The organism is Thermoanaerobacterium aotearoense, assembly GCF_009905255.1.
Taxonomy (GTDB): domain Bacteria; phylum Bacillota; class Thermoanaerobacteria; order Thermoanaerobacterales; family Thermoanaerobacteraceae; genus Thermoanaerobacterium; species Thermoanaerobacterium aotearoense.
In genome coordinates this window covers 2,114,217-2,171,887 of sequence record NZ_CP047602.1, presented here as the reverse complement: position 1 = coordinate 2,171,887, position 57,671 = coordinate 2,114,217, and the positions used below count along the sequence as shown (strand labels likewise).

The 57,671-nt window shown below is 35.0% G+C and carries 49 protein-coding genes and 3 rRNA genes (2 of these 52 cut by a window edge); 46 read left to right on the top strand and 6 right to left on the bottom strand.

Features of this window, described 5'->3' with window-relative positions:
* On the top strand, positions 1–501 hold the 3' portion of the coding sequence (locus GSH73_RS10730; RefSeq protein ID WP_014758016.1) for a nucleoside phosphorylase. It extends 240 nt beyond the left edge of the window; the window shows 501 of its 741 coding nt (coding positions 241–741); the start codon falls outside the window, past its left edge; the stop codon is at positions 499–501.
* A 185-nt stretch (positions 502–686) separates the two neighbouring features.
* Here the strand turns inward: GSH73_RS10730 and GSH73_RS10725 are convergent, their stop codons facing one another.
* Both GSH73_RS10725 and GSH73_RS10720 read right to left on the bottom strand, forming a co-directional pair.
* The gene (locus GSH73_RS10725) at positions 687–1,379 is read right to left on the bottom strand and encodes an IS110 family transposase (RefSeq protein ID WP_200866698.1); all 693 of its coding nucleotides are present in this window, start codon (positions 1,377–1,379) and stop codon (positions 687–689) included.
* Between the two features lie 669 nt (positions 1,380–2,048).
* The gene (locus GSH73_RS10720; protein WP_014758018.1) at positions 2,049–3,680 is read right to left on the bottom strand and encodes an IS1634 family transposase; all 1,632 of its coding nucleotides are present in this window, start codon (positions 3,678–3,680) and stop codon (positions 2,049–2,051) included.
* 307 nt (positions 3,681–3,987) lie between these two features.
* Here GSH73_RS10720 and GSH73_RS10715 point away from each other — a divergent pair, with 307 nt between their 5' ends.
* The 8 genes from GSH73_RS10715 (at position 3,988) to GSH73_RS10680 (ending at position 9,886) form a co-directional block, all read left to right on the top strand.
* The gene (locus GSH73_RS10715; RefSeq protein ID WP_038070112.1) at positions 3,988–4,329 is read left to right on the top strand and encodes an ArsR/SmtB family transcription factor; all 342 of its coding nucleotides are present in this window, start codon (positions 3,988–3,990) and stop codon (positions 4,327–4,329) included.
* A 16-nt stretch (positions 4,330–4,345) separates the two neighbouring features.
* Positions 4,346–5,362 (top strand): permease, encoded by a 1,017-nt coding sequence (locus GSH73_RS10710; protein WP_014758020.1) that lies wholly within the window; start codon positions 4,346–4,348, stop codon positions 5,360–5,362.
* Positions 5,363–5,710: 348 nt separating this feature from the next.
* Positions 5,711–5,938, top strand: coding sequence for a thioredoxin family protein (locus GSH73_RS10705; RefSeq protein WP_014758021.1), 228 nt, complete (start codon positions 5,711–5,713; stop codon positions 5,936–5,938).
* Positions 5,939–6,514: 576 nt separating this feature from the next.
* Positions 6,515–7,006, top strand: a complete 492-nt coding sequence (locus tag GSH73_RS10700; RefSeq protein WP_014758022.1) for a nucleotidyltransferase domain-containing protein — start codon at positions 6,515–6,517, stop codon at positions 7,004–7,006.
* 278 nt (positions 7,007–7,284) lie between these two features.
* Complete coding sequence (locus GSH73_RS10695; RefSeq protein WP_152528724.1) at positions 7,285–7,665, top strand: hypothetical protein; 381 nt, start codon at positions 7,285–7,287, stop codon at positions 7,663–7,665.
* A complete protein-coding gene (locus GSH73_RS10690; RefSeq protein ID WP_014758024.1) occupies positions 7,655–7,909 on the top strand; it encodes a GNAT family N-acetyltransferase in 255 nt (84 codons plus the stop codon). The genes GSH73_RS10695 and GSH73_RS10690 overlap by 11 nt, the downstream gene beginning before the upstream one ends.
* Positions 7,910–7,928: 19 nt before the next feature.
* On the top strand, positions 7,929–8,450 hold the full coding sequence (locus GSH73_RS10685) for a GNAT family N-acetyltransferase (RefSeq protein ID WP_014758025.1): 522 nt from the start codon (positions 7,929–7,931) through the stop codon (positions 8,448–8,450).
* Positions 8,451–8,644: 194 nt separating this feature from the next.
* A complete protein-coding gene (locus GSH73_RS10680; RefSeq protein WP_038070116.1) occupies positions 8,645–9,886 on the top strand; it encodes a serine hydrolase in 1,242 nt (413 codons plus the stop codon).
* Positions 9,887–9,911: 25 nt separating this feature from the next.
* Here GSH73_RS10680 and GSH73_RS10675 read toward each other — a convergent pair whose 3' ends face one another.
* On the bottom strand, positions 9,912–10,715 hold the full coding sequence (locus tag GSH73_RS10675) for a Cof-type HAD-IIB family hydrolase (RefSeq protein WP_014758027.1): 804 nt from the start codon (positions 10,713–10,715) through the stop codon (positions 9,912–9,914).
* Positions 10,716–10,854: 139 nt separating this feature from the next.
* Here GSH73_RS10675 and GSH73_RS10670 point away from each other — a divergent pair, with 139 nt between their 5' ends.
* Positions 10,855–11,250: a bacteriohemerythrin gene (locus GSH73_RS10670; RefSeq protein ID WP_014758028.1), complete on the top strand. Its 396-nt coding sequence runs from the start codon at positions 10,855–10,857 to the stop codon at positions 11,248–11,250.
* Positions 11,251–11,284: 34 nt separating this feature from the next.
* Here the strand turns inward: GSH73_RS10670 and GSH73_RS10665 are convergent, their stop codons facing one another.
* Positions 11,285–12,037 carry a DUF438 domain-containing protein gene (locus tag GSH73_RS10665; RefSeq protein ID WP_014758029.1) on the bottom strand — a complete coding sequence of 251 codons (753 nt, stop codon included), beginning with the start codon at positions 12,035–12,037 and terminating at the stop codon, positions 11,285–11,287.
* Positions 12,038–12,199: 162 nt separating this feature from the next.
* Between GSH73_RS10665 and GSH73_RS10660 the strand changes: the two genes are divergently transcribed.
* From GSH73_RS10660 to GSH73_RS10590, 15 genes are all read left to right on the top strand, one after another.
* Positions 12,200–12,481, top strand: a complete 282-nt coding sequence (locus GSH73_RS10660) for a DUF1294 domain-containing protein (RefSeq protein WP_014758030.1) — start codon at positions 12,200–12,202, stop codon at positions 12,479–12,481.
* Between the two features lie 133 nt (positions 12,482–12,614).
* On the top strand, positions 12,615–14,837 hold the full coding sequence (locus GSH73_RS10655) for a HelD family protein (RefSeq protein WP_014758031.1): 2,223 nt from the start codon (positions 12,615–12,617) through the stop codon (positions 14,835–14,837).
* Positions 14,838–14,900: 63 nt separating this feature from the next.
* Positions 14,901–15,287 (top strand): secondary thiamine-phosphate synthase enzyme YjbQ, encoded by a 387-nt coding sequence (locus GSH73_RS10650; protein ID WP_014758032.1) that lies wholly within the window; start codon positions 14,901–14,903, stop codon positions 15,285–15,287.
* A 20-nt stretch (positions 15,288–15,307) separates the two neighbouring features.
* Positions 15,308–16,558, top strand: a complete 1,251-nt coding sequence (locus GSH73_RS10645; protein ID WP_014758033.1) for an ATP-binding protein — start codon at positions 15,308–15,310, stop codon at positions 16,556–16,558.
* 295 nt (positions 16,559–16,853) lie between these two features.
* A complete protein-coding gene (locus GSH73_RS10640) occupies positions 16,854–17,261 on the top strand; it encodes a DUF6514 family protein (RefSeq protein WP_014758034.1) in 408 nt (135 codons plus the stop codon).
* A gap of 34 nt (positions 17,262–17,295) precedes the next feature.
* On the top strand, positions 17,296–18,822 hold the full coding sequence (locus GSH73_RS10635) for an NAD(P)H-hydrate dehydratase (protein WP_014758035.1): 1,527 nt from the start codon (positions 17,296–17,298) through the stop codon (positions 18,820–18,822).
* Positions 18,823–18,835: 13 nt separating this feature from the next.
* Entirely contained in the window at positions 18,836–19,819 is a 984-nt protein-coding gene (locus tag GSH73_RS10630; protein WP_038070095.1) for a LolA family protein, read from the top strand.
* Positions 19,820–19,832: 13 nt separating this feature from the next.
* Positions 19,833–20,999 carry an alanine racemase gene (alr, locus tag GSH73_RS10625; protein ID WP_014758037.1) on the top strand — a complete coding sequence of 389 codons (1,167 nt, stop codon included), beginning with the start codon at positions 19,833–19,835 and terminating at the stop codon, positions 20,997–20,999.
* Positions 21,000–21,086: 87 nt separating this feature from the next.
* The gene (locus GSH73_RS10620; RefSeq protein ID WP_013297076.1) at positions 21,087–21,362 is read left to right on the top strand and encodes a CopG family ribbon-helix-helix protein; all 276 of its coding nucleotides are present in this window, start codon (positions 21,087–21,089) and stop codon (positions 21,360–21,362) included.
* A gap of 1 nt (position 21,363) precedes the next feature.
* Positions 21,364–21,714, top strand: a complete 351-nt coding sequence (locus GSH73_RS10615) for a type II toxin-antitoxin system PemK/MazF family toxin (RefSeq protein ID WP_014758038.1) — start codon at positions 21,364–21,366, stop codon at positions 21,712–21,714.
* A gap of 116 nt (positions 21,715–21,830) precedes the next feature.
* Positions 21,831–22,280 (top strand): hypothetical protein, encoded by a 450-nt coding sequence (locus tag GSH73_RS10610; protein WP_014758039.1) that lies wholly within the window; start codon positions 21,831–21,833, stop codon positions 22,278–22,280.
* Positions 22,281–22,393: 113 nt separating this feature from the next.
* Complete coding sequence (locus tag GSH73_RS10605) at positions 22,394–24,415, top strand: DUF5693 family protein (RefSeq protein WP_014758040.1); 2,022 nt, start codon at positions 22,394–22,396, stop codon at positions 24,413–24,415.
* A gap of 37 nt (positions 24,416–24,452) precedes the next feature.
* Positions 24,453–25,532, top strand: coding sequence for a polysaccharide pyruvyl transferase CsaB (csaB, locus tag GSH73_RS10600; RefSeq protein WP_014758041.1), 1,080 nt, complete (start codon positions 24,453–24,455; stop codon positions 25,530–25,532).
* 2 nt (positions 25,533–25,534) lie between these two features.
* Positions 25,535–26,266 carry a WecB/TagA/CpsF family glycosyltransferase gene (locus GSH73_RS10595; RefSeq protein ID WP_038070092.1) on the top strand — a complete coding sequence of 244 codons (732 nt, stop codon included), beginning with the start codon at positions 25,535–25,537 and terminating at the stop codon, positions 26,264–26,266.
* A gap of 23 nt (positions 26,267–26,289) precedes the next feature.
* Positions 26,290–27,135 (top strand): YitT family protein, encoded by an 846-nt coding sequence (locus GSH73_RS10590; protein WP_014758043.1) that lies wholly within the window; start codon positions 26,290–26,292, stop codon positions 27,133–27,135.
* Positions 27,136–27,164: 29 nt separating this feature from the next.
* On the opposite strand, the gene GSH73_RS10585 is transcribed toward GSH73_RS10590, so the two are convergent.
* A complete protein-coding gene (locus GSH73_RS10585; protein ID WP_014758044.1) occupies positions 27,165–27,680 on the bottom strand; it encodes a ferredoxin domain-containing protein in 516 nt (171 codons plus the stop codon).
* A 239-nt stretch (positions 27,681–27,919) separates the two neighbouring features.
* Between GSH73_RS10585 and nadA the strand changes: the two genes are divergently transcribed.
* The 4 genes from nadA to GSH73_RS10565 are packed head-to-tail and all read left to right on the top strand — an operon-like array spanning position 27,920 to position 31,964.
* Positions 27,920–28,828 carry a quinolinate synthase NadA gene (gene nadA, locus GSH73_RS10580; protein WP_014758045.1) on the top strand — a complete coding sequence of 303 codons (909 nt, stop codon included), beginning with the start codon at positions 27,920–27,922 and terminating at the stop codon, positions 28,826–28,828.
* A complete protein-coding gene (nadB, locus tag GSH73_RS10575) occupies positions 28,825–30,429 on the top strand; it encodes an L-aspartate oxidase (protein ID WP_014758046.1) in 1,605 nt (534 codons plus the stop codon). Before nadA ends, nadB begins: the two co-directional genes overlap by 4 nt.
* Positions 30,395–31,222 carry a carboxylating nicotinate-nucleotide diphosphorylase gene (nadC, locus tag GSH73_RS10570; protein WP_333511160.1) on the top strand — a complete coding sequence of 276 codons (828 nt, stop codon included), beginning with the start codon at positions 30,395–30,397 and terminating at the stop codon, positions 31,220–31,222. The genes nadB and nadC overlap by 35 nt, the downstream gene beginning before the upstream one ends.
* A 37-nt stretch (positions 31,223–31,259) precedes the next feature.
* A complete protein-coding gene (locus tag GSH73_RS10565; protein WP_014758048.1) occupies positions 31,260–31,964 on the top strand; it encodes a YetF domain-containing protein in 705 nt (234 codons plus the stop codon).
* 20 nt (positions 31,965–31,984) lie between these two features.
* Here the strand turns inward: GSH73_RS10565 and rd are convergent, their stop codons facing one another.
* The gene (rd, locus tag GSH73_RS10560) at positions 31,985–32,143 is read right to left on the bottom strand and encodes a rubredoxin (protein ID WP_013787237.1); all 159 of its coding nucleotides are present in this window, start codon (positions 32,141–32,143) and stop codon (positions 31,985–31,987) included.
* Between the two features lie 170 nt (positions 32,144–32,313).
* Here rd and GSH73_RS10555 point away from each other — a divergent pair, with 170 nt between their 5' ends.
* The 17 genes from GSH73_RS10555 to GSH73_RS10475 all read left to right on the top strand — a co-directional run.
* The gene (locus GSH73_RS10555) at positions 32,314–33,483 is read left to right on the top strand and encodes a hypothetical protein (protein ID WP_014758049.1); all 1,170 of its coding nucleotides are present in this window, start codon (positions 32,314–32,316) and stop codon (positions 33,481–33,483) included.
* 124 nt (positions 33,484–33,607) lie between these two features.
* Positions 33,608–34,732, top strand: coding sequence for a Gfo/Idh/MocA family protein (locus GSH73_RS10550; RefSeq protein WP_014758050.1), 1,125 nt, complete (start codon positions 33,608–33,610; stop codon positions 34,730–34,732).
* Positions 34,733–35,010: 278 nt separating this feature from the next.
* A 16S ribosomal RNA gene (locus tag GSH73_RS10545) occupies positions 35,011–36,569 on the top strand.
* Positions 36,570–36,906: 337 nt separating this feature from the next.
* A 23S ribosomal RNA gene (locus GSH73_RS10540) occupies positions 36,907–39,784 on the top strand.
* Between the two features lie 41 nt (positions 39,785–39,825).
* Positions 39,826–39,980, top strand: a 5S ribosomal RNA gene (gene rrf / locus GSH73_RS10535).
* Together the 16S, 23S and 5S rRNA genes form the textbook arrangement of a ribosomal RNA operon.
* 210 nt (positions 39,981–40,190) lie before the next feature.
* A complete protein-coding gene (locus GSH73_RS10530; protein ID WP_014758051.1) occupies positions 40,191–41,255 on the top strand; it encodes a LacI family DNA-binding transcriptional regulator in 1,065 nt (354 codons plus the stop codon).
* 357 nt (positions 41,256–41,612) lie between these two features.
* Positions 41,613–44,522, top strand: a complete 2,910-nt coding sequence (locus GSH73_RS10525) for an extracellular solute-binding protein (protein ID WP_014758052.1) — start codon at positions 41,613–41,615, stop codon at positions 44,520–44,522.
* A gap of 12 nt (positions 44,523–44,534) precedes the next feature.
* Positions 44,535–45,491, top strand: a complete 957-nt coding sequence (locus GSH73_RS10520; RefSeq protein WP_014758053.1) for a carbohydrate ABC transporter permease — start codon at positions 44,535–44,537, stop codon at positions 45,489–45,491.
* A 121-nt stretch (positions 45,492–45,612) separates the two neighbouring features.
* Positions 45,613–46,383 (top strand): carbohydrate ABC transporter permease, encoded by a 771-nt coding sequence (locus GSH73_RS10515; RefSeq protein WP_233432536.1) that lies wholly within the window; start codon positions 45,613–45,615, stop codon positions 46,381–46,383.
* 11 nt (positions 46,384–46,394) lie between these two features.
* A complete protein-coding gene (locus tag GSH73_RS10510; RefSeq protein ID WP_014758055.1) occupies positions 46,395–47,879 on the top strand; it encodes an NHL repeat-containing protein in 1,485 nt (494 codons plus the stop codon).
* A complete protein-coding gene (locus GSH73_RS10505; protein WP_014758056.1) occupies positions 47,869–48,495 on the top strand; it encodes a Yip1 family protein in 627 nt (208 codons plus the stop codon). The genes GSH73_RS10510 and GSH73_RS10505 overlap by 11 nt, the downstream gene beginning before the upstream one ends.
* An 11-nt stretch (positions 48,496–48,506) precedes the next feature.
* Positions 48,507–51,089 (top strand): DUF5696 domain-containing protein, encoded by a 2,583-nt coding sequence (locus tag GSH73_RS10500; RefSeq protein ID WP_014758057.1) that lies wholly within the window; start codon positions 48,507–48,509, stop codon positions 51,087–51,089.
* Positions 51,089–51,991 (top strand): carbohydrate ABC transporter permease, encoded by a 903-nt coding sequence (locus GSH73_RS10495; protein ID WP_014758058.1) that lies wholly within the window; start codon positions 51,089–51,091, stop codon positions 51,989–51,991. The genes GSH73_RS10500 and GSH73_RS10495 overlap by 1 nt, the downstream gene beginning before the upstream one ends.
* A gap of 16 nt (positions 51,992–52,007) precedes the next feature.
* The gene (locus tag GSH73_RS10490; RefSeq protein WP_014758059.1) at positions 52,008–52,997 is read left to right on the top strand and encodes a carbohydrate ABC transporter permease; all 990 of its coding nucleotides are present in this window, start codon (positions 52,008–52,010) and stop codon (positions 52,995–52,997) included.
* Between the two features lie 154 nt (positions 52,998–53,151).
* Positions 53,152–54,612, top strand: a complete 1,461-nt coding sequence (locus GSH73_RS10485) for an ABC transporter substrate-binding protein (RefSeq protein WP_014758060.1) — start codon at positions 53,152–53,154, stop codon at positions 54,610–54,612.
* A 146-nt stretch (positions 54,613–54,758) separates the two neighbouring features.
* A complete protein-coding gene (locus GSH73_RS10480; RefSeq protein ID WP_014758061.1) occupies positions 54,759–56,306 on the top strand; it encodes a glycosyl hydrolase in 1,548 nt (515 codons plus the stop codon).
* A gap of 99 nt (positions 56,307–56,405) precedes the next feature.
* Positions 56,406–57,671 carry the 5' portion of an RsmF rRNA methyltransferase first C-terminal domain-containing protein gene (locus GSH73_RS10475; protein WP_038070048.1) on the top strand. It continues 96 nt past the right edge of the window, so only the first 1,266 of its 1,362 coding nucleotides appear in the window; the start codon lies at positions 56,406–56,408; its stop codon lies off the right edge, out of view.

Sequence of the window (57,671 nt, the reverse complement as noted above, 5' to 3'; positions counted from 1 at the left end):
AATCTAGGAGTAAAAGCTATGATACGTATAGGAAGCTGCGGTGCACTTCAGCCTAATATTAAATTAGGAGATTTAGTTATGGCTTTAGGAGCTGTAAGAGATGAAGGAACCTCTGCCACATATATTGAAAAAAGTTATCCTGCTGTACCTGATAATTATTTGCTGGAGAATATTATAGAAAGCGCAAAAAGCCTTGGAGCTACTTATCACTGTGGGATAATAAGAAGCCATGACAGTTTTTATACTGATAAGGAAGATGAAATAGATAGGTTTTGGTCGACTAAAGGTGTTTTAGCTGCTGATATGGAAAGCGCACCATTGTTTGTAATCGGCAGGCTTAGAGGGATTAAGACTGCATCGATACTTAATGTTGTCGTCGCTTATGAGGGTAATCTTAAAGAAGGCATCAACGAATATGTAGATGGAAAAGATGCGATGGTTTTAGGCGAAGAAAGAGAAATACTTACTGCCCTTGAAGCGATTGTGCGTTTAAACAGATAATATTGGGATTTAAAATATTAATCCCAATATTAAAAAAAGACCAGCTAGTAAAAGTCAATAGGTTTTAGAAAGAAATTTAAAATTTTTTATGTTGTAAAAAAGGGTATAGCAAATAAACTCAATTAAGAGCCGAACTTTGAAAACTTAATATGGTTAATAGCTATTTCCAAGTATAGTGCAAGACTTTAAGCAGCTTTATGAATGTTTTGATATTGTAGTTTGTGTTCATCAGGTGTCTTTAATACAATGGCAAGTTCTAATTCAGGAATTTTTCCTTTCATAGAGTTGTGAATTAAAGGTTCAATATCAAAAGAGGTATCAAGAGGATTTTCAAGAAGCTTATCGAGAATTCTTTTAGAGCTTTTACCAAAAGTGTCTGAAACAACGTTTTCCAACTGAATGTTAGAAACCGTGAGACAATTTTGGAGGCGGTTCTTCTCACTGGACATAAAGCAGGTTAGTTTGTAACGATAGCGCATAAGGTCACGTGGTTGGCGAATATCAGCAGGAGGCATAAAGCTACCGGCAACAAGATCATGCTTAAACAGGTCAGCAATCCATTTCGCATCTTTCTTGTCAGTTTTTTTACAATGGATAGCCTTAACATACTTAGGATGTGCAAGTACAATAGAACAGTCTTTTTCCAAGACGTTGTACACTGGAATCCAGTATTTGCCTGTACATTCCATACAGACATCTTTACAATTAGATTCAAGTAGCCATTGTAACAGCTCTTTCAGGCCTTTAGTGTAGGTAGAAAAGCGATGGCTCTTGTAGGTGGTAATACCTTGTTTGTTGGTGGAAGCGTTGCTAGCAACCACAAAGGTTTTGTGAACATCAATTCCACAACAGATTTTATACACAATTTTTAAAGCCATAGGAAACCACTTTCTAAACCGATAGGTTCTAAAAATTAAAGGGATAGGCAGCATTGACTGATTGTCTAGCATTAAACGAGAATGTTTAAACAAAGATAAGGTTGCGTGCTCAGTGGCACACTTATTTGTGCTTGAAAAGACAATCTACACATATAAAAATGCGGTCACTACGCATACGTAGCAACCCACTCACCTCCCCGTGATTTGTAGTTTACTGATATCCCTATGACATAATTATAGAACAAAATTAGCTCTAAGCGGCACATTTCATTACGTTTTGTGCCTTGAGCGAAGCGAAAGGAATGATTATAAAAATGAAAAAAGAAACTTTAAAATTCGACAAAAGTATGGTTGACATTTATAAAACAATTCGTGGAGACTGGGGCGAATTAAGTCCTGTTACACAGATTGTAAGCTCCAAAAAAGCCTACAATAGACATAAAGAAAACCAAAATGTACGCAAACAAATGCAGGCGTACCTTTTCTAGTTTTAAAAAAAGGAGGAGAAAAAAATGGCTAACATTATAACACAAAAATTTTCCTTGACAATTAAAAAATTTTGAGCTTATAATCCCATCTTTGACAGTTGAAGAAAAGAAAAAGCTTGAGAACCGTTGAAAATAAAGAGGCCCAAGCTTTTGTATTATTATTAAAAAGTGAGTAATGTATTTATGATTTTGTACTTTTTAAAATTTTTTTCATTTTGCTTTTACTTACAATTTGATAATCAGTACGGAAGCTGAATGCTTCGTGTAAATCATCTGTAAAGTCTGTTCTTGTGTAAATAGGTATATAACCATCACCTTTTACTTCTAAGAAATTCATATCTCTTAATCCATCTATGATTTCATGATATGTATATTTTCCGTTCAATTTCTTTTCAAGGAGTCTATAGATAACCAAGGAAATGAAACAAGTTGTAAAATGAGCTATTATTCTATCATCACGGCTTAAATATACAGGTCTGGCCTTAAATTCGCTTTCCATAATCCGGAAACATTCTTCAATTTCCCATCGCCTTCTATTTATATTGATAATTGAAGAAGCATCATCTTCAAGATTTGTACATACTGCATAAAAACCAACAAATTGCGCTTCTTTTGCAATGAGTTCGGTGTTGATACGGTTTTCTATTTTCCAAGGGTTTGAATCAATTGCTTTTTGTGCTCGTTCTATCTGGGAATCTCGTATATTTCTCTGATAATCTCGATATTTAATGGAATATGTGACGATAAGTTTCTGTTCTAATCCGTTTTCTTTTATCCAGCGTTCTTTATAGAACACCTTATCCTTATATTTGTCCTCATCTAGTTCAGCAATGTTATATGTTCTTCTGTCACCAACTAAAGACCAACCATTTGGGTCAAGAGCCCATTCCTTAAGGTGTGTTTTCAGTTTTTTAATAGATTGTGTTGTAATAAATGCCCGTTCACCTTTAATGTTGAATTTCCTGTTACTATCGGATGCTAGTCCTGCATCAGTACATACAATAAATTTAGAGAGATTAAAGTCAGAAAGAATTTTCTCTTCCAAAGGTTTTAAAGTCAACTGTTCATTGGTATTCCCTTTGTTAATAGCAAAAGCAAGTGGAACACCATCTCCGTCCATAAAAAGCCCCATTTGTACGATAGGATTTGGTCTATGTTCTTTTGAAACACCATATTGTTTTAATCCATCTTCTTGCTCTATTTCAAAGAAATAATTTGTACAATCATAATACAGTACGCCTGTATTTCTCTTGGAAATTTTAAGACTGTTTTTGTACAGGTAAGACTGTATGAAATCAGCTTCCTTGGCAATTACTTCAAGAGCCCTGTATATATGTTGAAGTTCAAAATCAGGTTGTTCAATAAATTTAGTAGAAAGTTGAAAAGTTGCAAGTTTTGAAGAAGGATAAATAATTCTTGCATAAATAAGTCTTGAAAGCACCGAGTCTAAGTCGAATGTAAATTTGTATTTCAAAGATATTTTCTCGCAAAGCTTATTGAGTTTAAGTTCATGGTATATCTTTTGAAGAAAAAGATAACCACCATTAAAAGAGCGTTGCTCACCCTTTGTAATCACTTTGGATTGGGAGTATTTCACAATAATATCGCGGTTTTCTTCTTTTTCTTTTTTGTTAAGTTCTTCTATATATTTTTTTGCCCATTCAATAGGATCCTGTCCACCAAGTTTTTCTTTAAGTTCAGCATAAGTACCAAGCTTTTCAACAACTTTTGTAGAACGTCTTCCATTTTCGTATATAGATTTTGTTACGTACAGGGATGCAGCATTTTTTGACCGTGATATACATAATCTCATAATGAAATTCCTCCCATCTCTTTTATTATAGCACATTACGCAATATTTCCATGGCTAAATTTGACTATTTTTTAATAAAAAAAGCCTTGTTTTCAAGGCTTTTACTGATTCCGATGTTTATTAAACTGTCAAAGACCCGAGTTGCTACAAAGCAAAAAGCATATACAGAAGTGACTATTGACAGATATAAGAAACAGGAGTATATATACTTATATGAGTATATAAGTATAATTAAAAAACGTAGTTGTTTAATTTATAAAGTATGTCTGATATAAAGCCAGAATTTTACGAAAGGAAGATTGATTTTATGAATAAATTAACTGATTTTTTTAAGGTATTGTCTGATGAAACACGTTTAAGGATACTTATTCTGTTATATCACAAAAAACTATGCGTATGTGAGATGTGTGGAATAACAGGAGAGTCACAGCCAAAAATATCAAAACACCTTGCTAAACTTAGGGATATAGGTCTTGTAAAAGATGAAAGGCAGGAACAGTTCATATTTTATGATTTAAATCTTAATGAGCAAGTGTACAAAGGGATATTAGAGAAAATAGTGGATAATATCAACGATTATCCAGTACTCAAAAGCGATATTGAAAAGTGTAAACATGCTGAAAAATATCTTGAATCGTGCAGAAGGTAAGGAGGTTGTTTTTTACATGAATATATTGGCTCTGATATTTGGTTGGTTAAATGAGCAACTATTAAAAATGACATGGCTTTCAGAACTTGTAAGGCTTCTTGTAGAAAAGGCATTTCACTTGTCCGTTAATGGCAGGCTTGGTGCAAGCATCCATTTCTTTATTTATGATACCATAAAGATTTTTATATTATTATCGGTCTTGATATTTGTTATATCCTATATCCAGAGTTATTTCCCACCAGAAAGGACAAAGAAGATTCTCGGAGGGATAAAAGGTATTAAAGGGAATATACTTGGGGCATTGCTTGGAACGATAACGCCTTTCTGCAGTTGCTCCAGCATACCGATTTTTATAGGCTTTACATCGGCTGGATTGCCTTTGGGGGTTACCTTTTCGTTTCTAATATCCTCTCCGCTTGTGGATTTGGCATCACTGCTATTGTTAATGTCATTCTTTGGTGCAAAAATTGCCATAGCCTATGTTGTTGTAGGCTTGATTTTGGCGGTTATCGGAGGGACTTTGATTGACAAATTGAGCCTTGAAAATTATGTAGAAGGATATGTAAGAGAAATCGAAAATGTTGACGCAGAAGTGCCTGAAATGACCCGTAAGGAGAGAATATTCTATTCAAAGGAACAGGTTAGGGATATTATCCAAAGAGTGTGGTTATATGTATTAATCGGTGTCGGTATAGGGGCAACCGTTCATAATTGGGTTCCTCAATCAATCATAGAAAACGTGGTTGGAGGCAATAATCCATTTGCGGTATTGTTTGTTACTGTAGTTGGTATTCCAATGTATGCTGATATATTCGGTACTTTGCCGATAGCTGAAGCGTTATTTGCAAAAGGAGTAGGAGTGGGGACGGTGTTGTCATTTATGATGGCGGTAACAGCTCTATCTCTTCCTTCTATGATTATGCTTAGCAAGGTTGTAAAGTCTAAACTTTTAGCAATCTTTGTATTCATCGTATCAACAGGGATTATATTAATTGGATATTTATTTAATGCATTTTCATATATTTTTGTATAAACAGGTTTGATACAAGATTATTGGTTGATATTCCTGGAATAATTAATTGCTTACTTTTTATCTCATTCAATGCAAAAAGATGAGATAAAGGAATATATAAAAAGGTTGAAAACAATGTAATATATTTATGTGTAAAGGAGAGAATTTAAATGAAAAATAGTCTGTACAGGCAAATCTCAGCAAATCAATAATTGCATGTTATGCATTGACTACGTCAAAGATGAGCCTTTAGGTGGCAGAATAGAAATTGATTATGCAAAATGTACAAGATGTGGAACTTGTGCTAAAAAAGCTGTTGTATGGCAATAATAGTGATAAAAATATCAATTAATGAAGGAGGATTTTCTTATGGTAATTAAAATTTTAGGTTCAGGATGTGCTAATTGTAAAAAATTAGAGGCTAATGTCAGGGAGGCTGTAAAAGAAATGGGTATTAAAGCCACTATTGAAAAAGTGCAGGATTTTAAGGACATTATGTCTTATGGTGTAATGAAAACGCCTGCGCTAGTAGTGGATGAGCAGGTAAAAGTGATGGGAAGAGTTCCGTCAGTGGAAGATATAAAAAAATACTTGTAAATCATGACTGCCCATCTAATGGGTGGTTTGCTTTGAACTTATACGCTTCTGTTACTAGCCAGCGTCTAAAGGCGCTGGCTTTCACGTGACCCGGCATGGGCGATAGCTAGGCGGTGAAAGTCTGCAGTGGGTGAGGCACGGAAACTACTATTGGCTCCCATACAATAAACTTTAAGATATATGGGAGGAAAGTTATCGCTCTTACCTGGGTAGGTCTCAAGGACAAGTCATTAAAGTAAACTATGAAATGACAACACATACAGTGATGTATGGCTGAACCTTGAGAAGTCAGCAGAGGTCATAGTACTTATCTAGCTATGAATAGATGTGGAAGGATTACAGCTGTTGTATATTTTCTATCAAGTAATCCAATAATTTTTTCTACGGCAAGCAGGAATTTTTGAAGTGCATGTAGAATTATTTTTATAAGACCTCACCTTCCTATTTATTTGCTAACTCATCCTTTTGGGAGGATGGTGAGGTCTTATTTCTATATAATATTATCGCTATTTTCCTGCTTTTTCATCTAAGAAAATTTTACACTAAAGTGGTGAGATAATGGTTCCACAAGGACATATGAATGTATTACGGAAGATATATGAAAAATTAAATGACACAAATATAAATTGGGTTATTACAGGAAGTACTGCTTTTGCTATTCAAGGTATTCCTTTTAAGCCAAATGATGTAGATATTCAAACTGACAAAGAAGGTGCATATAAGATAGAGGAATGCTTCAAAGAATTTGTTATAGCAAAAGTATGTTTTTCATCTAATGGCAAAATATCATCGCACTTTGGCCGCCTTGAAATCGATGGTATAAAGGTTGAAATCATGGGGGACATACAAAAAAATATAAATGGTACATGGGAAGAACCGGTGAATTTAGAAAAATATAAAAGATATATAACTCTACAAGATATGAGAATTCCTGTTTTAGATTTGGAATATGAATGTGAGGCGTATCTAAAAATGGGTAGAGTAGAAAAAGTTATATTGATTAAAAAATATATAAATCAGATGAAAAATGAAGACGGTACTATTTTTTCATTTGACGGTTTAAATTAATTGCTATAAAGTATTAAGAAATTCTGAATTTCAGGAGGATTGTATATGAGCAATTTTGAATTTATAAGTGAAGGCAGAGAAATACTTGACTTAGTACAGCTATTATGGGACAGATAAATTGGTAATTTCAAATTAGATAGTTAGGAGTAATGAGTGGTGAGAAAAGTATCAGTATTTTTAATTAGCGTTTTGCTATTGATATATCATTTAGTACTGTATTAGTAGTGGCATCTGTATTTAAAACATTGAAAAAAAAACCTTATACTGAAATTATTTATATGAATTGGTCAATAAAGTTGACTAGCACATATAAGGAAGTTTATTCAAAAGACAGTGGTCCAAGTTTTCATGTAGATGGTGAGAGATATCACATATTTGATTTTAAAAGCAGTGATGATATTGAGCTATCTTTAAAATGGAACGATGGTAATAATACGTCAATAGAATCAGCAATAAATCATGTCCTAAATTCTCTAACTATTCCAAATGAATACATGCCAGATTTAAATCTAAATATAAATATTATTTTAAAAAAGAAAGAAGACTTTTCGGCAATATATTTGGTATTTGTTCCTGATGCAAAAAGGCTTTACGTAATCGAAAATATTATTCACAAAAATCGTAAAAGGCGCATTCTTATCATGTCATTTGGGGTATAAATTAGACAAAGATGAAATCAAAAATGGGTATACTACTGAAGCGGTTAAAAGAGGAATTGATATAATTTTTAATGATTTTAAGTTGCACAGAATTGAAGCGAATATCATGCCCAAAAATAAGCCATCATTAAAAGTAGTCGAAAAATTAGGATTTTACAATGAAGGAATAGCATATAAATATCTGAAAATTAATGGTAAATGGGAAGACCATATACACATGGTTTTATTAAACGACAAAGTGTGATTAGGAGGTGCACAAAATAATGAAAGATTTGGCAGGTGAAAAAGATAACAGATTCAAAGTAAGATTTGCAGTAGAAAGTGATGTACCGCTTATATTAAACTTTATAAAGGATCTGGCGGAATATGAAAAACTTTTGTCAGAAGTTGTGGCGACAGAGGAACTATTAAAAGAATTTCTATTTGAACGTAAAGTGGCAGAAGTCGTCATAGGGGAGTACGATGGAGAACCTGTAGGATTTGCATTGTTTTTTCACAATTTTTCTACATTTTTAGGGCGACCTGGCATTTATCTTGAGGATTTGTACATAAAGCCTGAGATGAGAGGTAAAGGATTTGGCAAAATAATGTTGGCGTTTTTGGCTAAATTAGCCTTGGAAAGAAATTGCGGCAGGCTTGAATGGAGCTGTCTCGACTGGAATGAGCCTTCTATTAAATTTTATAGGCAAATAGGTGCTGTACCTATGGACGAGTGGACTGTATATAGAGTACATGATAAAGCATTGATGGATCTTGCAAAAAGGTTTGATGAATTCTTTACGTAAGTTTTTGTAGATAGATTAGAAGAAGCCTCAGATACATGTTTGGAATATGTTTCTGAGGCTTTTGATTTTCAAGCGATAAAGTCTTTTATTAATGATATATTATGGAAATCAAGGTTCGCATATACTAATGACATATAAAAATATATATTATATAATATACCGGAAAGGGGGAATGCGGTTTGCGTAAGATTAAAATGTTGTTTTTATATCTATTAATGTTAGCTGTAGTTTTCATGCCTGTCATATCATACGGTGATAACGGACTTCCGCAGTTTCAGTTCGGTTCAAGATTGTTGTACACTGGGACCTACGGCACTGATGTATCAGAGCTACAAAGCATATTAAATAGTATTGGCTTTAATACAGGTACTATCGATGGTATTTTTGGCAACAACACATTAAATGGAGTATTAGATTTTCAAAAAGCAGAAAATTTGGTTGTAGACGGAATTGTAGGACCTAATACTTACAATGCTATTCAAAATGGTTTGTGGGAAAATCCAGTCGTCTATGATGTACAACCAAATGACAATATCTATTTCATAGCGAAAAAATACGGGACATCTGTTCAAGATATTCTGGATGAAAACGGACTGAGTGACAATGCGTCTTTATACGTTGGCGAGAAGTTGCTTATACCACATCCGCCAGTGACAGTACCGCAACAGCTTGACAATGCCTCTAATTATCAGCAGCTTAAAGACAATATTGAGACGCTGCTTAGTCAGCATACAGGAAATTACGGAGTATACTTCATAGACTTAAATTCTGGCGAGACTTTTGATATAAATGGTTATGGATCCTTTATTGCTGCCAGCACATATAAAGTACCTCTAAATTTTTATGTGTATACACTTATAACCGAAGGGAAAATAGATCCGAATATGGAAGTCCAGTATACATCACAGGATTATGAAGGTGGTTCAGGTTCTATACAGTACGATCCTGTTGGAACTTATTATACAATTAGGGAGCTTTCAAAAAAATCTATAGAAGAAAGCGACAATATAGCATCAAATATGTTGATGAGAGTTGTAGGATATGACAATTATTTGAATTTCATAAAAAGTTTAGGTGCTTATGTTGTGCCATATTCAGATAATGTTACATCTCCAAGGGATTTAAGCATCTACATGGAGGATATATTAAATTATGCAAATGCATACAGCAGTACGTCAGGGGAGCTTCTAAGTTATCTTGAAAATACTATTTATAACGATAGGATATCATATCCTTTGCCAAGCAATATAACTGTTGCTCATAAGATTGGCAATCTTTCCAATGTGGTAAATGATACTGCGATAGTATTTTATCCGTCAAAACCGTATATATTGACGGTGATGGGCAATAATGTTGACGGATCTGATAATTCAGATGCCTATACTGTAATAAGAGAAATCTCAAAAATGGTATACGACTTCCAGAATAGCCATTAAAAAAAAGCCGGTTTTACCGGCTTTTTTAAAGTTCATCCTGTATAATTTTTTCTATTATATCGCTGACACCATCTTCTAAATTAGATTTTGTCACATAATTAGCACTACTTTTTATGACATCATCAGCATTTCCCATAGCGACACCAAATCCTGCTTTGATTATCATTTCTTTGTCATTGTCTTGATCGCCTATTGCTACAACCTGATTAATGTCTACATTGAGAATATCACATAATTTTATGAGTGCAGATCCTTTTGTAATGCCGTAAGGGAGAATTTCTATAAAATATTCGTCTGACTGTACGCATGTAAATGGTTCATTGGATAACTGCCTTATTTCGTCTACAAGCTCTAAAGATGTGTTTCTATTTCCTCTGAAAAGCACCTTTATAATTTTATCAAGTTTGCTGAGATCTTCGATTAAATCGCATTTTACGTGTTCTATTTCCATGTATGATTTGATGAAATCGGATATCTTATTGACAAATATGCCGTCTATACTGTATACAAGAATGTCTACGTCGTATTTTCCCTCTTGCCATTTTTTTGCTATAAGCTTGTACAAATCATCAGAAAGATAATTTTCATGCAGTATTCTTTTATTTATGTGATCGTATATTACACATCCGTTAAAAAGTATGACAGGCACATCGATATCAAGTTCTTTTATGTATGGAGTTGCTGATATGATGCCCCTACCTGTTGCTAATGTAAAAATACCTCCAATATTGCGAAACTTTTTTACACTATTTTTCGTGGCTTCAGAGATCTTTTTTTTGTCATCTAACAAAGTTCCATCTGCGTCTGCTACAACCATTTTGTATTTCATATGATCACCCCAAATAATATTTACACCGTATCTATTATACAATTTTTTTGATTTTAAGACCAGTGAAAAATTTTTTATGATATTGTTCGTAAATTATATATATGTTAAAATTATAAAAAAATTATGGGGAGGAGATTAAATGATAACTTGGAAAGAAGATTTCAGGCTTGGCATTGGCGAGATTGATAAGCAGCATAAGAGGCTTTTTGATATTGCAAACGAAGCGTACGATTTATTGAAGAATGAATTTGCCATTGATAAATACGATCATATTGTAGACATAATAAAAGATCTGAAAGATTATACGATTTACCATTTTGACTATGAAGAAAACTACATGAAAAGCATAGGCTTTAAAAAGTTGCTTTCTCATAAAGTGTTGCACGATGATTTTAAAGAGAAGATCAACAACATAGACTTAGATAAGATAGATCAAAATCAAGACGAATACATAAAAGACATTTTAAACTTTTTGGTGGATTGGATTGAAAAGCACATATTGAAAGATGATAGGTTATATGCAGAAAAGCAATAAAAAACAAGGTGGCACTAAAGCGCCACCTTGTAAATTACTTTAACGGTGTAAATGGGCAGTATCCTATTTCATCGCACCTATTTTTCATGTCAGCCCATAAATTATCATCGACGATTGCCTCATAGGCTGTGGGATATAAGATGTAATTTTCTTTAAAGATGTGATCTCTCATATTAAATACGATGTAGCTTGATAGTTCTTTCACTCTGTATTTAAAATCTGCAAAATCGATGTAGTCAACGTTATTTGCAAGCTCTACCAAACTTCTTTTCCTTAATCTTATTTCATCGTGTTCAAGCCGCATTATCCTTGTTGGACCTGTTATACCCAACTTTTCAAGCTCAGGGAACAATACATCTTCTTCTCTTTTGTGGTGCTTTTCAGCGCTTAAAATGCCTTCTGCAGTTTCATTTAAATCTGATAACAAGGCTCTGTCTTCTTGTGGGGACGACATCTTCTGAATCTTTATGTTTAAAAGCTCTAATTTGTCAAGAAGCTTTAGTATTTCATCGTGTTCTAATATAAGTGTTTGCAATACGTGATCGTGAGGCAAAGATTCTTTCAAGCCGTTTAACTGTCCTTCCAGCATTTCCATGTGAACGGAACAAAGTCCTCTCAATTCTTCTGCCTGCATTCCTTCATCAACTAGCTTTTGCTCTGCTAAAGATAGTTCTTCAGCAGTAAGGTCTTCTATCAATTCTTTTGCCTCGCTTTTTACCGTCTCAGGATCTTCGCTATTGTTAAGCCTTCTAAGTACGTCTGCTAATTTATCGACTCTATTTTCCATAATATACATCCTCCTTTTTTCTATTTTCAGTATACAATAAATCACATTGAAATACTGTGATTTAAATCACAGTATTTTGATAGTAATAAATTTTTGTTGTTTTATTTTTTTATAGTTTTGTTTTAAAATAAAATTAAACTTAAAAAAAGGCGGATGAATATTGTGAAAGTATTTTGGTTAATTATCTTTGTGTGGAATATTATTACGTTTGCCATTATGGGCATAGACAAGTACAAAGCTACTCATGAAAAGTGGAGGATTAAAGAAAGAACTCTTTTTCTTTTATCATTTTTGCTGGGAGGTATAGGCGTTTTTTGCGGTATGTACATATTCCACCATAAGACAAAGCACATAAGCTTCAAAGTTTTAGTACCTTTGGCTGTATTTACAAATATACTGTCTTTATACTTTTTGCATAAGATTTTAAGCATCAATCATTTTTAGAAAAGATATTTTATATGCTAACATGTAATGCACATTGATAGTAATTGAATTTCAGTTATTAACAAACTTATCCACAATATCCACAGAAAATATATCAACATAAACGATCGAAGTCTTAAAAGGGAGTGGTAAAATGGAGCGAACTAATGATTATCAATTGGAGTTGAAGTACCTTAACAGGACTATCGATTTTATTGAAGATGAAATATACAGATTGAAACAAATGATTATGGTGGAAAAGTCAGATATAAGAAAGCTTAAAGAAGAAGTTTTAAATTATGCACCGACCACACCTAACAATTTTGATAGATTAGTAGAAGTGAACCCATATATCAATGAGCTTAAAAAACATATTGTGTACTATAATGAAATTTTAAAAAATCTTAAATCATTGAATAAAATGGTTAGCTCTCCTTATTTCGGCAGATTTGATTTTGTAGAAAGCGGTTCAGATTTATTAGAAAAAATATACATAGGGCTTAGGACTTTAAGAGATCCAGACACATTTGATATTATCGTATACGATTGGAGAGCGCCCATATCAAGTGTGTTTTACAGGTTTGAAAAAGGCAGAGCCTTTTACGAAGCTCCAGACGGGATTATAGAAGGAGATGTAGTGTTAAAGCGTCAGTACAAGATTGAGAATCAAAAGCTAAAATATTACTTTGACTGCAATGTAGTAATAGACGACGAAATTTTAAGAGAAGCCTTAGGGCGTAATTCTACAGCGAAGATGAGGACAATTGTCGAAACTATTCAAAAAGAACAAGATAAGATAATAAGAGATGTAGATGGAGATGTTTTAGTGGTTCAAGGTGTTGCGGGAAGTGGAAAAACTTCAATAGCATTGCATAGGATAGCCTATTTGCTTTATTTTGAAAAAGATAAAAATTTAAAGAAAGATGATATACTCATAATTTCACCTAATAAAATTTTTAGTCAATATATAAAAAATGTGCTGCCAGAGTTGGGCGAAGAAAATGTAAATGAAATTATCTTTGAGGATTTTGTGAAAAATGCCATAGGCGATGTGGTACTCGTTGAGGAAAGGTCCGATTATGTAGAAAGGCTTTCATCGTGTGAAGACAAAGTCATGTTGGATTCTGCAAGACTTAAAAATTCTTCAGAATTTATTATGGTTTTAGACAGACTTTTATCATACTATGAAAGGAATATGATAGAGTTTAAAGATGTGTATTACGATGGTAAAGTCTTATACAATAGGTATGAGTTAAAGAATGAATTTTTAAATGACAAGATGAACCGGCCAATTAAAAAAAGGCTTAAAAGATTAGAAATGAAGATATTTGATAAAATTCATCCTTTTAGAAAAGAAAGGCTTTCTAAAATTGAAAGATTTGTTGAAGATCGCAAAGGACATGAATTTGAAGTAAAGGCATACAGCCGTTTTTTGTCAATAAAAGAAATGAGGAGGATTAAAAAGCAAGTAAATAGTTTTACAGATATCAATTTCTTAGATATTTATAGATTGCTATTTGCTGATAAAGATTTGTTTAAAAGGCTTTCATCCGGGCTAAACTTAGATTTATCTGAAGATTTTTTTAAGATAGCCGAATTGACTTGTAAAAACATAGATGATGGAAAAGTGTATTACGAAGACATTGGGCCTATATTATATTTGAAGTACAAGGTGGAAGGAGTTACGGCTTACAAACAAATAAAACACGTTGTGATTGATGAAGCACAAGACTATTCACAGATTTTTTATGAGATATTTAAATTGAGTTTTCGTGATGCCAAATTTACCATATTGGGAGATGTGAACCAAACACTTGATAAGGGGATAAATACGGCTTTTTACGATCTTATGGAGAAAGTTTTTGCTGGGAAAAGGATAAAGAAGTTCTTCATGGGAAAAAGTTACAGATCGACTTATGAGATAAATGAATTTTCTATTGGATTGCTTAAACATCCTCCGAAAATAACGCCATTTGAAAGACATGGCGATAAACCACAATTGGTCCGCAAATATAGTTTTGAAGAAATATGCAGAAGCATAGCAAATAATGCTTCGGAACTTTTTGCGGATGGGTATAAGACAATTGGCGTCATTGCAAAGACAAAAGATGAAGCAGATAGAGTCTACGACACCATGAAGAATTTTGTCAATGTGAAACTTTTAAACTCAAAAGATGATGAAGTGATAGAAGGTATAAACATAATTACGCCTTATGGGGCTAAAGGCTTAGAATTCGATGTGGCGTTTGTCTTTAACGCATCAAGTGAAAATTACAGGACCGAATACGACAGAAATCTTTTGTACATTGCATGTACGCGAGCGCTGCATAAACTCGTAATATATTCTCTTGGTGATTTTTGTAAGTTTATAGGGTGAATTTTATTTTTGCCAGTAAATTTGCTATAATTTTATAAAACATTGAAGAAGGTAGGTGGTTTTATGGAAGTTATTAAGATTGATACGCCATCAAGAGAGACTATTATTGATATAACTGATGAAGTGAGAAAAATTGTAGGAGCAAGCGGCATTAAAGATGGCATTTGCTTCATTCATGTGCCACACACTACGGCCGGTATATCGATAAATGAAAATGCTGATCCCGATGTAAAGGAAGATGTATTAAAAGGTCTTAATGAGATCATTCCGAAAATAAGATTCAGGCATTTAGAAGGAAATTCGGATGCCCACATAAAATCTGTCTTGGTAGGGACAAGCATCAGTGTGATGATAGAAAATGGGGATATGCAGTTAGGCACATGGCAAGGCATATACTTCTGTGAATTTGACGGTCCAAGGCATAGAAAAGTGTACGTTAAAATAGTGTAAAGATAAGGGGGATAATTGTTGTGACCAAAGAGTATATATCTAAGTTAACAGATGACTTAAAAAATATCATTATATACAAAAATATAATGAAAGATGCCACAGTAGACAAAGCCATAAAAATTTTGAATTTACTTGTCAGTGAAAAAGTGGATGAAGGCAAAGTCTACGAGCTGTACAGAGATTTATTTTCAGATTTGTCAAATTACGCTGTAGCGAATAATGTGTATTCTGAGATCTGGAAATCGAAGATAGATGAATTGGTAAAAATCGATGAAAATATATTTAGCATGTTATCTGAAAAATTTGGACAAGATTACATTGATGAAACATTGAAGATGGCTGCAAAAATGGAGCTTGAATACTTAAAAAACCTTTCGGAAGTGGATTTTGCGGATTGTCTTAGAGAGTGTTTGATATTTAATGCAATTTCATGGGAACGTCTTTTAGCATCATATGAAAGAGATAGACAATATTTGATAGACTTGAATAATGCTGATGATGTGGCAAAATACTATAGAGAAAATGGTTGTGGCATATACGGAGCCTACAGGGCATTTAGATGGCTTGATGGGGAAATTGTCGGTGTAGAAAATCCTGATCCTATTGAATTTGAAGATCTGGTAGGATATGAAGATGAGCACAGAATTGTCATAGATAACACAGAAAGGTTTTTGAGAGGTTTACCGGCCTCAAACATTTTGCTTTATGGAGATAGAGGAACTGGCAAATCTTCAACTGTAAAGGCTGTATTGAATATGTACTATAAAAGAGGTCTTAGGCTTATTGAGGTAAGTCGCCAAGATCTTTTGGATCTGAATAAAATTATAAGTTTCATAAGCAAAAGAGGACTTAAGTTTATCTTGTTTTTGGACGATTTATCGTTTGAAGAAAATGAGACTGAATATAAAATTCTAAAATCAACACTTGAAGGTGGTATAGAGAAACTTCCTACCAATGTTTTAATATATGCCACTTCAAATAGAAGGCACATGATAAAAGAGTATTTAACTGACAATGCACAAAGTGAAATTCACTCATTAGATACAAAACAAGAAAAACTTTCATTGGCAGATAGGTTTGGAATAACTGTTACTTTTACATCGCCTGGCAAAGAAGAATATTTAAAAATAGTCGAATCTTTAGCACAAAAGTACCATATTGATTTAGACAGAGATACATTGATAAGAGAATCGATGAGATGGAGCTCTTGGCATAATGGCATGTCACCAAGAACCGCCAGACAATTTATCGATCATTTAAGAACTTGCTGATGGGATTTCAAAATCCCTTTATTTTTTATTTTTCGTAAAAAAATTTTTCGACATAATTCGCTCTTATTCAATAAAAACAAACTCAGTTTTATGATTACAAAATCGTGTAATCGGCTATTTGAATGGTGTTAAATGTTTACACATGGAATATTATATCATTTTCTGTCGATAAAAAATATTCTAAAAAAAAGAAGGATTTTTGAGGGATAAATAGAATATTATAATAGAATTTTTACTTTAATAGTAAATTTTTGATAAAAATTCAAAGCTTAGAACGAATTAAGGGGGTAAAATTATGTATTACAAAAGAGTAAGCGAGTACGTATCGACAATAAACTATGGTGACAAGACGATAGTGAGGAAATACGCTGTAGTAAAATCAGAGGTAAAAGTATTTAATGGCGGCGAAAATGTTGATCTGCCGTCGTACGGAATCGAAATTGTGGAGCAGATAACCGAGAAGGGTATAGTGAAAGAAGAGCTTGGTGATGTAGTAGTTCATGTAAGTCCATACAAAGACAAAGTGGAAGATATGGCAAAAAGATTTTGTATCGATGACTTGTCACCACTGCATTTATCAGACGTAATAGATGATCTTTACTACCAATACATATATATGATTACGATGAATACGCAAATGAGTGCAAAATTGCAATATGAGGGCTTAAAGCCTTCTTTTTTTATTGCAATTTTAAGTTTATAATAACATTAATAGAACGATAACGGAGATGATGTTTATGAAGATCGTATCAAATGGAGAAATGAGAGAAATAGAATCTATAGCCATAAACACCGTTGGATTGCCATCGGTATGCCTTATGGAAAATGCTGGTCGTGCTGTGGCGGAACATGCTGCAGAATACCTGTTTAGTTGCAAGAGAAAAAATATCGTGATTTTGTGTGGGAAAGGAAATAATGGTGGAGATGGCTTTGTTGCTGCAAGATATCTTTTCAACAAAGGCTTTGATGTGAAGGTTTTTGTAGTATCAAATATAGGATTGATTTCTGGTGATGCAAAGAAGAACCTCGACATAATAATCAATATGGGGATTTACGTGGCGGAAATCCTTCAGAAAGAGCAACTAAAATTTTTTGAAAAAAACATCAAAGAATCTGATTTGGTCATAGATGCGCTGTATGGAACAGGCCTTGACAGAGAAGTGTCAGGCATAAGCAAGGATGCTATTGACATTGTGAATGGATCTGGCAAATACGTCATATCTGTCGATATACCATCGGGAATAAATGGTGATAATGGGAAGGTAGAAGGGTGTGCAGTAAAAGCAAATGTTACTGTAACCATGCAGTTTATGAAAAAGGGAATTGCTGTATATCCAGGTGTTGATTACGCTGGAAAAGTCATTGTGGCAGACATAGGCATACCACGCAATTTAGTTGACAATATTCAGTGCAGGTACAATATGATTTCACAGGACGATGTTGTACTGCCGAAAAGAGCCAGAAATACCCATAAAGGAGATTATGGCAAACTCTTGGTTGTAGCTGGTTCAAAAAATATGACTGGTGCAGCAGCTTTGTGTGCTATGAGTGCAATAAAGACAGGATGTGGCATAGTAAAATTAGCTGTTCCAAAGGCTATACAAGGAATTATGCAAAGCAGTTTGAGGGAAATCATAACGTATGGGTTGGATGACAAAGATGGGGCATTTTATTTAGGTTCAGTTGATGAAGTATTAAAGTTGGCGAATACTGTTGATGCTGTAGCAATAGGTCCTGGGCTTACAAATAGCTGCGATGTAAGAGAGTTTGTCAAGGAAGTCATATTAAGGCTTGAAAAACCGTTAGTTCTTGATGCTGATGCATTGAATGCTATATCTGATTCAGTGGATATGATAATCGGGAAAGATGTCATTTTAACACCACATATTGGTGAAATGTCGCGATTATCAGGAGGTTCTGCTAATGAAATAAATGATAATATATACGAAACTGTTGAAAAGTTCATTTCAAAGTATAAAGCTACACTTGTTCTCAAGGGTTCAAGAACAGTAATAGGAAACGATACTGAAGGCATATATATTAATTGTACAGGGAATCCGGGTATGGCTACGGCAGGCTCAGGAGATGTTTTGACAGGCATGATATCGTCATTTTTGGTTCAGGGATTAAAGGAGGTAAAAGCGGCCATTTACGGAGTTTACTATCATGGAAAAGCAGGCGATATGGCATCAGAAAGGTATGGAGAATACGGACTTACTGCGACAAACATACTTGAATATATTCCCTATGTAATGAAAATGTGAAGAGGTGATGTGATTGAGGAGACTTTTGCTTGCGTTATTGCTTATATTGACTATTTTTTTGCCAGGATGCATAAAAAAGTCTCGCTTAGATGTGCCTTCAAATGTAAAAAAAGCGATTCAAAATTTAAAAACATATGCTTCAGATGTGGAGATTCAGCTTAATAATAATAAAAATACAAAGAGATACACTATGAAGCAGTTTTATAAAGATGGAAAGTACCGCATGGAAATATACGATGAGTCTAATAAACCTGATAAAGTTATCGTGTACGATGGTAATAGGAGTTACGTGTATTTTTCGAAAATAAATCAGACATTTATAGAGGATGATAGCGAAAATATACCTGCATACTCCCTTTTTACATCATTTATAGACAATTTTAAAAAAGCCGGAGAGATAAAAGAAAGCGGTGATGGTGAATTTTACCGAATCGATGTTCCGATCTTAAATGGAAATACTTTTATGTACAATGAATCAGTTGAATTTTCAAAAAAAGATTACAAACCGGTATCTATGAAGATTTACGACATAAATGGGAAGGTTTTTGCTGAGATAAAGTATAGAAATTTCGTGTATAATCCAGATTTAGATGATGGTCTTTTCGCTGAGAAAGATATTTCTACATTTAGCAGATACTTGAATACTGATATTAATATGACTGTAGACATAAAAGATGTTTATAGATACTCAGGAATAAATCCAGTATTTCCCCAATACATGCCTAAAGGTTATGCCCTTGAAAATATAACCATAGATATGTCAAATAATAATTCAATTAATTTAACATATTTAAACGGTAATGATATAATAAAAATTGTTGAAAGTGTTAATGATTTTGATGGAAAAGGCTTTGATAAAGAGCGCATTGGAAATATTACTTATTATAAAAAAGGGAATAGATATATTTTAGATAGAAGTGGTCTTATTGTTGATTTGATGATTAATGAAAAAATCAGTTCTGATGAAGCATTGATGATTTTAAATTCTTTAATATGATTTGGAGGTAATTATGTTTAATTTGTATAGACCAACATGGGCGGAAGTTAATTTGGATAATATAATTCACAATTACAAGGAGATAAGAAAGATCACTGATAAAAATGCCGGTATAATGGCTGTAGTCAAGGCAAATGCGTATGGGCACGGTTCGTATGAAGTGTCAAAGGAATTGATAAATTGCGGCGTGGATTATCTGGCTGTTGCGACAATTGATGAGGCTTTGGAATTAAGAGAGCAAGGCATATCAAAGCCAATACTCGTTTTAGGATATACTCCTGCAAAATTTGCTGATGTGTTCATAAAGTACGATATTACGCAGACAGCATTTGAGCTAAGTTATGTAAAAGAAGTAGCAAAGGTAGCCCAAAAACTTGGCAAGGATGCTAAGATTCATGTTAAGATAGACACGGGAATGGGACGCATTGGCTACAATGACATGAATAAAGCTTATGAAGAAATTTTATCCATGTCATCTCTTTCTGGAATCAACATTGAAGGCATATTTAGCCATTTTTCGTCCTCAGACGAAAAAGACAAGGAGTACACGGTAAGGCAGCTTAAGATTTTTTTAAGCCTTATAGAAAGGCTTAAAAAGTCTGGTATATACATTCCTATTAGGCATATAGCAAACAGTGCTGCAATATTAGACATGCCTGAGACACACCTTGACATGGTAAGACCGGGGATTATACTTTACGGCAGTTTTCCTTCAGATGAAGTCAATAAGAAAATCGATTTAAGGCCAACCATATCTTTAAGGTCGAAAGTCGTTTATGTTAAAGATGTAGAGAAAGGAGAATATATAAGCTACAACAGGACATATAGGACAAACAGGAAAAGTCGCATAGCCACTTTGCCTATAGGATATGCAGATGGATTAAACAGGCTTTTATCAAATAATCACAATGTCATAATAAATGGCAAATACGCTCCTATAGTTGGCAAAATATGCATGGATCAATGCATGATTGATGTGACGCCGATTGAAGATGTTAAAGAAGGTGATACAGCCACTATTATGGGAGAAGCAGATGGCAAATTCATAAGTGCTGATGAAATTGCAAAGAAATTAAAAACTATTTCTTATGAAGTATATTGTGGAATATCCAGACGGGTACCAAGAATATATATATTTAATGGAGAGATAACAAAAGTAGAAAATTATTTAAAATGTTAAATATTATGTATAAAAATAATAAAGATTGACATTAATATATATAGCAGTATATAATAAATTATATAAGTGTGTTAGGAGGTCATAATTGTGGGCGAGACAAAAAGAATACTCGTCAGTTTGCCGGAAAGCTTACTGGAAGAAGTTGATGTACTTGCAGCTATGGAAAATAGAAACCGCAGTGAATTTATAAGAGAAGCCATGAAATTGTACATTAAAGAGAGAAAGAAGATGAAAATAAGGGAGAGCATGAAAAAAGGGTACCTTGAGATGGCGGCTATAAATGCAGAACTTGCGGAATTGGGCCTAACCGCTGACAACGAATGCTTTAACGGATACGAAAAGAAATTGAAAAAGTGTGATTGATATGATTGTAAAGCGCGGAGATATTTTATATGCTGATTTAAGCCCTGTCATAGGCTCAGAACAGGGTGGTGTTAGGCCCGTACTCGTGATACAGAACGATATCGGCAATAAGTACAGCCCTACGGTTATTGTGTCAGCAATAACATCTCAGATAAACAAAGCTAAATTGCCGACACATGTTGAGATAAATGGGACAGAATATGGTCTTAATAAGGATTCAGTTATTCTATTAGAACAAATAAGGACTATAGACAAAAAGCGTCTAAGGGAAAAGATAGGTCATTTTGACCAAGAGATGATGGAAAAAGTAAATGAGGCATTGCAGATAAGCCTTGGGTTGATAGATTTTTAGGGACAGCTTAGAAAAATGTCCTTTTATTTTTATGGCGTTTTTCAAGATTTAAAGAGATTTTTGTTGAAATAGGCAAATTTTTTGTATAAAATAGAACTAAAGAGGGGGCTTAGCTTGTGAAGAAGATTTATGGATTGATATTGGTATTTGTTGTGATGTTAGCTGTAATTGGAATTGTGTACGCTGATTCGACTCAAGATCCCGGCAGTCAACAGGATCCGATAGTTACAAAAAGCTATGTAGATAGCAAGTACGATGATTTAAAGAATTACATAGATAGCAAAGTAGGTGCAGTAAGCAGCAGCAATTACGATATAGTCGAGTTAAAGCCGGGTGAAAGCATTACACTTTATCAAGGATCTGAGGCTATAGTCAGAACTGACAATACATCAACGATTGTCACAAGCACTGATGGCGTATCGGATTTGACAGGTGGGAAAGATTTAAAAAACAATGCATTGATACCAGCAAATCATCTGTTGCTTTTCCCACGGTCAGATGGCAGAGGAATAAAAGCGAAAGCTGATACTATAATCGTGGTAATGGGAAAATACACAAAAAATTAAAATGCGCTTTAAAGCGCTTTATTTTTTTTCTAAAATATGGTATTGCTCAAGGTTATATTAAAGTGATATAATTCAAGTGATATAATACTAAAATAATGAAGGAGAGATATTCTTTGAGTCTAAAAAAAATACTCGTATTTTTTGTAGTACTATCATTAGCAGTATCTGCAATTGTAGATGTATCCAGAATTGGCGTTGAAAATAAGTACAACACGGTGGAAACCGTGGCTGATCTTTATAACTTTGAAAATTTGGCTGAGAATACGGGAATGAGCATACAGGACGTGCTGACAACATTTAAAGAGAACGGCTTAAAAGGAGTGGCAGTGCCTGAAGTAACGCTAAACAGGCTTCAGGAAATCGGCAAAATAGCGCTTTACAAGATGTCGGATGTGGAAAATATTTATAACCTCAAGAATACTACTGGCAATTCTGCATTGACATCATACCTTAAAAGTTTAAATGACAGCCAAAAAAAGATCGAGAAGGATTATATCGTTGTAACTACAGACGATGTTTCAACTTATGATTTCTTGAAGTCATCTTTGACTAAAAGGATGCCTTCTGACAAGCTGACCATTTTAAAAAATGGAGATGACTATGCATTTATTTTAAACGAAGACATGAACACATTTGCTGACCAAGGCTTAGGTTTTGACAAAAATGATTTAGACATGGTAAAATCATTGGGTCTTGATATAATACCAAGGATTGAAAACTACAATGGTATAAAAGACAAAGACATACAAAACTACGTAGAGCTTTTAAAACATTATGACGTGAAGACAGTAGTGTTTGGCGGAAATGATGTATTGGGAAACCCTGATAAAATATCGTATGCGGCATCTTTATTTAAAAAGAACGGAATCGCCATCGGAATTATTGATACACCTATGGGCAAAAACTTGCAAGATGGAACAGAAAAATTCACGAAATTTGATGGTTATAATGGAGCTAAAGTTTACGGTCTTTCTGAAGCTGAGACAGCTAAGTACGATACAAGTGGAATAGTTGACAGATGGTACAGATCTATCATAGAGAGAGATGTGCGAATCATATACATTAGGGCAAAAGTAGATACGACTAAGTCTCAAAATTACAATTTGAAGCAGAACATATCAATGTTGAAAGAGATAAATGACCTTGCAAGTTATGCGGGACTTAATTTAGGCGTAGTAAAGCCTTTAAGTCCGGTTCATCAATCAAAGGTAATGGAATTGTTGATTTCTTTAGGCGTTGTTGCAGGCGGAATTCTTCTTTTGATGCTTTTTGGGCTTAAAGACAGGTATTCTTTAATACTTACGATTTTAGGCATTGTCATATCGGTACTTTTGATTTTAACAAAGTACAATGACCTTGGCGTTAAATCAGTAGCTTTATTGTCATCTATAATATATCCATCATTGGCTATAGGGTATTTTATCGATAGCAGCAAAAAAATTATCGAGAGTGGAGAAGATGGTCATTATGTGAGAGAATCACTTTACATTTTCTTTAAGACAGTTTTAATATCTTTAGCTGGTGGGCTGATAATTGCAGCGATTATGGCAGACAGCAAATACATGTTGAAGTTGGATTACTTTAGAGGCGTAAAACTGTCATTTACGGTACCGGTAATCGTATATATAGCGTATTATTGCTATAAAGTGTGGAATATAAATACATTTAAGAAATTGGCTGATGCTTCCATCAAGATACTAAATACAGAAATTAAGATATGGCATGTATTGGCTGTTTTGATAGCTGGTTTTGTAGGAATTGTGTATATTTCGAGAACAGGCAATTCACCAGTCATAAAGCCAACATCGATAGAACTTAAGTTTAGAAGCTTGCTTGAACATTACCTTGTAGCAAGGCCAAGGACGAAGGAATTTTTAGTGGGGTATCCTGCTTTAATATTAAGCATATATGCTGCTAAAAAGAAATCAAAATCAATGAATTTTATACTTGGAATACTGGCGTCTATCGGAATACTGTCTATGCCTAATACTATGAGTCACGTTGAAAGTGTGCTTAAAATTGCGTTGGAGCGTACTGTGATAAGCTGGGTGTTTGGGCTTGTAATAGGATTAGTTGCATTAAAAGTTGTTGATATTTTTATGAGATATATAAAGATGAAGAATGTTCGCAATTAATTTTACTTACTTTTATTAAGCCATGGAGGTAAAAATAATGAAAATTTTGATATCGGGGTATTATGGCTTTGAAAACACTGGCGATGATGCTGTCTTAGAATGCATCGTCGCCGGACTTAAAGAAAGGGGTGCAGATGACATCACGGTGCTTTCAAATGCACCTTATGTTACTTCATCTAAGTACGGTGTAAAATCTATAAATCGAAATTCATTTAAAGATGTTTTTAATGGGATAAAGGATTCTGATGTCATTATAAGCGGTGGTGGAAGCTTAATACAAGATATCACAAGCAGCAAAAGCTTATGGTACTATCTATCAATAATCTTTTTAGGTATTTTGCTGAGGAAAAAAGTGTATATTGTAGGACAAGGAATAGGGCCTATACAACACAGATACAATAAAATTTTGGCTAATTTTTTATTAAAAAGGGTAGACATGATTACAGTAAGAGACAAGGATTCGCTCTCTATTTTAAAAGAACTTAATATAGAGAAAAATGCTATTCTCGCTGCTGATCCTGTCGTTAACTTAAATGTCTGCAGCGATGAAAGAATAGAGAAAATATTGGAAGACGAGGGAATTGATAAGAATAGGTACATAGTTGTATGTACCAGAGAATGGGGAAACAATGAATTATCGCGAGTAGAGCTTGCTAAAGCGATTGATGATATATCAACAAAGTATAACTTAGAAGTTGTTTTTTTGCCTTTTTACTATAAAAAAGATGAATTAGAGAGTGAAAAGGTGGCTAACTACTTAAAATCTCCTTATAAGATTGTAAGAGGTAAGTACGAGCCTAAAGAGATATTGGGAATAATAAAAAAATGCAGTTTGCTTATTGGAGTAAGACTTCATTCACTGATATTTGCTTTGGTGGCATTAGTCCCATTTATAGGTATATCTTACGATCCAAAAATTGATGGGTTTTTGAATTCAGTCGATTCAAAGATTTTTAAGGTAGATAGGTTTTCTTCAGATGAAATAGTCAAATATGCTGAATATATCTTAAACAATAAAGATGAGTTTGTAGAGAATTTAAAAATTCATCTTGAAGCATTAAGAGAATTGTCTAAAAACAACTTCGTGTATTTAAAAAACAATAGTAACGGGGTGTAAAGATGGCTGGAAGGTTTGTGATTTTTGATGTGCCAATTGATAAAGTCAATATGAAACAAGCTGTTGATACTGTAGAAAAATTTTTATCTGAAGATAAACTTCACATGGTTGCCACTCCAAATGCTGAGATTGTGATGATGGCACAGAAAGATCCTGAGTATAAAGATATTTTAAATAAGACAGACTTAAATGTTCCTGATGGCAGTGGTGTTATTTTTGCATCAAAGATCTACAAGGAAGAGCTGCCTGAGCGAGTTGCGGGATTTGACTTGATGATGGAGCTTATCAAAGTTGCATCTGCAAAAAAGTATAAAATATATCTTTTAGGTGCTAAATCTGATGTGGTGAAAGGTGCATATCTTAATTTAAAAAGGCAATACAGCGGAATCGACATAGTTGGGTTTCACGATGGATATTTTAGTAAATACGATGAAGCTGAAATCATAAATGATATAAATGAGAAAAATACAGATTTATTATTTGTTGCATTAGGAGCACCAAAGCAAGAGAAATGGATATATGAGAATAGAAATAAATTAAAAGCAAAAGTGGCAATTGGCGTTGGTGGAAGTTTTGACGTAATAGCAGGGAAAGTTACTCGCGCGCCAGGGATTTACAGGAAGTTGGGATTAGAGTGGTTTTATCGCCTTTTGAAAGAACCGTGGAGATATAAGCGAATGATGGCATTGCCTAAATTCGCAGTTAAAGTGTTGCTTTCCAAAAAACCAAAGTAATGAATAAGAAAGGACACATTCTTATGAGCGAAAAGGTAAAAAAGATCGTAATGGATTTTATTTGGATCACAATAGGGACACTGTTGCTTACTTTATCACTTGACTTGTTCTTGATACCTAACCAAATTGCTCCTGGTGGTGTAAGCGGACTTGCCATCGTTTTAAATTATATTTTCAAGTGGCCTGTTGGAGCTGTCACGCTTCTTATAAATATCCCGCTATTTTTAATATCAATCAAAGTTTTGGGTTCGGTCTTTGGAGCTAAGACTCTGTACTCTACACTGCTTCTTGGCGTTTCAATTGATGCACTATCGTTTTTAAAGCCTATGACGCATAACCCGATGTTGGCGGCTGTTTATGGTGGGCTTATAATGGGCTTAGGTCTTGGAATTGTTATTAAGTACGGGGCTACGACAGGCGGTACTGACCTTGCGGCAATGACGCTTCACAAGTACATACCTTTTTTGACCGTTGGCAGGATTTTGCTCATAATAGATTTTATAATAATTGCATTGGCGGGAATCGAGTTTAGTCCAGAGCTTGCTCTATATGCACTGGCGACAGAATTTATTGCGATAAAGGTAATAGATGTCATTCAAGAAGGAACTGATTACGAAAGAATCGCTATAATTATTTCTGATAAGTACGATGAAATAAGCCATTCCATCCTGTACGACATGGATAGGGGTGTTACAGAGCTAAAAGGTGTTGGAGGATATTCTAAACAGGAAAAAAACGTTTTGCTGGTGGTTGTAAATAGAAGTGAAGTAACCACATTAAGAAATGTCGTCAAAAAAATAGACCCAAAAGCTTTTGTGATTTTGTCTACAGCTCATGAAGTTTTAGGTGAAGGATTTAGAAACATGTAAAAAGGGACATGGTTATTGCCATGCCCTTTTTATCTATCAAAGTATATGTTTTTCCCTGTAGCTGACAATGGTATGCCTACTACGATTTCACCATCTATAAGATTTAATCTTTTTGCGCTTATGCCGATCCTGTACATTATTCGATTATCTACATTTAGCATGCTGGCAGTCTTTACTGCAGATCCTATTGCAATGCCCAAATCAATAAGCCTCCAAGCGCACATAGGACCGTCAAATTCTGTTCCCTTTTTGAAATCTGGCAACTCATCACACTTGTTGTATCCGCAAGCTCCGCAGTTTAGACCAGCTTTTTTTGGTTTGTTAAGAGAAACAAGCAGTACAGCCGCGGATCTTTCGACATTTTTGCCGTCCCTATCAAAATTTTTCTTTCCAGATTCTACTCCGTATTTAACCATATCTTCATTAAGCCTTTTCAAGTCATCTCCGGTTATGACTTTTGTCTCTATAAAGTCCTGCCCAGACGCTTTCGGTGCTGTTCTTGCAGACAAAGCCATGAGTTCTGCTGCTAATTCGATAACATTCATTGAAATCCCTCCATTTATTTTTATCACAACAATATTATATTACTATTTTTCTATCATACAAAATCATGGCAGCAATGATAAAAGATAATAAAATTTTCACAAAGCATATAAAAAGCTCTTTTATAAGACAATATTAGTATCAAATAAAAGAAATCATACTTCGATGTATATACAGCATTATAGACAATAAACTATACAAGTGCTAAAATATTATTAAATTTACAAAAGGGGAAATACAAATGGATAAAGATATTTTAAATAAAATAGACAAGCTTAAGAAAGAGCGAAATGCAGTTATATTAAGTCACTTTTATCAAAGACCTGAGATTCAAGATATTGCTGATTTTATTGGAGATTCACTGGAATTATCCAGGAAAGCAGCAGAGACAGATGCAAATGTAGTCGTATTTTGCGGTGTTCACTTTATGGCTGAAACTGCCAGTATACTGTCACCTGATAAGATGGTGCTTCTTCCAAATATAGGTGCAGGCTGTCCTATGGCTGAAATGGCTGACTATGATGGACTTTTAAAGCTAAAAGAACAGCATCCAGACGCTTATGTGGTAAGCTATGTTAACACTACAGCAGAAGTAAAAGCGTTAAGCGACATATGCTGTACGTCTGCCAATGCTGTAAAAGTAGTAAATACAATACCGAAGGAGAAAGAAGTTATTTTTGTCCCAGACAAAAATTTGGGACGTTACGTGGAAAAGATGACAGGAAGAAATATGATAATTTGGCAAGGATACTGCAATACTCACAATAAGTTGTCAAGACTTGAAGTCGAATTGACAAAAGAAAGATATCCTGAAGCAGTGATTTTGGCTCATCCGGAATGCAGAGAAGATGTTTTAGATATTGCAGATGGAGTTTTCTCTACTTCTGGCATGATAAAATTTGTAAAAGAAAGCAATGCCCGTGAATTTATAATATGCACAGAAGATGGCATACTACATCAATTGCAGAAGAAATACCCTGATAAAAAATTTATACTTCCTTCTAATAAGCTGGTATGTCCCAACATGAAGAAGACGAAGATTGAAGATGTGTTAGAAAGCCTCGAAAATTTGCGGCCAGAAGTAAAAGTTCCTGATGATATTAGACGAAAAGCTATTATTCCAATTAAAAGGATGTTAGATGTAAAATGAGCTACAGTGTAAATTTTGATTCTAATGAAGTAGAAAGTTACATGAGTGATTATGTAATAGTTGGCAGTGGCATAGCTGGCCTTAATGCATCATATTTGGCAAAGAGCTATGGAGAAGTTTTTTTGTTGACAAAAGATAGACTTTTTCGTTCGAACTCGTCATTAGCACAAGGCGGTATAGCTTGTGTAATATCTCAAATAGATAGCTTTCAGTCTCACATAGAAGATACTATTTATGCTGGTGCAGGACTATGTGACAGAGAAGCTGTGGAAGTCTTAGTCAAAGAGGCGCCATCAAATATTAAGCGCCTTATTGATTTGGGTATTAACTTTGACAAAAAGGATGGCCAGCTTGAGCTTGGTAGGGAAGGGGCGCATTCTGCAAATAGGATAATACATGCGGGAGATTACACTGGTAAGGAAATAATAAATGGACTTATATCTGTTTTAGATGGTGTTAAAATTTTTGAAGATACTTTAGTTCTTGATTTGCTTGTGGAAGATAATATGGTGAAAGGTATTTTAGCAAAGAACCTGATTTTAAATCAAATTTTTATCGTATGGGCAAAAGTGGTGATACTGGCTACAGGTGGTGCCGGAAATCTTTTCTTAAACACGACAAATCCTGATACATCAACAGGTGATGGCATTTCACTTGCGGCACGACAAGGAGCAGTTTTGAAGGACATGGAATTCATGCAGTTTCATCCAACTGCATTACATGGCAAGGATGGGGAGAGATTTCTAATTACTGAAGCTATAAGAGGTGAAGGTGGCATACTTAGAAACGAAAAAGGTGTAAGATTTATGCCATTTTATCATAAGTTAAATGAACTTGCGCCACGGGATGTAGTATCAAGAGCAATTTTAAGCGAAATAAGCAAAAGCAAAATAGATTATGTATACTTAGATGTTTCCAATATTGATAAGAGTTTATTTAAGCAACGTTTTCCATCTATATTCGAAAAAATTGAAAAAATGGGTATTGACATTGAAAAAGATTATATACCTGTATCACCTGCTGCACATTATTACATGGGTGGAATCGCTACAGATCTAAACGGGGAAACTACTATAAAAGGGCTTTACGCTTGTGGAGAATGCGCTTGTACTGGCGTACAAGGAGCCAATAGGCTTGCCAGCAATTCATTATTGGAAGGTTTAGTTTTTTCTACGAGGGCTATTAGCGATTCCAAAAAATATTTAAACAATAAGATTGTTCCTTCTCATTTTCACAATAACGACAAAATTGATGTGGAAATAGATATAGATGGATTGAAGCACGAATTGCGCTATCTAATGGAGAAGAATGTTGGCATCATAAGGAGCGAAAACAGTTTAAAAACAATGCTTAATTGGCTAAAGCTTCATGAAAATATACTTTATATAAATGCAGATGATAGGGCGAAAAACGAACTTTTAAGTTTATACATTGTAAGCAAGTATATGACGATGTCTGCTCTTTTAAGAAAGGAAAGCCGAGGAAGTCATTTTAGAACTGATTACCCGGAAGAAAATGAAATGTACAGAAAACACATATTGATAAGAGGAGATGAAATTTATTTTGATGGACAGGATTATAGCACAAAAATTGATAGATAACTATATTTTAGAAGATTTAACATGGGGTGATATTACCACAGATTTGCTTATACCTAAAGGTGCAAAAGCTAAAGGATATTTATACGCAAAGGCTGATGGAATAATAGCTGGCATAGATGTTTTTTTGATGGTTTTTAATACATTTGATAAAGATATCCAGTATGTAAAGTATTTTAAAGATGGTGATGCTGTAAAAAAAGGAGATCTGATATTAGAAACTTATGGTGAACTGAATTCTTGCCTTAAGGCGGAACGAGTTGCACTAAACCTTATGCAGAGGATGTCAGGAATAGCCACATACGTCAGGGTGCTTAAGAACATGATAAGTGAGACTAAGGCTCAATTGACAGATACGCGGAAGACGATGCCTGGATTAAGGTATTTTGATAAATACGCAGTTTTGGTAGGCGGTGGTATTAACCATAGGTACAATCTATCCGATGGGGTTTTGATAAAAGATAATCATATAAAAGCGGCTGGAGGAATTAAAAACGCACTGACTATGATCAAAAACAGTGTTTCACATACCCAAAAGATAGAAATAGAAGTGGAGACGATACACGAGCTAAAAGAAGCATTGAAATATGGAGCAGATATTATAATGCTTGATAATATGACTATTGGCATGATGAAGGAAGCTGTTGAAATAACCAATGGAAAAGCAATATTAGAGGCATCTGGAAATATCAATGAAGACAATATATTGCAAGTGGCTAAAACAGGTGTTGATATTATATCAGTTGGCGCAATAACGCATTCGGTAAAAGCACTTGATATAAGTTATGATTTATAAGATGTGTTAAGTGGAACAATAACCATGAGGTGATATAATGCAAAAGTTTTGGGAAGGATACGACGACCTTACATTGACCTCATGGGTTTTAAGAGCTGTCACTGCGTACGTTTTACTTTTATTTCTTTTAAGAATCATGGGGCAGAGGACTCTCTCTAATATGAAGATGAGTGATTTTATCATATCTATAGCTTTTGGAAACATCATTGCTCATCAACTTTCTGACAGCAATTTAGGTTTGAGAGGTCCTGTGATTACAAGTGTAACATTTGTTATTTTATACATTCTGTTTAATTTTTTGACGATAAAATATGCTAAATTAAGGAAAATGGTTGATTTGGATGTCATACCGCTTATATATGAAGGCGAAATCATAAAGAGTGGGTTAAAAAAGGCTAAAATAGACTTAGATTTGCTGATGACAGAGCTTAGACTCCACAACGTTTTAAGCGTGAGAGATGTTCATGCGGCATATTTAGAAAGCAATGGGAAAATAAGCATAATAAAAAACGCAGATAGTCAAAGTGTGACATTGAAGGATTTGGACATAAGGAAAGCTCCTATACATGCTCCTATAGCTGTCATTGAAGATGGGATAGTGCTACACAAAAATTTAGAGATGATTGGAAAAGACGAGAAATGGCTTATGGAAAATTTGCACGCTTACAACATAACAGATTTTAAAGATGTTTTTCTTGCAGTTTATGAGACAAACGACATACTATACGTTACCAAAAAATAAGGAGCCTATGCTCCTTATTTTCATAGCTTCTCAAACTGATCCTTTCCTACCCCACAATCAGGGCATACCCAATCATCTGGCAAATCTTCAAACTTAGTTCCTGGTGGTATATTTTGCGTTGGGTCGCCAACTTCTGGATCATATATGTACCCGCAAACTGTGCATTCCCATTTTTCCATGTTTCTCAACCCTTTCTTTTTTTTATCTATAGCTATATTATATCAGTTGGGAATGGCCAAAATCAATATTGAAAATGATTTTATTCCATATTTTGTACAAGTGCATTGCAGATGGTATAAAATGGATTCAATTTGGCATATAATTTAATAAAAAGACGAAAGGTTGTTCAATGATGAGAAAAATAGCTGTGTTAGTTATTTTGTTATCTATAATTCTTGCGTCATGTGGGAAAGCAAAACCTGTTGAAAATAGCGTTAAAACATCCAACACAGTAAAGAGCAAAGCAGTTAATAAGATGGAAGTAGATTACAAAAAATTATACGACGGACTTCCTTATGTCAATCTTCCTCAGTACAATTTTACTTACTCAAATGCAAATGACAATGCTTATAAAAAAATTGTATTTGCAAATTACGACAAGCTTCTCATATACGATGGAAAAGCTTTGGTGCTATTTAGAAATAAAAAGTTTTACAAGGTAATAGATGCAGAAAAAATCAATTTAAAGTATTTCCAAGGCAATAAATCGACAAAATTTATATTTAGCCCTTATGGAAATTTTGCGGTAGGAGGTAATAGCTTGTCGGATGATGAAATGTATTTGATAAACGTCAATACAGGAAAATTATACCAGATATATTCTGGAGATATTGATAAAGTAAATGTCAATTGGTCGCCTCTAGAAAAATACTTAGTTTTGTTAGATGATGATAAACCATCAAAAGCGTATATTGTAGATTTAGACAATTTTAAAATATATGACAAAGACCTTCCATTTGATGTTAATAATGTATGCATTGATGATATGGGAAAGGTGTTTTATGATGGCAATGGAATATTTAAAGATGACAGCAAAATATCGTCTGGCAATTTGATATGCATAGATTATGACAATTTGTTCACTTACGACGATAGGACATTTACTTTAAGAGATGTGCTAACGGGTAAAAGCTTAAATAATTATGACGTTGGATTTAAAATAGGAAGTGCAATGTATAAAGATGGTAACATACTTTTAAAAGATGCAGAGGAGAATAATAGCATCATATACAATATCATTGAGAAAAAGTTTTACAAGATTAATGGAAATGTAATAAACATATCAAAAGACATCTTTGGGAAAAAGTCCTATTATTTTGTAAAAAGGAATGACACAGGTGATATTTTTATTGTCGATGAAGAAAGTGGAAAATCAAAAAAGACACTGTATGCTTTTTCGCCGATAGTAGATATAAATACATACTTAGGTTTTTCTATTGGAAATGAAATAGATCCATCAATAGTTAAAATTGGTGTTAATGATAATAATCTAAGTTACACTGTTGATTTAATAAACTAAATATTTTTAATGCGGAGCAATTGCCTCCGTTTTTTGATTTTTTTGGTGAATTTCATAATCATGCGAGTATGTAGTATAATTTATAATAGATAATATGGTAATTTTTAACGAAAGGGTGTTTGCTATGCCAAAAGAGATAAAGTTAGGATTTGTGGGCTTGGGATACATTGGGACTATTCATGCTACCGCATGTTTTGCGATGCCTTTGATTTTTAAAGACCTACCATTTAAAATCAGATTTGGTTCAGTATGTAAAAATGACATAAACGATATACCATACTTTTTTGAAGGCGGTGTAAGAACCGTTGACGAATTGTTGGAAGATAAGAACTTAAATGCTATTGATATATGTACTCCCAATTTCTTACATAAAGTACAAGCCATCGAAGCAATGAAAAGAAATTTGAATGTGTACCTTGAGAAACCCATTGGATTAAATGGGGAAGAAGCGTTAGAGCTGGCAAGAATGGCAAATGATAAAAATATAATAAATCAAGCGGCTTTGATGTACAGATTTATGCCTGCGATAAACCAAGCGAGGGATATGATTAAAAATGGTGAAATAGGAGCTGTGCTTAATTTTAAAGCTTTAATGTTGCACTCCGGATATTTGAATCCAAAAAGACCTATGTCGTGGAAAATGCGCTTTGACACATCTGGTGGCGGTTCGATAATAGATCTGGGTATACATCTTATTGATGCTGTTCGATTTATGTTAGGAGAAGTAAGTGAAGTTCAAGCAAACTCAAAGACGTATTTTAAACAAAGGCCTGTATCAAGGATTGCAGATGAATACGAAGAAGTAGATGTAGATGATTGGACAGAAGCGCGAATAACCATGAAAAGTGGTGCTTGGGGTACTGTTGAGACATCGAGGATATCTGCAGAGATTGAGGAAGAAACACAATTTTTAATATACGGTACAAAAGGCTCAATAAAAATATCCACAAAGGAGCCCAGATACGCTCATCTATATATAAAAAATGAAAATCAATATACGATTGGCACTTATAAAAACAAAAGCATATTTTCAAAATACTTAGAAACTATATATCCAGATCCTAAGTATTCATTGGGATCTATGGTAGACATGCATTTAGCAAGTCTTATGAATTTTTTCTTAAACATTGTAGATGGGAAAATAGTACATAAAGAAACACCCACTTTTGATGAAGCTTATAAAAGCCAGTTGGTGATAGATAAAATAATAGAATCTGCGAAAAATGATGGTTCTTTGATAAAACTTTAAGTCGTAAAAAGGAGAATAAACGAGAAAATTGCGGTAATTTCTGCATTATCTCGTTTATTTTGAATTATATAGACTTATTTTAATGTTGATGTATTTTTTCAGAAGTGGTATATTAACATACGTCGCTTCGATGAGGAGCGAAAGGATACACCAGAAAAAACCAAAGAAAAAGCAGTTGACAGAGAGAAGATAATGTGGTAATATAGACGATGTCGCGATAAGCGGCGAGGGAAGAGAACCTTGAAAACCGAACAGTGAGATATGCGAGCAAAGGATATAAACATGAGAGTTTGATCCTGGCTCAGGACGAACGCTGGCGGCGTGCCTAACACATGCAAGTCGAGCGATCCGGCACTCAACTAAGCGCTTACAGAAAAAGAGAGAGAAAATGAGTAAACGCAAAGTTGAGTGCCGGATAGCGGCGGACGGGTGAGTAACGCGTGGACAATCTACCCTGTAGTTTGGGATAACACCTCGAAAGGGGTGCTAATACCGGATAATGTCAAGAAGTGGCATCACTTTTTGAAGAAAGGAGAAATCCGCTATAGGATGAGTCCGCGTCCCATTAGCTAGTTGGCGGGGTAAAAGCCCACCAAGGCGACGATGGGTAGCCGGCCTGAGAGGGTGAACGGCCACACTGGAACTGAGACACGGTCCAGACTCCTACGGGAGGCAGCAGTGGGGAATATTGTGCAATGGGGGAAACCCTGACACAGCGACGCCGCGTGAGCGAAGAAGGCCTTCGGGTCGTAAAGCTCAATAGTATGGGAAGATAGTGACGGTACCATACGAAAGCCCCGGCTAACTACGTGCCAGCAGCCGCGGTAATACGTAGGGGGCGAGCGTTGTCCGGAATTACTGGGCGTAAAGAGCACGTAGGCGGCTGTAAAAGTCAGATGTGAAAAACCTGGGCTCAACCGAGGGTGTGCATCTGAAACTAAACAGCTTGAGTCAAGGAGAGGAGAGCGGAATTCCTGGTGTAGCGGTGAAATGCGTAGAGATCAGGAAGAATACCAGTGGCGAAAGCGGCTCTCTGGACTTGAACTGACGCTGAGGTGCGAAAGCGTGGGGAGCAAACAGGATTAGATACCCTGGTAGTCCACGCCGTAAACGATGGATACTAGGTGTGGGTGAAGCATCATCCGTGCCGGAGTTAACGCAATAAGTATCCCGCCTGGGGAGTACGGCCGCAAGGTTGAAACTCAAAGGAATTGACGGGGGCCCGCACAAGCAGCGGAGCATGTGGTTTAATTCGAAGCAACGCGAAGAACCTTACCAGGGCTTGACATCCACAGAATCAGGTAGAAATACCAGAGTGCCTCGAAAGAGGAGCTGTGAGACAGGTGGTGCATGGTTGTCGTCAGCTCGTGTCGTGAGATGTTGGGTTAAGTCCCGCAACGAGCGCAACCCCTGTTGGTAGTTACCAGCGTAAAGACGGGGACTCTACCGAGACTGCCGTGGAGAACACGGAGGAAGGCGGGGATGACGTCAAATCATCATGCCCTTTATGCCCTGGGCTACACACGTGCTACAATGGCCTGAACAGAGGGCAGCGAAGGAGCGATCCGGAGCGAATCCCAGAAAACAGGTCCCAGTTCAGATTGCAGGCTGCAACCCGCCTGCATGAAGACGGAGTTGCTAGTAATCGCGGATCAGCATGCCGCGGTGAATACGTTCCCGGGCCTTGTACACACCGCCCGTCACACCACGAGAGTTTACAACACCCGAAGTCAGTGACCTAACCGAAAGGGAGGAGCTGCCGAAGGTGGGGTAAATGATTGGGGTGAAGTCGTAACAAGGTAGCCGTATCGGAAGGTGCGGCTGGATCACCTCCTTTCTAAGGAGCAAATCCTTACAACAAGGATAAGTAAAGAGTATTTATTTTAAGAGCGAACACATAGCGAAGTGTTCGAAAATGTGTCCGATGAATGAAGCGAGTGAAGCGTACGAGCGTGAAGGACCACGCGAGAGGCACTATGACAGGACGTCGTTAAGTGCCGTTAGCGAAACGAGCTGAAAGAATCGAAGACACATAGAACACGAAGCCTGTGTGAGCGAAAAAATAAATACGATATCTCACTGTTCAGTTTTGAGGGTTTAAGACCCTCAGATAAGTGAACCTTGAAAACTGCACAATGCTAAAAAAGGGTAACGAAAAAAACGAGGAAACAATAGGTCAAGTTAGAAAGGGCGTATGGTGGATGCCCAGGCACTTAGAGCCGAAGAAGGACGCAGCAAGCGGCGAAACGCTCCGGGGAGTCGCAAGCAGACGTAGATCCGGAGATCTCCGAATGGGGAAACCCGCTTAAGGTAATACTTAAGCATCCCATGGTGAACACATAGCCATGAGGAGGGGACACCGCGTGAACTGAAACATCTAAGTAGCGCGAGGAAAAGAAAGAAAGAATCGATTTCCTGAGTAGTGGCGAGCGAAAAGGAAAGAGCCCAAACCATCACCAATGGTGATGGGGTTTAGGACCACAAAAAAGGTATGAAAAAGCGAAGCCGAACAGACCTGGGAAGGCAGGCCAAAGAAGGTGAAAGCCCTGTAGGCGAAAGCGAAATATACCGAGTGGGATCCAGAGTACCACAGGATAGGCAACCCGGTGGGAAGACGGGAGGACCATCTCCCAAGGCTAAATACTCCTAAGTGACCGATAGCGCATAGTACCGTGAGGGAAAGGTGAAAAGAACCCCGGGAGGGGAGTGAAAGAGAACCTGAAACCATATGTCCACAAGCAGTGGAAGCGAAAGCAACCACGTACTTTTTGTAGAACGGACCGGCGAGTTATAGATATGCAGCGAGGTTAAGCGAAAGCGGAGCCGAAGCGAAAGCGAGTCTTAAAAGGGCGGAAGTTGCATATCATAGACCCGAAACCGTGCGACCTACCCATGATCAGGGTGAAGCCGGAGTAAGATCTGGTGGAGGCCCGAACCACGTTGACGTTGAAAAGTCATGGGATGAATTGTGGGTAGCGGAGAAATTCCAATCGAGCTCGGAGATAGCTGGTTCTCCCCGAAATAGCTTTAGGGCTAGCCTCAGGGGGAAGGAAATATGGAGGTAGAGCACTGAATGGACAAGGGGCCAAGAAGGTTACCGAAGCCTATCAAACTCCGAATGCCATATTGAGACCCTGGGAGTCAGACTACGAGTGATAAGATCCGTGGTCAAAAGGGAAAGAGCCCAGACCGACAGCTAAGGTCCCAAAGAGCATGTTAAGTGGGAAAGGAAGTAGGATTTCCAAGACAACCAGGATGTTGGCTTAGAAGCAGCCATACATTCAAAGAGTGCGTAATAGCTCACTGGTCGAGAAATCCCGCGCCGAAAATAAACGGGGCTAAAACATGCCACCGAAGCTACGGATTCTAAAAAGAATGGTAGGGGAGCGTACTGTACAGGGAGAAGGATAAGCGAAAGCGAATCTGGACAGTACAGTAGAGAGAATGCCGGTATAAGTAACGAGAGTAAGGCGAGAAACCTTACCGTCGAAAGCCTAAGGATTCCTGGGGAAGGATAATCCGCCCAGGGTAAGTCGGGACCTAAGCCGAGGCGAAAGCGTAGGCGATGGAGAACCGGTAATAAATCCGGTACCACCGAAATCCGCCAAAAGAGAAGCAAGGACGCAGCGAGATAAGAAAAGCGTGCGGTTGGTAGAGCACGTCCAAGCAGCGACGAAAAGAGCTTTGAGTGAAGTACCAAAGCTCATAAGAGCTGTGAAGGGGAGCCGTAAGGCGAAGTTTCGAAGGGGCTGCCAAGAAAAGTTGCTATCGAGGATTAGGTGCCCGTACCACAAACCGACACAGGTAGGCGAGGAGAGAATCCAAAGACGAGCGGGAGAACCCTCATTAAGGAACTCGGCAAAAAGACTCCGTAACTTCGGGAGAAGGAGTGCCGAAAGGCCGCAGAGAAGAGGCCCAAGCGACTGTTTACCAAAAACACAGGTTTCTGCTAAGTCGAAAGACGAAGTATAGGAGCTGACGCCTGCCCGGTGCTGGAAGGTTAAGGGGAAGGGTTAGGAGAAAATCCAAAGCTCAGAACTTAAGCCCCAGTAAACGGCGGCCGTAACTATAACGGTCCTAAGGTAGCGAAATTCCTTGTCGGGTAAGTTCCGACCTGCACGAAAGGCGTAACGACTTGGGCGCTGTCTTGAAGGGGGACCCGGTGAAATTGTAGTACTCGTGAAGATGCGAGTTACCCGCGACAGGACAGAAAGACCCCATGGAGCTTTACTGCAGCTTGTCACTGAATTTTAGTAATATCTGTACAGGATAGGTGGGAGGCTAAGATGTATGGGCGCCAGCCTATATGGAGCCAACGTTGGGATACCACCCTGATATTACCGAAATTCTAACATATAAGCCGTAAGCCGGCATATGGACACTGACAGGCGGGCAGTTTGACTGGGGCGGTCGCCTCCCAAAAAGTAACGGAGGCGTCCAAAGGTTACCTCAGCGCGGAAGGAAATCGCGCGAAAGAGTGCAAAGGCAGAAGGTAGCCTAACTGCGAGAAAGACAATTCGAGCAGGGACGAAAGTCGGGCTTAGTGATCCGGCGGTAGAGAATGGGATTGCCGTCGCTCAACGGATAAAAGCTACCCTGGGGATAACAGGCTGATCTCCCCCAAGAGTCCACATCGACGGGGAGGTTTGGCACCTCGATGTCGGCTCATCGCATCCTGGGGCTGAAGTAGGTCCCAAGGGTTGGGCTGTTCGCCCATTAAAGCGGTACGCGAGCTGGGTTCAGAACGTCGTGAGACAGTTCGGTCCCTATCCGTCGCGGGCGCAGGAAATTTGAGAGGATCTGCCCTTAGTACGAGAGGACCGGGGTGGACAAACCGATGGTGTACCAGTTGCGAAGCCATTCGCACAGCTGGGTAGCCAAGTTTGGAAGGGATAAACGCTGAAAGCATCTAAGCGTGAAACCCACCTCAAGATAAGATTTCCCATCCGAAAGGAGTAAGACACCTTGAAGAAGACGAGGTAGATAGGCCGGAGGTGTAAGAGTAGAAATACTTTTAGCTGACCGGTACTAATAAGTCGAGGACTTGACCAAAGGAAAGCATTGTGCAGTATTCAAAGTTCATTTAAAAGATTTCCGGTGGCAATAGCGGAGGTTAAAAACCCGTTCCCATACCGAACACGGTCCCAAATCGGGGTCCCCCGAAAAGTCGCAAGACTTTTTGGGGTGATAGTGAAGCCCTCCAGCGCCGATGGTACTGATTACTCGGGAGAGTAGGTCGCTGCCGGTAAAAATTTATAAAAGAGGTAGTCTGTTTTAAATGGACTATCTCTTTTTTTATACAATAATTATAAAAAAAGGAAAAAACACTTGATAAAAATGCAAAATTATAGTAAACTTAATTGTGCATATATGATTTAAAAAGTTATTTAACTTTTACATAATTTACATAATTGTAGTACAATATATTTATCAATAGCGATGAGGAAGGGTAAATGTTATGAAAAAGGTAACTATACAAGATATTGCTAATGAGCTAAATCTATCGCGAAATACTGTTTCAAAGGCATTAAAAAATAGTGATAAAGTATCTTATGAAACAAAATACAATGTTGTAAAGAAAGCAAATGAGTTAGGATATTCAAAACTTCCTTCTAGTTTATTAAATTTATTTAAGATAAAAGAAAAAGACGATGTTAAAACATTTATCGTGTTGGCTAGGAGAGAAATATCTCCATTTTGGAATAGCATTGTGATGGGAATTGCTGATGAACTAAAAGAAAGAGGAAACAAATTACAGCTTGATTTTGTTAGTGATGAAGATGAAGAAAATATCATTCTTCCGATAGAATTAGATGGAGATGTTTCTGGTATTATTATATTAAGTGTTTTTTCAAATAAATATATAGATGAAATAAAAAAATACAAAATTCCTATGGTTTTTCTAGATGCACCTGTTGATATTTCAAGTATAGCTTACGATTATGATATAATTATTCCTGAAGGTAAAAAAAGCATAGAAACAATAACTAAAGATCTTATTGCAAAAGGGTGTAAGAAAATTGGTTTCATAGGGGATATAACTTATTGTAAATCTATTAATGACCGGTTTAAAGGATATTTAAAAGCATTAAATGATGCTGGCATACCGTTAGATGAGTCCATCATTGCAACATATCATACGGAGCATAAATTTTATGTAACAGAAGAAGTTGAAAAGGCTCTTAATGGGTTTGCATATATACCGGACGCAATTGTTTGTGCTAATGATAATATTGCATTAGATGTTGTGTGTTATTTAAAAGATAAAGGTATATCAGTACCTGATGATGTAGCTGTTACAGGATATGATGATTTGGAAAGTATGGCTAAAGTTATAGAACCATATCTTACGACTGTTCGTGTTGGCAATCAAAGGTTGGGTAGGCGACTTGTTCAGCAACTAATGTGGAGAATTGAAAATCCTACTTTTCCAACAGAAGTGATATTTATTTATACGGATGTTATCTTTAGAAAATCTTCAGAAAAAATCATTCATAGCCAGCATGCTGACATATTTAATTAAAAATTTGATTTGTTATTGTTAAAGATTCTTTTATGCACTGTGAAGTTGCAATATTAATTTAACTTACACTGTGCAAAAAGAGTCTTTTTAATTTTAATAATTATTAAGAATAATTTTGTTTTTCACGCATTAATAGTGCATTAAATGTTGCAAAATAACTATATAATGATAATTGGTTGCCAATGTAAAATATAATAATGTAAGTAAAAAAAATACAAGAAATTATTCTGATAAGGATTGCATTAGATTAAAATATCTGCTATAATATAATTAGTCAATATAAATGCAATAATAATGCATAATAAATACATAATAAATACACAATTTATACACATCTCAAAGAAGGGGATTGAAAGCATGAGATATTTAAGGTATTTATTATTTACAATAATGCTTTTAATTTTTAGCTACAATTTAGTATTTGCTTCAACAGGTGATAATTCTACAAGTGTAAAACTCAACAGGTATTATGAAAATTATAAAGAGATTCTTAATGAGGCAGAGATAAAGGGGATTAATTACAACGAATATTTAAAAGAACATGATACGAAGTTAAGACCAAATGTAAAATATGAAATCGATGCAAAGGATTATATAAATACAAATGGTATGCAGGTAAGGGAATATGCCAATTATAAAGGAATGGGCGGTATATCAATATATATTGGGGAAAAAGGATATATTGATTATAATGTCAATATAGAAGAGGAAGGTTTTTATGATATATCTATTGTCTATTATCCCATTGAAGGGACGGGTGGGCCAATTCAAAGAGCTATATTTGTTGACAGTTCTTTGCCATATAAAGAGCTTGGATTGATTGAGTTTCAAAGAATATATGTTAATGCAACAAATAAATGGCAGAGGGATAATAGAGGTAATGACATAATACCAGAACAAAAAGAAAAACCTGATTGGATAACAAGTTATTGTTATGATAGTGAAGGTTATGTTACAGAAAACCTTTCTTTGTATCTGACTAAGGGTGTTCATAAAATTACACTCTACTCTGTACGAGAGCCAATGTTACTTCGCAAGATAATATTAGATAATTCATCAAAAGTTTTGCCATACAGTGAGGTTATTAAGAATCTTGATGGAAAGAGAATGAAAGATACTTTAAATCAAGAGATCCAAATTGAAGCAGAAGATGCAAACAGGAAATCTTCACCTATGCTTCATCCTACACAAGATAAATCATCCCCTTCTGTATATCCGTATAGTGCAAAAGAGTTAAAAAATAATACAATAGGTAGTGATGGTAATTGGAGTATCGTTGGACAATGGTTAGAGTGGGACTTTAATGTACCAGAAAGTGGATATTACTACATTACAATGAATGTACGACAAAATTTCGTAAGAGGAATTTATACTTCCAGAAAGATAACAATAGATGGGAAAGTCCCGTTTGATGAAATGAATAGTTATGGTTTTACGTACAATAGTCAATGGCATATGGTTACATTAGAAAATTCTAAAGGTGAGAAATATAAATTTTATTTAGAAACGGGAAAGCATACCATCAGAATGGAAGTTGTTTTAGGAAATTTTGGTAACATAGTTTCACAAATTCAGGGCGTTATGCAAGAACTTAATTCAACTTATAGGAAAGTAATTCGCATAACAGGAGTTGATCCAGATAGTTATAGAGATTATAATATAGAACAAAATATACCCGAATTAGATAAAGAATTAATAGATGAGAGAAATAAGCTCAATGCTGCCATAAAAGATCTTCAAAAAGTTGCAGGAACAGGTAGCGATAGGGAAGCTGCATTAAGTACTATGGTAGCTGATTTAAATTACGTAATTCCTGATGTTGAAAGACTTCCTGCTATATTAGGAGCTTTCAAAATGGACATTAGTGCATTAGGGACATGGATTACAGGTGTCGTGAATCAGCCTTTAGCTGTTGACGTGATTTACATACATTCACCAAATGTAAAAATTACAGAAAGAGATAATTCTATCTGGAATAGATTTGTACATGAGGTCAAGACTTTATATTATTCATTTGTAATCGATTATAATGCTATTGGCAATGTTGCAAAAGGAGGACGGGGTACAAGGACAATTACAGTATGGATTGGCACTGGAAGGGATCAGGCAAATGTTCTTAAAAAATTGATTGATGAGACATTTACGCCAAAAACCAATATCAATGTTAATGTCATGCTTGTGGATATTAACATGCTTTTACCAGCTACTTTAGCAGGGCAAGGTCCTGATGTTGCTGTTCAAGTTGCTACTGATTTACCAATGAATTATGGATTGCGTAATGCTGTAGTAGATTTGAGAAAGTTTAGAGACTTAGCTGATGTAAAGGAACAATTTAGGGAAAGTGCCATGGTACCATATGAGTTTGGCGGACATACATTTGCGCTACCTGAGACTCAGACTTGGCCGATGATGTTTTATAGAAAAGATATTTTGGATGAATTAGGACTAAAAGTACCGGAGACGTGGGATGAAATGGAATCAGCACTTTCGGTATTAAGTAAAAATCAAATGGATCTTGGAATGTTACCGGACGAGAATATTTTTGCAATGTTATTATATCAAAATGGTGGAAAATATTATAATTCTTATGCTACATCTTCAGAATTAGATAGCGATGTGGCAGTAAAAGCATTTAAAGAGTATTGTAAATTTTATACAGATTATAAACTGGATACGCAGAATCCAGTAGATCAAAGATTTAGAACTGGTGAGGCTCCGATTGTAATTGCAGATTATACTTTGTATAATCAACTTCAAGTTTCTGCACCTGATATAAAGGGACTATGGGGATTTAGCATGGTTCCCGGTACAGTAACGAAAGACGGAAAGATAGATTATTCTGTTGGAAGTACTGGAACTGCTACTATAATGTTAAAACAAACGAAAAATGAAGAAGCTTCTTGGGAATTCATGAAATGGTGGGTTTCTACAGATACGCAAATAAGGTATAGTCAAGAGTTGGAGGCTTTGATGGGAGCTGCCGCTAGATATCCTACAGCAAATATCAAAGCATTTGAAAGCTTGCCATGGCCGTCTGACGATTATGATGCCTTAAAAAGCCAAGCGGAATGGGTCAAAGGGATTCCACAGATACCTGGAAGCTATTTCACATGGCGAAATATAAACAATGCATTTTATACAGTCGTTTTTGCCGAAAACAATAACAAAATGGAGCCAAGAGAAGCTCTTACAGAATATGTAAGGTATATTAACGATGAGATTACGTTTAAGAGGCAAGAATTTGGGCTTTCAATTCCTAAAAAATAAGGAGAGAGAATAATGAATCAATTAGATGTTGCTTTAGATCAACCAATGATAAATGTTGAAAGAAGACATAGAGACGAATGGTCACTGAAAGCTAAAATAATGAAGAATAAGACGTCGTATATAATGATAGCACCTTATTTTATATTATTTTTTCTATTCACTGTCCTACCTGTACTGATGTCGATGGCATTGAGCTTTACAAATTTTAATGTTTTAGAACCACCCAAATTTATAGGCTGGAATAACTATGTTAGGGCCTTTTTAGAGGATGATGTTTTTAGAATTGCTATAAGAAATACATTGATATTTGCAGTTATAACTGGACCAATAAGTTATGTAATGTGTCTTTTATTCGCATGGATGATAAACGAATTTAACGGTAAACTCAGGACGTTCCTTACATTAATATTTTACGCACCATCGATATCAGGGAATGCTTATGTAATATGGAATTATGTATTAAGAGGGGACAGATATGGGATTTTGAATGGAATATTATTAGCACTAAATATTATAAATGCACCAATAGTTTGGATGAAAACAGAAAAGTACGTTATGACATTTTTGATTATTGTCCAATTATGGCTGAGCCTTGGAACAGGGTTCTTAACGTTTATAGCAGGATTACAGACAATTGACAAATCAATGTATGAAGCTGCTGCTATTGATGGCATAAAAAATAGATGGCAGGAACTTTGGTACGTGACGCTACCTTCCATGAAGCCTCAACTACTGTTTGGAGCTGTAATGCAAATAACTCAGTCATTTGCTGTTGCAGATATATCAATACAACTGGCCGGTAATCCAAGTGTCAATTATTCAGGAGCAACTATAGTGACGCACTTGATGGATTATGGATCTATAAGATATGAAATGGGATATGCTTCTGCTATTGCTACTATTCTATTTTTATTGATGGTTGGTTCAAATAAATTAATTGGAAAGCTTCTCAGAAGGGTAGGTAACTGAAATGATAAATGATAAAGTGAGTTTAAAATTTCACTTTCATATAAAAAGGCATAAAAAAATAAACCGGTCGATGGCAGGCAATGTTATTTTATTTATATTTATGGGCATAGCGGGAATATTTATGGCAATTCCATTGGTGTATGTAGTAAGTAATGCATTTAAACCTTTGGATGAATTATTTAGATATCCACCGACTTTGTTTCCAAGACATATTACAACTAATAATTTTTCGGACTTGTTTGTGCTTATGTCAAACTCGTGGGTACCATTTAGTAGATATATATTAAATACGATTATTATAGCAGGTGGTGGAACTTTGGGTCATGTAATTGTAGCATCATTAGCAGCTTATCCATTAGCAAAACATGATTTTCCTGGGAAAAATCTTTTATTTAGCATGGTTGTACTGTCACTCATGTTTACATGGCAGGTAACACAAGTGCCTAACTATTTGATTATATCAAAATTAGGAATTAATAATACTTATTTAGCTGTTATTTTGCCGGCATTTGCTTATGGATTAGGATTGTACTTAATGAAGCAATTTATGGAACAAATACCAGATTCGCTTTTGGAGTCAGCTAGACTTGATGGAGCAAGTGAATTTAGGATTTTTTGGTCAATTGTAATGCCTAATGTAAAACCAGCATGGTTAACTCTTGCAATATTGCAGTTTCAAACGATGTGGGGCAATACAGGAAGCCAGTTTTTAAGGGATGAGCAATTGAAACCACTCCAATATGCATTATTTCAAATTGTCAATAGCGGGCCTGCAAGACAAGGAGCTGCGGCAGTTGTTACTTTGATTATTGCAGCTGTACCAATAATATTTTTCCTAATTTTTAATAGCAGCATTATAGAGACAATGACGACATCAGGTATGAAAGAATAAGGGTGAAAAAAATGGTATATAAAAGAGTTTTAGCATTTATAGCGATTATAATGTTAATATTATCAGATTCAGTTTATGCTTTATCATATATGAATGTCCCATATTACACTTATAATTACGATTATTGGGGAAATATTTATTACACCCCACCTGCTTATATTCCGCAAAATGTTTTAAGTGGTGTTGGTATTGGATGTGGAGATTTTAAAAATCCACAAGATATATTTGTGGATGACAATAAGAAGTTATACATAGCTGATACAGGGAATAATCGAATAGTTGTATACGATTTGAATGATAAAAAAGTATCGGAAATAAAGGGCTTCGTTAATAATGGAGTTGAAGAATCTTTTAAGTCTCCATCAGGTATATATGTGACAAACGACGGTAAAATTTACATCGCTGATACTGGCAGTAACCGAGTTGTAGCACTTAATAGTGATGGTACATTGTATAAAATAATTAAAAATCCTGAATCGAAAGATTTAGGCAAAAATTTTCAGTTTTCGCCACTTAAGGTTGCTGTTGATTATGCAGGCAGAGTATATGTAATTGCTAAAAATTTATTTGAAGGAATAATGTCTTTTGATAATGAAGGAAATTTTACTGGATTTGTAGGCACAATATATGTAAATATAAGCCCGTATGAAAAAATATGGAGAAAGTTATCAACAAAAGCACAAAGGAAAAGTCAAATACAATTTATTCCAACCGAATTTACAGGAATTGATATAACATCAGATGGTTTCTTATATGCTACAAATATAGATGCAAATGGTAAACAATCTGTTAGGAAGTTGAATCCTAAAGGGCAAGATATTATAAAGATGAACAATAATAATTCAAAGCAAACAGGGACACTAAGTGGTGATCTATTTTGGAGACTTAGCGGGAACTACTCTGGGGCATCCCAAATTATTGATGTAACATATAGAGATAATGGAATATATTCAATTTTGGATAGAAGAAGAGGAAGAATATTTACATACGATGATGAAGGAGATCTCCTGTATATATTTGGTGGACTTGGGAGCCAAGAAGGTACTTTTAAAAACCCGATTGCCATTGACACGATAGGCGACGAAATACTTGTTTTGGATATGGGCAGAGGGAATATAACTATATTTGTTCCAACAGAATACGGGAGTCTTATAAATAAAGCAGTCTCAGAAAGGTACAATGGCGATGAAGCATCAGCAGTGGAATTGTGGAAAAGAGTTATAAAACTTGATTCAAATTTTGAATTGGCTTATGTTGGTGTTGGAAAATCATATCTTGCTTCTGGAGAAAACAAAGAAGCCATGAAATATTTTAAATTAGGCATGGATAGAACATATTACTCTATTGCTTATAGGAGATATAGAGATGACATTTTAAAGAAAAATCTTGGATATATTTTAACTGTTATTATTGTTTTAATTGCAATATATGTTATAAAGAGATTGCTTAAAAGAAAAAAGATAAAAAAAGATGGTGGTTCAGTGTATGAGTATTGATAGAGAAAAATTGCTATATCCATTTTATGTAATGATACATCCATTTGATGGATTTTATGAAGTACGCAACAGAAATAAAGGTAGTGTTGCCATTGCGTTAATATTAGTTTTTCTATTTGGTTTGTCATTTTCACTTAGAAGAAATTATGCAGGTTTTGTAGTGAATTTTGTAGATCCTCGGTCAGTTGATAGCAGGACAGAAATTATTGCCGTTTTTTTGGCAGTATTCTTGTTTGCCATATCAAATTGGTCTATAACAAGTCTGACAGAGGGTGAAGGCAGATTTAAAGATATACTAGTTGTTATAGGATATTCTTTACTGCCAATGATATTGACGTATACACCTGCATTAGTTATATCATGGTTTATTGCACAAGGAGAAGGTAGTTATTATTATCTCTTAATCAATGCTGCTACGTTATTTACGGTTATTTTAATGATTATAGGGATTATGACTATTCATAATTATACATTTGGCAAAACGTTAATTACGATTGTATTTACATTTATTGCATTGTTACTTATTCTCTTTTTGATATTACTGCTTCTCTTTTTGATACAACAAGTTTGGCTATTTATACAAAGCTTGTACATAGAAATGATTCTAAGAGTATAGGAGTGCGGAATATGAAAACTATAAAAAGATATCAATTGCCAATTGTTTTTATAATTATTGTTGGATGTATCGTTTCGTATATATCATATGTATATTTTCATTATTATGCATTCGAAGCATATAAAAGTGTATTATCAAAATATAATTATGAGAAAGGCAGCAGTTTTACACCATTAAAAGACAACAAACCTGAAATAGATGGTATGGTTTTGGCTGCTGAAAATGATATTTTGAAATTATATACAAAAACAAAGACGACAGAAATTGCTATATACGATAAAAGATCAGGGCAAATAATCTATTCTAATCCGGTGGATAGAGAAAATGATAAAATTGCAAACAATGTAAATAAGGTGGCTCTCAATTCGCAGTTTACTGTGACCTATTATGATTCAAATATGACTGAAAGTACAATGTACAATTACGATTCAAGTGTTATAAAAGGACAGTATAAAGTTGAGTCTATAAAAAATGGTATAAGATATATATATTTATTAGGCAACTTAGAGAGCCCTACTGGAATTGTACCTAAATATATTACTGAAGAGCGATTAAACAAGGTCTTAAGTAAGCTAAATGAAAATGATGCAGACATAATTAGATATAACTATATTAAGTCAAAGAACTTAGATGATTTTTTAGAGCTTACAACTGGTGCATTAAATAATAAAATTGGAATGCAAAAGATGAATTCTTTATTTGAAAAAGCTGGTTATACAAGAGAAGATTTTGATGCAGATAATAAAGCTGCAATCAAAGCCGGCGCAAAGATGGAAGAACGTACTACGTTTAATATACCTTTAGAATACAGACTTGATGGTGATAAACTAATCGTTTCTATTCCAACTGGGAAAATTGTTGAGACTGGTAGCGGAAAGATTGCAAAAATAGATTTATTAAACTATTTTGATGCGGGAAACATGAATGAAAAAGGTTATATATTTGTTCCTAATGGTTCAGGATCATTGATTTACTTCAACAATGGCAAAAAGGTTGAAGATTATAGACAAGACGTTTATGGAGAAGATGATGCAACTAAAACGTATGATGCTGTAGAAAAGATTCAAAAAGTAAGATTGCCTGTATTTGGAATTAAACATGACAGAAGTGCAGTTTTTGCAGAAATAACAAATGGAGATGCATTAGCCACTATTGTAGCGGGTGTTTCGGGTAATATCAATAGTTATAATTATGTATATCCTTCTTTCACATTAAGAGGCACCGAAAAAGTTTCAATGTTTGGAGCTACGGGTGCATCTGCTGATTTGCCATCAGTTGAAAAAAATATGTACAATCTTGATATTAATGTTTCATATGCTTTTTTAAATGATGATGATGCAGATTATTCGGGTATGGCTAATTATTACAGAAATGAATTAATAAATAGAAAAGTTTTGAATGAAAAACAAGATAATAAATCAATACCATTTTATTTGGATATTGTTGGAGGAGTTAAAATACAAAAAAATATACTTGGTATACCTCATATGGAAGTATTTCCTATGACAACATTTAAGGAAGCCGGCGTTATGATTGATGACTTTATTAAAAATGGAGTATCTAACATAAAAGTAAATTATTTGGGTTGGTTTAATGGTGGTTATTATCATGATGTTGCGACGAAGATAAATGTAGTGAAATCACTTGGAGGTAGGAAAGGTTTAGAAGAATTAAATAGCAAATTAAAAGCATCAGGACAAACTCTGTTTGGAGATGTATCATTTCAGAAGATTTCATATGAAGCAAAAAATTTTAATTGGAAAATGGAGGCATCAAGATATTATTCTGGGTACGTTGTATCATTTGGTTTACCCAACCCTGCTACAATGAGAGAAACAGGGGGACTTGGATACTATGAAAATAACTACTATATTCTATCTCCTAAGTTTTTGATTAGACATGTTTCTCAATTTGATAATGCAATTAAAAGTATAGATATATCTGGAATATCATTAAGGGATTTAGGAGATACATTGTCATCCGATAAACGAAGAACGGATGTGATTGATCGTCAAGAAGCAGAAGAAATTGTAATTAATCAAATAAAAGATTTATCGCAAATTAAAAAAGACATAATGATTCAAGGTGGAAATATGTATTCTCTAGCATATGCTACTGATTTAGAAAATGTTCCTTCTGTAGACAATAAGTTTTATATAGTGGATGCAGAAATTCCATTTTATGAGATGGTTGTGCATGGATACGTAAATTATACTGATACGCCGATAAATCTCAATGGTGGTTTTGATAAGCAAGAAACAATACTTCATTTAATTGAATACGGATTATCTCCGCGGTTTACTTTATCGTATAAGGATTCCAGCGAAATGAAATATTCAAGTTTGAATTACTTTTATTCTACGCAGTATAACATATGGATTAAAGATGCCATTGATATTTACAAAAAGGTGAATGATGTTCTTAAATGTGTTGCGAATAGTGCAATAGTTGATTATCAATCTGTTGAACCAGGTATAAATAAAATATCATATGAGAATGGTTATACGATATATGTAAATCATAACGATGAGGACATAAGTATAGATGGTATAAATGTAGCAGGCAAGAGTTATGTATTAGAGGGGGCTAAATAATGAACAAGAGGTTAACGCTTAAACAAAGAAATGCTATCATTGGTTTAACATTTATCTTGCCATGGTTAATAGGCTTTTTGATTTATTATGTAGGGAGCTTGTTTTTAACGATTCAGTTTTCTCTAAGTAAAGTAATAATAGGCAAGACTGGTGGATATACTACATCATTTATAGGCATTAGTAATTTCAAAAATACTTTGTTAGTAGATCCAAATTTTAATCAGGTTTTGGTCAATTCAATCATTGATATTTTGATTGATATACCATTCATCATATTTTTTAGTTTGTTTATTGCTATCTTGTTAAATCAAAAATTTAAAGGTAGAGCTTTTGTTAGAGCAATATTTTTCCTCCCTATTTTGTTGACAGCGGGAGCAGTTCAATCTAGCTTACAATTAGCAACACAGCATATTATGGGTGGTGCAAGCGCAATGATGAAAGAATTAACCCCATCTATTGGAGTAAATGTCAACTATTTTTTAGGCATTTTTCAGGAATTAGGATTACCCTCTGTTTTAGTTGACTATGTTACAAGTTTGGTGTCTAGGATTTTCGATATTGTTAGGGCTTCAAGTGTACAGATAATAATATTTATTGCAGCTTTACAGTCAATACCTAATTCATTATATGAATCTGCAAAAATAGAAGGTGCTACAAGTTATGAAATTTTCTGGAAAATAACGCTTCCTATAGTTACTCCTTTAATATTAGCAAATGTTGTTTACACAGTAGTTGACTCATTTGTCAATAGCAATGTAGTTGAACTGGCATTCAATGAAGCCTTTACAAATTATAACTATGGACTAAGTGCAGCAATGAGCATATTAAGTACAGTTGCAATACTTTTAATATTAGGGTTAATAACTTTATTTATAAGCAGAAGAACATTCTACTACAATTAGAAAGGAGGAAACTGATTTGCCAATCAGCGTTATAAAGGCATATGTAAAAAATTTTGATAAAATCACTATAGATTCTAATACATTGTCAAAGTATTATGGTAAGCTAAAAGGTTGGCTTTTTACGTTGTTTAAATTTTCAATATTGTTAGGTCTATCTTACATAATATTAGGACCACTAATAAATATATTCAGTAATTCGTTCTTTTCATCAGAGGATGTATATAATCCTGCAGTTTTTATGATACCTATAAAACCTACTTTAAATAACTACCATTTGGCTTTATTGAGATTAGATTATTTTAGTACGTTAGGGCATACGTTAATATATATCATAACTATTACATTGATACAGATATTAATTACATCGATGGTAGGATATGGTTTTGCACGATTTGATTTTCCTTTAAAAAATCTTCTATTCAGTTGTGTGATAATTACTATAGTTTTGCCGACACATACGATCATGTTACCTCTGTATCAGCATTTTAGAAATTGGGATCTTTTAGGTGTATTTAGATTATTAGGTATGAAACCTATTAACCTACTTTCATCTGAAACGCCAATGTACTTAATGACGATATTTGGAACGGGATTGAGATCTGGACTATTTATTTATATATTCAGACAATTTTTCAGAGGATTGCCAAAAGAACTTGAAGAAGCGGCGTTTATAGATGGAGCTGGTCCATGGTATACGTTTTTTAGGATAATGTTAGTAAATGCTATGCCAGCAGTGATTACAGTAGCTGTATTTTCTATGGTATGGCAGTACAATGATACATTTTATTCGCAATTATTTACTATGCCAACAGATCATATATTGACACTTAGATTATCTACAATTCAAGCAACATTGGAATTTATTGATAAAATAAGGGATCCCATGGTATCACAGCTGGCTGTGTATGCAGGTACAATTCTAATAATTTTACCAATATTAGTAATATATTTATTGTTGCAGAAGTATTTGGTAGAAGGTATAGAGAGAAGCGGCATTGTAGGATAGTCTATAAATCTAATTTAACTTGGTTTTCAAGGATTCTTTACTTACTGTACAAACTATAAGTTAGGCTAATGGTAAGTAAAGAAATCCTATGAAAATATAGGCATAACAAAAATATATGTTATGCTGATTAATCAAATAAGAGGAGGTTTTAAAAATGAGTAAGAAGCTCATCGCGGTATTTTTAGCATTAGTCTTAATTTTCTCACTTGCAGGGTGTTCTAACAGCAACAGTACTAAGACAAGTGATAAGACGACATCAACGACAACGGATAACAATTCGGCTACAAAAACTGAAGCAAAACAAGACGAAAGAGATGTTCGCTATCCAGCATTTGATTTTGGCGGTAAGACTATAAAAGTCGGCTTATGGTGGGACTATTATTATGACAGTGACAATACTAGCATAAATGATGATCCAAATCTTAGCAATGCAAAGACTGCACAGATGAGGTTAGACAATGTAAGGAGAATAGAGAAAAAATACAATGTAAAGATCAAATTTGAAAATTTAACTTGGGATGGTATTATAAAAAGCATAAATACATCAATACCTGCTGGAACCCCTGAGTGCGATATTTACTTAACGGATTTGCAATTTGGCATTCCTGCAGTAGCCCATGGATTAGCTCAGGATTTAAGCAAAATTGCACCTAAAAATAGTGACTTATTTAATGACAATAAAATAGTCAGACCTTTGAAAGTAAATGGAGGAACTTATTTATTTCAAGAACAGGGATTGCAGACGAGTGGAATATTCTTAGGGTACAATGCTACTATGATAAAAGAATTAGGATTGGAAGACCCGCAAGAACTGTATAAGAATGGCCAATGGACATGGGATAAATTCGAGGAGTATTGCAAGAAAGGAACAAGAGATACTAGTGGCGATGGAGTAGCAGATGTATATGGATTCGGTGGAGTCTTTACTGATTTAGTTAATGGATTGATGATGAATAATGGTGGCTCAATAGCTGCTACTAAAACTGAGGGATTAAGTTCAAAGCCTACGATGGAGACACTAGATTTTATAAATAAATTATACAATGTAGATCATTCTGCTAGACCTTGGAATACACAAGACTGGAATGACAATTTGTTGGCATGGTCATCAGGAAAAGTTATGTTCTGGACTGCTCAAGCATGGCTATTAAAACAAGAAGCAGATAAAGCATCTTCTAATGGTGGCTCTGGATTGCCATTTGATTACAAAATAGTTCCATACCCAGTTGGACCCAGTGGTGATGGAAAATTATACAGTCCTGTACAAGGAAACTGGTATATGATACCTGTTGGGGTAAAAGACGCAGATAAGGTATATCAAATATTTGAGGATTTCTTGGATTGGTACAATGGAGATACAAGTCTAAGAGATGATCCTACATGGTTTGAAAGCTGCTTCCAAAACGAAGATGATGTGAAATTAGCTTTAGATTGTGATCAAAACCAAAAGCTTGACATATGGTCATCATTGTCAAGTTCAGGATTTGATTTTGGTGCAACGATTTGGCAGCCAATTATAGTAGATAAGAAAAGTACTGTTGCACAAGCAGTGGAAGCTGCAAAACCAGTTTTGCAAGGTGCATTGGATAAATTCTGGAGTGGCAGTCAGCAATAATTAAATATAGATTAAAACAAAAAATTATATTGTAAGGTTATAGTGCTAATTAATAATCTAATATTGTGGCACTATAACCATTATTTTTGTGTATGTTAGATATTATATTGAATTTAGCACAAAAATTCAAAATTAGGAGAATAGATGTGAAAAAGTTTTGTATTCTTCTGATGTGCATTATCATTCTTATAAGTGGGTGCAAATTTAATTCAGTGACATCAAGTGGAAAGTATATTGAAAACAAAAAAAGTGCAGTTGTAGAGAAAAACACTGAAAGTACAGAAAATGTAGGAGCCTTTAAATTATATTTAGAGGCTGAAGATAATGCAGCTGTTACGGGCAATGTAAAAAAAGAAAATAGTATAAAAGGATATTCAGGCAGTGGCTATCTAGATGGCTTAAAAAATGATGGTGATGCAATTAGTTTTAATGTTCGTATACCGAAGGACGATTTTTATGATATAGATTTTATTAGTGCAAGTTATGATGGTTATAAAGAGAATAATGTGTATTTAGATGGCGATTTGATTGGAGTATCAAAGGTTACTGGTACTGAATTTCAGGATTCTGTGCTAAAAAGAATATTTTTAAGGGCAAGTAAGCATGTTATAAAAATGACAAAAAACTGGGGGTGGATTAGACTGGATGCTTTGAAAATAACTAAATCTAAAAAATTTGATGAAGGTATTTATAAAGTATCAAATAAACTGGTAGATCCTAAAGCTACTGAAAGTAGTAGAAAACTGATGCAGTACTTAGTAGATATGTATGGCAAAAAGATTATATCAGGACAATATGCAGACAAAGGAATAAATAGCCCAGAATTTCAAGCTATTATGCAGGCAACAGGAAAGATGCCAGCAATACTAGGATTAGACTTTATAGACTATACACCATCGAGAGTAGCTAACGGTACAGTTGGAAAATCTGTTGACTATGCAATAGAATTTAATAAATTAGGCGGAATAGTAACATTTTGCTGGCATTGGAACGCGCCAGAGCCTTATTTATACAATACTGAAAGTGAACCTTGGTGGAAAGGATTTTATACAGAAGGAACAAATATAAATTTGGAAGCCATAATGGATGGAAGAGATAAAAAAGGATATGAATTATTGTTACAAGACATAGATGTAATAGCTAAGCAATTGAAAAGATTGCAGGATGCTGATATTCCAGTATTGTGGCGGCCACTTCATGAGGCCAGCGGAGGTTGGTTTTGGTGGGGTGCATGTGGGCCGGATGCTTATATTAAGCTATATAGACTTCTTTTTGATCGTCTTACAATCGTTTATGGTATACATAATTTGATATGGGTGTGGAATGGTCAAGACCCTAAATGGTATCCAGGTGATCAGTATGTAGACATTATAGGTATAGATATTTACCCAGGAGAAAGAGTCTATAATTCCCAGTCTGCTAAGTTTAATGAAATATTGGAATGGACTAAGTCTAAGAAAATAATAGCCATGTCTGAAAACGGGTGTCTATTTGATCCTGATTTAACTTTTAGAGATGATGCTAAATGGTCATATTTTGGTACATGGTCAGGGGAATTCGTTACTTTAAATAATACAAATACATTATCAGAAAAATACACAGAAAAATATATGTTTCAAAAAGTGTACAATAACGATAAAGTTATAACATTAGATGAATTGCCAAATTTAAAAATATATGTCGACAATAAATGAGCATGCAGAGGCGGTTTTTATGAACTGCCTCTTTTAAGTTCTGGATTTATGATTTTCTCAAAGGTATAATATAAAAGAAAAAAATTTTATGGTGATGAAATAGTTATGAAAATTAAAGAAGACTTTGTAAACAAGATGAGATTTCTGTTAAAAGATGATTTTGAGAAGTTTATGAATGAATATGAAAACGAGCCATATAAAGCACTTAGGGTCAATACTCTAAAGATTTCGGTTGAAGAGTTTGTAGAAATATCTCCATTTAATTTATCTCAAGTGCCATGGTGTGATTCTGGTTTTTACTATTCTAGCGATGATAAACCAGGGAAGCACTATTACCATCACGCTGGTATGTATTATATTCAAGAGCCAAGCGCTATGGCTGTAGTAGAAGTGTTAGACCCTGTACCTGGAGATTTCGTCTTAGATTTAAGTGCTGCACCGGGAGGCAAATCTACACACATAGCTTCAAAGCTCAATGGGGAAGGTTTATTAGTATCAAATGAGATAAATTCCAAAAGGGTAAAAGTTCTTGCAGAAAATATCGAGAGAATGGGCATTAGAAATACCGTAATTTTAAATGAATCGCCTGAAAGATTGGAAAAAAACTTTGTTGATTTTTTTGATAAAATACTTGTTGATGCTCCGTGTTCAGGTGAAGGCATGTTTAGAAAAGACGAAGCAGCTATAGACGAATGGTCTTTGGAAAATGTATTAAGCTGCTCACTTAGACAGAAAAAGATATTAAATAGTGCAGCAAACATGCTGAAGCCAGGTGGAATAATGGTATATTCAACATGCACTTTTTCTCCTGAAGAGAATGAAGGTGTAATAGATCATTTTTTAAAAAATCACAATAATTTTGAATTAATAGAAATTTATAATTATGAAGGATTTGATAATGGTCATCCTGAATGGGTCAATGGATGTAGCGATTTAAGAAAATGTGCCAGGCTTTGGCCACATTTATTAAAGGGAGAAGGACATTTTATAGCTAAATTGAGGAAGAAAGGAAGTTTTAACGAATGCGATAAAGTAAATAAGAAGCTAAACATAAAAAAAACTGCAGCAAAAGATCTTTTTTATGATTTTGGGAGAAAACACCTTAATCTATATTTATATGAGCTAAACTTGCAGCAAATAGGTCAGCATGTATACCATGTTCCATACGAAATAAATTTGTCAGGTTTGAGGGTCTTTAAGCCAGGATTTGACTTGGGACAATTAAAAAAAGAAAGATTTGAGCCGTCCCATTGGCTGGCCATGTCTTTAAAAAAGGACGATGTGAAGATGTTTTACGATTTAAAAGGTAAAGAAATAGAGTCGTACATTCATGGCGAAACATTAAATGTTGAAATTGACGATGGA

Coding starts and splice junctions, on each gene's coding strand:
- GSH73_RS10485 (WP_014758060.1), top strand. CDS start 53,152: ATGAGTAAGAAGCTCATCGCGGTATTTTTAGCATTAGTCTTAATTTTC.
- GSH73_RS10650 (WP_014758032.1), top strand. CDS start 14,901: ATGGAAGTTATTAAGATTGATACGCCATCAAGAGAGACTATTATTGAT.
- GSH73_RS10550 (WP_014758050.1), top strand. CDS start 33,608: ATGCCAAAAGAGATAAAGTTAGGATTTGTGGGCTTGGGATACATTGGG.
- GSH73_RS10655 (WP_014758031.1), top strand. CDS start 12,615: ATGGAGCGAACTAATGATTATCAATTGGAGTTGAAGTACCTTAACAGG.
- GSH73_RS10670 (WP_014758028.1), top strand. CDS start 10,855: ATGATAACTTGGAAAGAAGATTTCAGGCTTGGCATTGGCGAGATTGAT.
- GSH73_RS10585 (WP_014758044.1), bottom strand. CDS start 27,680: ATGAATGTTATCGAATTAGCAGCAGAACTCATGGCTTTGTCTGCAAGA.
- GSH73_RS10695 (WP_152528724.1), top strand. CDS start 7,285: ATGAATTGGTCAATAAAGTTGACTAGCACATATAAGGAAGTTTATTCA.
- GSH73_RS10510 (WP_014758055.1), top strand. CDS start 46,395: ATGGTATATAAAAGAGTTTTAGCATTTATAGCGATTATAATGTTAATA.
- nadA (WP_014758045.1), top strand. CDS start 27,920: ATGGATAAAGATATTTTAAATAAAATAGACAAGCTTAAGAAAGAGCGA.
- GSH73_RS10565 (WP_014758048.1), top strand. CDS start 31,260: ATGCAAAAGTTTTGGGAAGGATACGACGACCTTACATTGACCTCATGG.
- rd (WP_013787237.1), bottom strand. CDS start 32,143: ATGGAAAAATGGGAATGCACAGTTTGCGGGTACATATATGATCCAGAA.
- GSH73_RS10520 (WP_014758053.1), top strand. CDS start 44,535: ATGAATCAATTAGATGTTGCTTTAGATCAACCAATGATAAATGTTGAA.
- GSH73_RS10500 (WP_014758057.1), top strand. CDS start 48,507: ATGAAAACTATAAAAAGATATCAATTGCCAATTGTTTTTATAATTATT.
- GSH73_RS10640 (WP_014758034.1), top strand. CDS start 16,854: ATGTATTACAAAAGAGTAAGCGAGTACGTATCGACAATAAACTATGGT.
- GSH73_RS10710 (WP_014758020.1), top strand. CDS start 4,346: ATGAATATATTGGCTCTGATATTTGGTTGGTTAAATGAGCAACTATTA.
- GSH73_RS10505 (WP_014758056.1), top strand. CDS start 47,869: ATGAGTATTGATAGAGAAAAATTGCTATATCCATTTTATGTAATGATA.
- nadB (WP_014758046.1), top strand. CDS start 28,825: ATGAGCTACAGTGTAAATTTTGATTCTAATGAAGTAGAAAGTTACATG.
- GSH73_RS10525 (WP_014758052.1), top strand. CDS start 41,613: ATGAGATATTTAAGGTATTTATTATTTACAATAATGCTTTTAATTTTT.
- GSH73_RS10700 (WP_014758022.1), top strand. CDS start 6,515: ATGAATGTATTACGGAAGATATATGAAAAATTAAATGACACAAATATA.
- nadC (WP_333511160.1), top strand. CDS start 30,395: ATGGACAGGATTATAGCACAAAAATTGATAGATAACTATATTTTAGAA.
- GSH73_RS10515 (WP_233432536.1), top strand. CDS start 45,613: ATGGCAATTCCATTGGTGTATGTAGTAAGTAATGCATTTAAACCTTTG.
- csaB (WP_014758041.1), top strand. CDS start 24,453: ATGAAAATTTTGATATCGGGGTATTATGGCTTTGAAAACACTGGCGAT.
- GSH73_RS10590 (WP_014758043.1), top strand. CDS start 26,290: ATGAGCGAAAAGGTAAAAAAGATCGTAATGGATTTTATTTGGATCACA.
- GSH73_RS10635 (WP_014758035.1), top strand. CDS start 17,296: ATGAAGATCGTATCAAATGGAGAAATGAGAGAAATAGAATCTATAGCC.
- GSH73_RS10615 (WP_014758038.1), top strand. CDS start 21,364: ATGATTGTAAAGCGCGGAGATATTTTATATGCTGATTTAAGCCCTGTC.
- GSH73_RS10555 (WP_014758049.1), top strand. CDS start 32,314: ATGATGAGAAAAATAGCTGTGTTAGTTATTTTGTTATCTATAATTCTT.
- GSH73_RS10720 (WP_014758018.1), bottom strand. CDS start 3,680: ATGAGATTATGTATATCACGGTCAAAAAATGCTGCATCCCTGTACGTA.
- GSH73_RS10495 (WP_014758058.1), top strand. CDS start 51,089: ATGAACAAGAGGTTAACGCTTAAACAAAGAAATGCTATCATTGGTTTA.
- GSH73_RS10685 (WP_014758025.1), top strand. CDS start 7,929: ATGAAAGATTTGGCAGGTGAAAAAGATAACAGATTCAAAGTAAGATTT.
- GSH73_RS10665 (WP_014758029.1), bottom strand. CDS start 12,037: ATGGAAAATAGAGTCGATAAATTAGCAGACGTACTTAGAAGGCTTAAC.
- alr (WP_014758037.1), top strand. CDS start 19,833: ATGTTTAATTTGTATAGACCAACATGGGCGGAAGTTAATTTGGATAAT.
- GSH73_RS10680 (WP_038070116.1), top strand. CDS start 8,645: ATGTTGTTTTTATATCTATTAATGTTAGCTGTAGTTTTCATGCCTGTC.
- GSH73_RS10595 (WP_038070092.1), top strand. CDS start 25,535: ATGGCTGGAAGGTTTGTGATTTTTGATGTGCCAATTGATAAAGTCAAT.
- GSH73_RS10705 (WP_014758021.1), top strand. CDS start 5,711: ATGGTAATTAAAATTTTAGGTTCAGGATGTGCTAATTGTAAAAAATTA.
- GSH73_RS10715 (WP_038070112.1), top strand. CDS start 3,988: ATGAATAAATTAACTGATTTTTTTAAGGTATTGTCTGATGAAACACGT.
- GSH73_RS10675 (WP_014758027.1), bottom strand. CDS start 10,715: ATGAAATACAAAATGGTTGTAGCAGACGCAGATGGAACTTTGTTAGAT.
- GSH73_RS10530 (WP_014758051.1), top strand. CDS start 40,191: ATGAAAAAGGTAACTATACAAGATATTGCTAATGAGCTAAATCTATCG.
- GSH73_RS10725 (WP_200866698.1), bottom strand. CDS start 1,379: ATGGCTTTAAAAATTGTGTATAAAATCTGTTGTGGAATTGATGTTCAC.